Source organism: Agrobacterium sp. SUL3, assembly GCF_001263295.1.
Lineage (GTDB): Bacteria > Pseudomonadota > Alphaproteobacteria > Rhizobiales > Rhizobiaceae > Agrobacterium > Agrobacterium tomkonis.
The window spans coordinates 1-53,822 of the sequence record NZ_KQ414499.1 but is presented as its reverse complement, the minus strand read 5'-3'; the positions used below and the strand labels follow the sequence as shown (position 1 = coordinate 53,822).

General features: G+C 59.5%; 62 protein-coding genes and 1 riboswitch (1 of these 63 running past the window's edge). Of the genes, 41 read left to right on the top strand and 21 right to left on the bottom strand.

Annotation, left to right across the window (positions count from 1 at the left end; genetic code table 11):
• The 20 genes from rpsC to rplQ all read left to right on the top strand — a co-directional run.
• On the top strand, positions 1-72 hold the 3' end of the coding sequence (rpsC, locus tag AKG12_RS04080; protein WP_003516138.1) for a 30S ribosomal protein S3. 660 nt of this gene lie to the left of the window's left edge; 72 of the gene's 732 nt are visible here — the last part of the coding sequence; its start codon lies beyond the left edge, outside the window; its stop codon occupies positions 70-72.
• 38 nt (positions 73-110) lie between these two features.
• Positions 111-524 (top strand): 50S ribosomal protein L16, encoded by a 414-nt coding sequence (rplP, locus tag AKG12_RS04075; RefSeq protein WP_006313973.1) that lies wholly within the window; start codon positions 111-113, stop codon positions 522-524.
• 12 nt (positions 525-536) lie between these two features.
• Complete coding sequence (gene rpmC, locus AKG12_RS04070) at positions 537-737, top strand: 50S ribosomal protein L29 (RefSeq protein WP_003495193.1); 201 nt, start codon at positions 537-539, stop codon at positions 735-737.
• 11 nt (positions 738-748) lie between these two features.
• Positions 749-985: a 30S ribosomal protein S17 gene (gene rpsQ, locus AKG12_RS04065; protein WP_006313974.1), complete on the top strand. Its 237-nt coding sequence runs from the start codon at positions 749-751 to the stop codon at positions 983-985.
• Positions 986-1,219: 234 nt separating this feature from the next.
• Complete coding sequence (gene rplN, locus AKG12_RS04060; RefSeq protein WP_003495199.1) at positions 1,220-1,588, top strand: 50S ribosomal protein L14; 369 nt, start codon at positions 1,220-1,222, stop codon at positions 1,586-1,588.
• Positions 1,589-1,600: 12 nt separating this feature from the next.
• Positions 1,601-1,909, top strand: coding sequence for a 50S ribosomal protein L24 (gene rplX / locus AKG12_RS04055; protein WP_046798168.1), 309 nt, complete (start codon positions 1,601-1,603; stop codon positions 1,907-1,909).
• A complete protein-coding gene (gene rplE / locus AKG12_RS04050) occupies positions 1,902-2,456 on the top strand; it encodes a 50S ribosomal protein L5 (protein WP_052817948.1) in 555 nt (184 codons plus the stop codon). Before rplX ends, rplE begins: the two co-directional genes overlap by 8 nt.
• Positions 2,457-2,489: 33 nt before the next feature.
• Positions 2,490-2,795: a 30S ribosomal protein S14 gene (gene rpsN, locus AKG12_RS04045; RefSeq protein ID WP_003495202.1), complete on the top strand. Its 306-nt coding sequence runs from the start codon at positions 2,490-2,492 to the stop codon at positions 2,793-2,795.
• 12 nt (positions 2,796-2,807) lie between these two features.
• Entirely contained in the window at positions 2,808-3,206 is a 399-nt protein-coding gene (rpsH, locus tag AKG12_RS04040; protein WP_003507786.1) for a 30S ribosomal protein S8, read from the top strand.
• A gap of 42 nt (positions 3,207-3,248) precedes the next feature.
• On the top strand, positions 3,249-3,782 hold the full coding sequence (gene rplF, locus AKG12_RS04035; RefSeq protein WP_006313979.1) for a 50S ribosomal protein L6: 534 nt from the start codon (positions 3,249-3,251) through the stop codon (positions 3,780-3,782).
• 12 nt (positions 3,783-3,794) lie between these two features.
• The gene (gene rplR / locus AKG12_RS04030) at positions 3,795-4,157 is read left to right on the top strand and encodes a 50S ribosomal protein L18 (protein ID WP_046798170.1); all 363 of its coding nucleotides are present in this window, start codon (positions 3,795-3,797) and stop codon (positions 4,155-4,157) included.
• A gap of 119 nt (positions 4,158-4,276) precedes the next feature.
• The gene (rpsE, locus tag AKG12_RS04025) at positions 4,277-4,846 is read left to right on the top strand and encodes a 30S ribosomal protein S5 (protein ID WP_046798171.1); all 570 of its coding nucleotides are present in this window, start codon (positions 4,277-4,279) and stop codon (positions 4,844-4,846) included.
• Positions 4,847-4,857: 11 nt separating this feature from the next.
• A complete protein-coding gene (rpmD, locus tag AKG12_RS04020) occupies positions 4,858-5,064 on the top strand; it encodes a 50S ribosomal protein L30 (RefSeq protein ID WP_003495212.1) in 207 nt (68 codons plus the stop codon).
• Between the two features lie 16 nt (positions 5,065-5,080).
• The gene (gene rplO / locus AKG12_RS04015; protein WP_046798172.1) at positions 5,081-5,560 is read left to right on the top strand and encodes a 50S ribosomal protein L15; all 480 of its coding nucleotides are present in this window, start codon (positions 5,081-5,083) and stop codon (positions 5,558-5,560) included.
• A gap of 334 nt (positions 5,561-5,894) precedes the next feature.
• The gene (gene secY, locus AKG12_RS04010; RefSeq protein WP_046798173.1) at positions 5,895-7,235 is read left to right on the top strand and encodes a preprotein translocase subunit SecY; all 1,341 of its coding nucleotides are present in this window, start codon (positions 5,895-5,897) and stop codon (positions 7,233-7,235) included.
• Positions 7,232-7,822 (top strand): adenylate kinase, encoded by a 591-nt coding sequence (locus tag AKG12_RS04005; RefSeq protein WP_046798174.1) that lies wholly within the window; start codon positions 7,232-7,234, stop codon positions 7,820-7,822. Before secY ends, AKG12_RS04005 begins: the two co-directional genes overlap by 4 nt.
• A 307-nt stretch (positions 7,823-8,129) precedes the next feature.
• The gene (rpsM, locus tag AKG12_RS04000; protein ID WP_003507791.1) at positions 8,130-8,498 is read left to right on the top strand and encodes a 30S ribosomal protein S13; all 369 of its coding nucleotides are present in this window, start codon (positions 8,130-8,132) and stop codon (positions 8,496-8,498) included.
• A 138-nt stretch (positions 8,499-8,636) separates the two neighbouring features.
• Positions 8,637-9,026, top strand: a complete 390-nt coding sequence (gene rpsK / locus AKG12_RS03995) for a 30S ribosomal protein S11 (protein WP_003495225.1) — start codon at positions 8,637-8,639, stop codon at positions 9,024-9,026.
• Between the two features lie 196 nt (positions 9,027-9,222).
• Positions 9,223-10,233: a DNA-directed RNA polymerase subunit alpha gene (locus AKG12_RS03990; RefSeq protein WP_003495228.1), complete on the top strand. Its 1,011-nt coding sequence runs from the start codon at positions 9,223-9,225 to the stop codon at positions 10,231-10,233.
• Positions 10,234-10,352: 119 nt separating this feature from the next.
• Positions 10,353-10,778, top strand: a complete 426-nt coding sequence (gene rplQ, locus AKG12_RS03985; RefSeq protein WP_052817947.1) for a 50S ribosomal protein L17 — start codon at positions 10,353-10,355, stop codon at positions 10,776-10,778.
• A 78-nt stretch (positions 10,779-10,856) separates the two neighbouring features.
• Here the strand turns inward: rplQ and AKG12_RS03980 are convergent, their stop codons facing one another.
• Positions 10,857-11,180 (bottom strand): hypothetical protein, encoded by a 324-nt coding sequence (locus AKG12_RS03980; protein WP_052817946.1) that lies wholly within the window; start codon positions 11,178-11,180, stop codon positions 10,857-10,859.
• Positions 11,181-11,295: 115 nt separating this feature from the next.
• Entirely contained in the window at positions 11,296-12,168 is an 873-nt protein-coding gene (locus AKG12_RS03975; RefSeq protein WP_052817945.1) for a DUF817 domain-containing protein, read from the bottom strand.
• Between the two features lie 55 nt (positions 12,169-12,223).
• On the opposite strand from AKG12_RS03975, the gene AKG12_RS03970 reads away from it, so the two are divergent.
• Positions 12,224-12,652, top strand: coding sequence for a ribosomal maturation YjgA family protein (locus tag AKG12_RS03970; protein ID WP_052817944.1), 429 nt, complete (start codon positions 12,224-12,226; stop codon positions 12,650-12,652).
• Here AKG12_RS03970 and msrQ read toward each other — a convergent pair.
• The gene (gene msrQ, locus AKG12_RS03965) at positions 12,606-13,253 is read right to left on the bottom strand and encodes a protein-methionine-sulfoxide reductase heme-binding subunit MsrQ (protein WP_046798177.1); all 648 of its coding nucleotides are present in this window, start codon (positions 13,251-13,253) and stop codon (positions 12,606-12,608) included. The genes AKG12_RS03970 and msrQ overlap by 47 nt on opposite strands.
• A 2-nt stretch (positions 13,254-13,255) precedes the next feature.
• Entirely contained in the window at positions 13,256-14,197 is a 942-nt protein-coding gene (gene msrP, locus AKG12_RS03960; protein ID WP_052817943.1) for a protein-methionine-sulfoxide reductase catalytic subunit MsrP, read from the bottom strand.
• Positions 14,198-14,509: 312 nt separating this feature from the next.
• Between msrP and ilvD the strand changes: the two genes are divergently transcribed.
• Both ilvD and AKG12_RS03950 read left to right on the top strand, forming a co-directional pair.
• Positions 14,510-16,345 carry a dihydroxy-acid dehydratase gene (gene ilvD, locus AKG12_RS03955; protein WP_052817942.1) on the top strand — a complete coding sequence of 612 codons (1,836 nt, stop codon included), beginning with the start codon at positions 14,510-14,512 and terminating at the stop codon, positions 16,343-16,345.
• Between the two features lie 383 nt (positions 16,346-16,728).
• A complete protein-coding gene (locus AKG12_RS03950) occupies positions 16,729-17,730 on the top strand; it encodes a serine hydrolase domain-containing protein (RefSeq protein WP_052818343.1) in 1,002 nt (333 codons plus the stop codon).
• A gap of 15 nt (positions 17,731-17,745) precedes the next feature.
• Here the strand turns inward: AKG12_RS03950 and AKG12_RS03945 are convergent, their stop codons facing one another.
• A complete protein-coding gene (locus tag AKG12_RS03945; RefSeq protein ID WP_052817941.1) occupies positions 17,746-18,096 on the bottom strand; it encodes a lysozyme inhibitor LprI family protein in 351 nt (116 codons plus the stop codon).
• Between the two features lie 172 nt (positions 18,097-18,268).
• On the opposite strand from AKG12_RS03945, the gene AKG12_RS03940 reads away from it, so the two are divergent.
• Positions 18,269-19,675, top strand: a complete 1,407-nt coding sequence (locus tag AKG12_RS03940) for a DegQ family serine endoprotease (protein WP_052817940.1) — start codon at positions 18,269-18,271, stop codon at positions 19,673-19,675.
• On the top strand, positions 19,672-20,988 hold the full coding sequence (locus tag AKG12_RS03935) for a replication-associated recombination protein A (protein ID WP_052817939.1): 1,317 nt from the start codon (positions 19,672-19,674) through the stop codon (positions 20,986-20,988). The genes AKG12_RS03940 and AKG12_RS03935 overlap by 4 nt, the downstream gene beginning before the upstream one ends.
• Positions 20,989-21,164: 176 nt before the next feature.
• On the opposite strand, the gene AKG12_RS03930 is transcribed toward AKG12_RS03935, so the two are convergent.
• Positions 21,165-21,479, bottom strand: coding sequence for a DUF1883 domain-containing protein (locus tag AKG12_RS03930; RefSeq protein WP_046798183.1), 315 nt, complete (start codon positions 21,477-21,479; stop codon positions 21,165-21,167).
• A gap of 252 nt (positions 21,480-21,731) precedes the next feature.
• Here AKG12_RS03930 and AKG12_RS03925 point away from each other — a divergent pair, with 252 nt between their 5' ends.
• From AKG12_RS03925 to AKG12_RS03905, 6 genes are all read left to right on the top strand, one after another.
• Positions 21,732-23,546 (top strand): methyl-accepting chemotaxis protein, encoded by a 1,815-nt coding sequence (locus AKG12_RS03925; RefSeq protein ID WP_046798184.1) that lies wholly within the window; start codon positions 21,732-21,734, stop codon positions 23,544-23,546.
• Between the two features lie 35 nt (positions 23,547-23,581).
• Entirely contained in the window at positions 23,582-23,905 is a 324-nt protein-coding gene (locus AKG12_RS30655) for a hypothetical protein (RefSeq protein WP_197283299.1), read from the top strand.
• Between the two features lie 44 nt (positions 23,906-23,949).
• Positions 23,950-25,260 (top strand): extensin-like domain-containing protein, encoded by a 1,311-nt coding sequence (locus AKG12_RS30140; RefSeq protein ID WP_052817938.1) that lies wholly within the window; start codon positions 23,950-23,952, stop codon positions 25,258-25,260.
• A gap of 774 nt (positions 25,261-26,034) precedes the next feature.
• The gene (locus AKG12_RS03915) at positions 26,035-26,856 is read left to right on the top strand and encodes a sulfite exporter TauE/SafE family protein (RefSeq protein WP_046798186.1); all 822 of its coding nucleotides are present in this window, start codon (positions 26,035-26,037) and stop codon (positions 26,854-26,856) included.
• A gap of 104 nt (positions 26,857-26,960) precedes the next feature.
• Positions 26,961-27,887 carry an ABC transporter ATP-binding protein gene (locus AKG12_RS03910; protein WP_046798187.1) on the top strand — a complete coding sequence of 309 codons (927 nt, stop codon included), beginning with the start codon at positions 26,961-26,963 and terminating at the stop codon, positions 27,885-27,887.
• On the top strand, positions 27,884-28,645 hold the full coding sequence (locus AKG12_RS03905) for an ABC transporter permease (protein ID WP_046798188.1): 762 nt from the start codon (positions 27,884-27,886) through the stop codon (positions 28,643-28,645). Before AKG12_RS03910 ends, AKG12_RS03905 begins: the two co-directional genes overlap by 4 nt.
• 167 nt (positions 28,646-28,812) lie before the next feature.
• On the opposite strand, the gene AKG12_RS03900 is transcribed toward AKG12_RS03905, so the two are convergent.
• The 5 genes from AKG12_RS03900 to AKG12_RS03880 all read right to left on the bottom strand — a co-directional run bounded on the left by AKG12_RS03900 (position 28,813) and on the right by AKG12_RS03880 (position 33,954).
• The gene (locus AKG12_RS03900; protein ID WP_052817937.1) at positions 28,813-29,598 is read right to left on the bottom strand and encodes an SDR family oxidoreductase; all 786 of its coding nucleotides are present in this window, start codon (positions 29,596-29,598) and stop codon (positions 28,813-28,815) included.
• A 24-nt stretch (positions 29,599-29,622) separates the two neighbouring features.
• Positions 29,623-30,582, bottom strand: a complete 960-nt coding sequence (locus AKG12_RS03895) for a sugar-binding transcriptional regulator (protein ID WP_046798190.1) — start codon at positions 30,580-30,582, stop codon at positions 29,623-29,625.
• Between the two features lie 20 nt (positions 30,583-30,602).
• On the bottom strand, positions 30,603-32,072 hold the full coding sequence (locus AKG12_RS03890; RefSeq protein ID WP_052817936.1) for an FGGY family carbohydrate kinase: 1,470 nt from the start codon (positions 32,070-32,072) through the stop codon (positions 30,603-30,605).
• 116 nt (positions 32,073-32,188) lie between these two features.
• Complete coding sequence (locus AKG12_RS03885; RefSeq protein ID WP_052817935.1) at positions 32,189-33,145, bottom strand: transketolase family protein; 957 nt, start codon at positions 33,143-33,145, stop codon at positions 32,189-32,191.
• Positions 33,145-33,954, bottom strand: a complete 810-nt coding sequence (locus AKG12_RS03880) for a transketolase (protein ID WP_052817934.1) — start codon at positions 33,952-33,954, stop codon at positions 33,145-33,147. Before AKG12_RS03880 ends, AKG12_RS03885 begins: the two co-directional genes overlap by 1 nt.
• A 440-nt stretch (positions 33,955-34,394) precedes the next feature.
• Between AKG12_RS03880 and AKG12_RS03870 the strand changes: the two genes are divergently transcribed.
• The 4 genes from AKG12_RS03870 to AKG12_RS03855 all read left to right on the top strand — a co-directional run bounded on the left by AKG12_RS03870 (position 34,395) and on the right by AKG12_RS03855 (position 38,837).
• Entirely contained in the window at positions 34,395-35,375 is a 981-nt protein-coding gene (locus AKG12_RS03870; RefSeq protein WP_052817933.1) for an ABC transporter permease, read from the top strand.
• Positions 35,376-35,507: 132 nt separating this feature from the next.
• Positions 35,508-36,437: a sugar ABC transporter substrate-binding protein gene (locus AKG12_RS03865; protein WP_003520405.1), complete on the top strand. Its 930-nt coding sequence runs from the start codon at positions 35,508-35,510 to the stop codon at positions 36,435-36,437.
• 118 nt (positions 36,438-36,555) lie between these two features.
• The gene (locus AKG12_RS03860) at positions 36,556-38,034 is read left to right on the top strand and encodes a sugar ABC transporter ATP-binding protein (protein WP_052817932.1); all 1,479 of its coding nucleotides are present in this window, start codon (positions 36,556-36,558) and stop codon (positions 38,032-38,034) included.
• Between the two features lie 14 nt (positions 38,035-38,048).
• Complete coding sequence (locus AKG12_RS03855; RefSeq protein ID WP_052817931.1) at positions 38,049-38,837, top strand: SDR family oxidoreductase; 789 nt, start codon at positions 38,049-38,051, stop codon at positions 38,835-38,837.
• 241 nt (positions 38,838-39,078) lie between these two features.
• Here the strand turns inward: AKG12_RS03855 and ribB are convergent, their stop codons facing one another.
• The 4 genes from ribB to AKG12_RS03835 all read right to left on the bottom strand — a co-directional run bounded on the left by ribB (position 39,079) and on the right by AKG12_RS03835 (position 41,854).
• Entirely contained in the window at positions 39,079-39,720 is a 642-nt protein-coding gene (gene ribB / locus AKG12_RS03850) for a 3,4-dihydroxy-2-butanone-4-phosphate synthase (protein WP_052817930.1), read from the bottom strand.
• 121 nt (positions 39,721-39,841) lie between these two features.
• Positions 39,842-39,992, bottom strand: a riboswitch (FMN riboswitch).
• A 161-nt stretch (positions 39,993-40,153) separates the two neighbouring features.
• A complete protein-coding gene (locus AKG12_RS03845; protein ID WP_046798200.1) occupies positions 40,154-40,861 on the bottom strand; it encodes a TIGR02281 family clan AA aspartic protease in 708 nt (235 codons plus the stop codon).
• The gene (locus tag AKG12_RS03840; RefSeq protein ID WP_046798201.1) at positions 40,858-41,049 is read right to left on the bottom strand and encodes a DUF1289 domain-containing protein; all 192 of its coding nucleotides are present in this window, start codon (positions 41,047-41,049) and stop codon (positions 40,858-40,860) included. The genes AKG12_RS03845 and AKG12_RS03840 overlap by 4 nt, the downstream gene beginning before the upstream one ends.
• Positions 41,050-41,068: 19 nt before the next feature.
• On the bottom strand, positions 41,069-41,854 hold the full coding sequence (locus tag AKG12_RS03835; protein WP_052818342.1) for an adenosylcobinamide-GDP ribazoletransferase: 786 nt from the start codon (positions 41,852-41,854) through the stop codon (positions 41,069-41,071).
• Positions 41,855-42,006: 152 nt separating this feature from the next.
• On the opposite strand from AKG12_RS03835, the gene cobT reads away from it, so the two are divergent.
• Positions 42,007-43,041: a nicotinate-nucleotide--dimethylbenzimidazole phosphoribosyltransferase gene (gene cobT / locus AKG12_RS03830; RefSeq protein WP_052817929.1), complete on the top strand. Its 1,035-nt coding sequence runs from the start codon at positions 42,007-42,009 to the stop codon at positions 43,039-43,041.
• A gap of 8 nt (positions 43,042-43,049) precedes the next feature.
• Positions 43,050-43,454, top strand: a complete 405-nt coding sequence (locus AKG12_RS03825; RefSeq protein WP_052817928.1) for a diacylglycerol kinase — start codon at positions 43,050-43,052, stop codon at positions 43,452-43,454.
• Between the two features lie 18 nt (positions 43,455-43,472).
• On the opposite strand, the gene pdhS2 is transcribed toward AKG12_RS03825, so the two are convergent.
• Positions 43,473-45,008, bottom strand: coding sequence for a two-component system sensor histidine kinase PdhS2 (gene pdhS2, locus AKG12_RS03820; protein WP_046798204.1), 1,536 nt, complete (start codon positions 45,006-45,008; stop codon positions 43,473-43,475).
• A gap of 107 nt (positions 45,009-45,115) precedes the next feature.
• On the opposite strand from pdhS2, the gene AKG12_RS03815 reads away from it, so the two are divergent.
• The 3 genes from AKG12_RS03815 to AKG12_RS03805 all read left to right on the top strand — a co-directional run bounded on the left by AKG12_RS03815 (position 45,116) and on the right by AKG12_RS03805 (position 46,914).
• The gene (locus AKG12_RS03815; RefSeq protein WP_052817927.1) at positions 45,116-45,709 is read left to right on the top strand and encodes a thermonuclease family protein; all 594 of its coding nucleotides are present in this window, start codon (positions 45,116-45,118) and stop codon (positions 45,707-45,709) included.
• Positions 45,702-46,355, top strand: coding sequence for a uracil-DNA glycosylase family protein (locus AKG12_RS03810; protein WP_197283297.1), 654 nt, complete (start codon positions 45,702-45,704; stop codon positions 46,353-46,355). Before AKG12_RS03815 ends, AKG12_RS03810 begins: the two co-directional genes overlap by 8 nt.
• Positions 46,356-46,425: 70 nt before the next feature.
• Positions 46,426-46,914 (top strand): Lrp/AsnC family transcriptional regulator, encoded by a 489-nt coding sequence (locus AKG12_RS03805; protein ID WP_003507846.1) that lies wholly within the window; start codon positions 46,426-46,428, stop codon positions 46,912-46,914.
• 221 nt (positions 46,915-47,135) lie between these two features.
• On the opposite strand, the gene AKG12_RS03800 is transcribed toward AKG12_RS03805, so the two are convergent.
• The 5 genes from AKG12_RS03800 to AKG12_RS03780 form a co-directional block, all read right to left on the bottom strand.
• Entirely contained in the window at positions 47,136-47,960 is an 825-nt protein-coding gene (locus tag AKG12_RS03800; RefSeq protein ID WP_052817926.1) for a class I SAM-dependent methyltransferase, read from the bottom strand.
• Positions 47,961-48,043: 83 nt separating this feature from the next.
• On the bottom strand, positions 48,044-48,310 hold the full coding sequence (locus tag AKG12_RS03795; RefSeq protein ID WP_035224318.1) for an usg protein: 267 nt from the start codon (positions 48,308-48,310) through the stop codon (positions 48,044-48,046).
• A gap of 168 nt (positions 48,311-48,478) precedes the next feature.
• Positions 48,479-49,309, bottom strand: a complete 831-nt coding sequence (locus tag AKG12_RS03790; RefSeq protein ID WP_052817925.1) for an ABC transporter permease — start codon at positions 49,307-49,309, stop codon at positions 48,479-48,481.
• Positions 49,306-50,109, bottom strand: a complete 804-nt coding sequence (locus tag AKG12_RS03785; protein WP_046798208.1) for an ABC transporter permease — start codon at positions 50,107-50,109, stop codon at positions 49,306-49,308. Before AKG12_RS03785 ends, AKG12_RS03790 begins: the two co-directional genes overlap by 4 nt.
• A 112-nt stretch (positions 50,110-50,221) precedes the next feature.
• A complete protein-coding gene (locus AKG12_RS03780; RefSeq protein ID WP_046798209.1) occupies positions 50,222-50,995 on the bottom strand; it encodes an ABC transporter substrate-binding protein in 774 nt (257 codons plus the stop codon).
• Between the two features lie 340 nt (positions 50,996-51,335).
• Between AKG12_RS03780 and AKG12_RS03775 the strand changes: the two genes are divergently transcribed.
• Positions 51,336-53,600: an OmpA family protein gene (locus tag AKG12_RS03775; RefSeq protein WP_052818340.1), complete on the top strand. Its 2,265-nt coding sequence runs from the start codon at positions 51,336-51,338 to the stop codon at positions 53,598-53,600.
• Positions 53,601-53,822: the final 222 nt, after the last annotated feature.

The following is a 53,822-nucleotide window of genomic DNA, read 5'->3' as shown; positions in this document are numbered from 1 at the left end:
GAAGGCGATGCGCAGGGCCCTGCAAGCCGTGAGCGTGGCGATCGTCCCGATCGTCGTCGCGAAAACGCTTGATTGACGCTGGCGAAAGATAAGCTCGGAGAAGTAAGAAAATGTTGCAGCCAAAGCGTACTAAGTACCGTAAGCAGTTCAAGGGACGCATCAAGGGCGTCGCCAAGGGCGGCTTTGACCTGGCATTCGGTGAATTCGGCTTGAAGTCGCAGGAACCGAACCGCGTGAATGCACGCGAGATCGAAGCGGCCCGCCGCGCGATCACGCGTTACATGAAGCGCGCAGGTCGTGTGTGGATCCGCGTATTCCCCGACGTTCCGGTAACGGCTAAGCCGACCGAAGTTCGTATGGGTAAGGGCAAGGGTTCGGTCGAATACTGGGCATGCAAGGTCAAGCCCGGTCGTATGATGTTCGAGATCGACGGTGTTACCGAGGAGATCGCCCGTGAGGCGCTTCGTCTCGGCGCTGCCAAGCTCTCGGTCAAGACGCGCTTCGTACAGCGCATCGCAGAGTAAGGAGCAAGGCACATGAAAGCCGATGAAGTTCGCGGCCTCAGCGCCGACCAGCTCAAGGACAAGCTCGCCGATCTGAAGAAGGAGCAGTTCAACCTGCGCTTCCAGAAGGCGACCGGCCAGCTGGAGAAGTCCTCGCGCATCAACGAAGTCCGCAAGGACATCGCCCGCGTTAAAACCATTGCCCGCCAGAAGGCGGCAGAAGCCAAGGCCTAAGGAAAAATAATATGCCGAAACGCATTCTGCAGGGCGTCGTAGTGTCCGACAAGAACGAGAAGACTGTCGTGGTCCGGGTTGAGCGTCGATTCGCTCACCCGCTCATGCAAAAGACCGTTCGTCGTTCGAAGAAGTACAAGGCGCACGACGAAAACAATCAATACAAGGTCGGCGATGTCGTTTCCATCGAGGAATGCGCACCGATCTCCAAGGACAAGCGCTGGACGGTCGTCGCCGCCCAGGCTTAATTTCATCAGAATCGCGCCAGGCATCTTGTACTTGGCGCGAATTCCTGTATGAAGCAGCGCAAGGACGCTCGTGAATCGAGCGTCTTTTGCTTTGATGCGCACGGAAGGTCCTTCGGGAAACCACCCTGTCACGACATTTCCGCGCAAAAAAAGAGATATTCATAAGCTGGAGCAGGGGGCTTGCTCGGGAGAGTTTGCCCAACCGTTCCGGTAACAACAAGAAGGCGACCTGACATGATTCAGATGCAAACAAACCTCGACGTGGCGGATAATTCCGGCGCACGTCGTGTCATGTGCATCAAGGTGCTGGGCGGCTCGAAGCGCAAATATGCTTCTGTTGGCGACATTATTGTCGTTTCCATCAAGGAAGCTATTCCGCGCGGCCGCGTCAAGAAGGGCGATGTGATGAAGGCGGTTGTCGTGCGCACCGCCAAGGACATCCGTCGCGCTGACGGCAGCGTCATCCGTTTCGATAATAACGCAGCCGTTCTTATCGACAACAAGAAAGAGCCCATCGGCACCCGTATCTTCGGACCGGTTCCGCGCGAACTTCGCGCCAAGAACCATATGAAGATCATCTCGCTGGCTCCGGAAGTACTGTAAGGAGCAATTGCGATGCAGAAAATTCGTAAAGGCGACAAGGTTGTCGTATTGACCGGTAAGGACAAGGGCCGTACCGGCGAAGTAATCCAGGTTTTGCCGAAGGAAGACCGGGCTGTTGTGCGTGGCGTAAACATGGTGAAGCGTCACCAGCGCCAGACCCAGGGCCAGGAAGCCGGCATCATCAACAAGGAAGCATCCTTGCACATCTCCAACATTGCCATCGCCGATAAGGATGGCAAGCCGACCCGCGTTGGCTTTTCTGTTGTAGAAGGCAAGAAGGTCCGCGTGGCCAAGCGTTCGGGAGAAGTGATCGATGGCTGACAAGTACGAGCCGCGTCTCAAGACGGAATACGTGTCGCGCATCCGCGGCGCCATGCAGGAGAAGTTCTCCTACGCCAACGTAATGATGATCCCGAAGCTTGAAAAGATCGTGATCAACATGGGTGTTGGTGAAGCGACTGCCGATTCCAAGAAGCCTACCATTGCTGCCGGTGACCTGGCTGCAATCGCCGGCCAGAAGCCGGTCGTTACCCGCGCTCGTAATTCGATCGCTGGTTTCAAGCTTCGCGAAGGCATGCCTATCGGTGCGAAGGTTACCCTTCGTGGCGCACGCATGTATGAATTCCTTGATCGTCTGATCAACATCGCGCTGCCGCGCGTTCGCGACTTCCGGGGTCTGAACCCCAAGAGCTTTGACGGCCGTGGCAACTTCGCCATGGGCATCAAGGAACACATTGTGTTCCCTGAGATCAACTACGATAAGGTTGATCAGATGTGGGGCATGGACATCATCGTTTGCACGACGGCGACGTCGGACGACGAAGCTCGGGCTCTGCTTACAGAGTTCAACTTCCCGTTCCGTCACTAACCGTAACGACGAGCGTAGAAAAGGAACTCCGATATGGCGAAAACAAGCGCAGTTGAAAAGAACAAGCGCCGCCGCAAGTCGGTCGCCCAGCAGGCCACCAAGCGTGCTGCACTCAAGGCGATCGTAATGAACCAGTCCCTTCCGATCGAAGACCGGTTCAAGGCCACTCTGAAGCTCGCTTCGCTGCCGCGTGACGGCTCGAAGACGCGTATCCGCAACCGCTGCGAAGTAACGGGCCGTCCGCGCGCGTTCTATCGCAAGCTCAAGATGTCGCGTATCGCGCTTCGTGAGCTGGGCAATTCCGGCAAGGTGCCGGGCATTGTCAAGTCGAGCTGGTAAGGAGACGGGCACATGACCATGACTGATCCTTTGGGTGATATGCTCACCCGCATCCGCAATGGTGCCGCTCGCCGCAAGTCTGCGGTCAGCACGCCTGCTTCCAGCCTCCGCGCACGCGTTCTCGACGTGCTGCAGGCTGAAGGCTACATTCGCGGTTATTCCAAGGTCGATTTCGAAAACGGCAAGTCCGAATTCACCATCGAACTGAAGTACTACGAAGGCGCGTCCGTGATCCGTGAGATCGGCCGCGTTTCCAAGCCGGGCCGCCGGGTTTATGTCTCGGTAAAGTCCATTCCGCAGGTCGCGAACGGCCTCGGCATCACCATCCTTTCGACCCCGAAGGGTGTGATGGCCGATCACCAGGCTCGCGAACAGAACGTTGGTGGCGAGGTTCTTTGCTCGGTCTTCTAAGATCGAGCACGGATCTCCATAACGAACAGACAGGATTGAACAATGTCTCGTATCGGTAAAAAGCCCGTTCCGGTTCCCGCAGGTGTGACGGCCAATGTCGACGGCCAGAAGGTCACTGCGAAGGGCCCGAAGGGTGAACTGTTTTTCGTCGCAAACGACGATATTCAGCTGAAACTCGAAGATAACGGCGTTTCCGTAACGCCCGCCAATGGCACCAAGGAAGCTCGTTCGAAGTGGGGCATGTCCCGCACGATGATCGAGAACATCTTCAAGGGTGTTAAGGACGGTTACGAACGCAAGCTCGAAATCAACGGCGTTGGTTATCGTGCCGCCCTGCAGGGCAAGAACCTGCAACTGGCGCTCGGTTTCTCCCACGACGTGGTTTATGAGCCGCCGGTCGGCATCACCATTGCCGTGCCGAAGCCGACGGAAATCATCGTTTCCGGTATCAACAAGCAGCAGGTCGGTCAGGTAGCCGCGGAAATCCGCGAATACCGTGGTCCCGAGCCCTACAAGGGCAAGGGCGTGAAGTACGCTGAAGAGCGTATCGTCCGCAAAGAAGGCAAGAAGAAGTAAGGATCACGCGAAATGGCTAGCAGGAAAGAAGCACTTGCACGTCGCGCGAGCCGTGTGCGCCGCCAGATCAAGGCGGTTGCCAACGGCCGCCCGCGCCTGTCGGTTCATCGCTCGTCGAAGAACATCTACGCCCAGATCATCGATGATGTTGCTGGCAAGACGCTTGCGTCTGCCTCCACGCTCGAAGCTGATCTGCGCGGCTCGCTCAAGACCGGCGCCGACGTTGCTGCGGCATCTGTCGTGGGCAAGCTGGTTGCCGAGCGCGGCGTCAAGGCTGGCGTCAAGGATGTCGTATTCGACCGAGGCGCGTTCATCTATCACGGCCGCGTCAAGGCCCTGGCAGATGCTGCCCGCGAAGGCGGTCTGAACTTCTGATTTTTTTCCGCCCGGACAACGATCCGGGCGGAATTTCACCGGGCCATGCGGATCTCCTCATCGAGGCCGCTGGTCTTTTCGTTTGCCGTTCCACCCGTAAAAGAAAAAGGACAAGGACAATGGCACAGGATAAAAGAGGTTCTCGCGAAGATCGCCAGAACCGCGAAGAGCGCGATAGCGAATTCGTCGACAAGCTGGTCGCGATCAACCGCGTTGCAAAGGTTGTTAAGGGTGGCCGTCGCTTCGGCTTCGCCGCTCTCGTCGTCGTCGGCGACCAGAAGGGCCGCGTCGGCTTCGGCCACGGCAAGGCTCGTGAAGTTCCGGAAGCGATCCGCAAGGCAACTGAAAGCGCAAAGCGCGATCTGATCTTCGTTCCGCTGCGCGATGGTCGCACGCTGCATCACGACGTCAATGGCCGTCATGGCGCCGGCAAGGTTCTGCTGCGTTCGGCCAAGGCCGGTACCGGTATCATCGCCGGTGGTCCGATGCGCGCTGTTTTCGAAACGCTGGGCGTTCATGACGTCGTTGCGAAGTCGACCGGTTCGTCGAACCCATACAACATGGTTCGCGCAACGTTCGACGCTCTGAAGCATCAGGTTCATCCGAAGGACATCGCTGCACAGCGTGGTCTGAAGTTTGCGACCCTTCAGGCTCGCCGCGCCGCGTCCGGCAACGCTTCTGAAGAATAAGGAGCTGGATCATGGCCAAGAAAACTACTGAAGCCAAGAAGACTGTTACGGTCGAACAGATCGGCAGCCCTATTCGCCGCCCGGCAATCCAGCGTCAGACGCTGGTGGGTCTGGGTCTCAACAAGATGCATCGTCAGCGCACCCTGGAAGATACTCCGGCGGTTCGTGGCATGATCCGTGCGGTCCAGCATCTCGTTCGCGTCGTTGACGAGAAGTGAGACGGAGTAACCTATCATGAAACTCAATGAAATCAGAGACAACGAAGGCTCCTCCAAGGATCGTATCCGCGTAGGTCGTGGTATCGGTTCTGGCAAGGGCAAGACCGGTGGTCGCGGTGTGAAGGGTCAGAAGGCTCGTTCGGGCGTCGCCATCAACGGCTTCGAAGGCGGTCAGATGCCTATCTACCGTCGTCTGCCGAAGCGCGGCTTTAACAACATCTTCGGTTCCGAATATGCTGTTGTGTCGCTCGGCCGCATCCAGACCGCCATCGACGCCAAGAAGCTCGACGCTTCCGCAACGATCGATGCTGCTGCTCTCAAGGCAGCCGGCGTTATCCGCCGCGTCAAGGACGGTGTACGCATCCTCGCCGACGGCGAGCTGAAGGCCAAGGTTGCCTTCGAAGTTGCCGGCGCTTCCAAGCCTGCACTCGAAAAGATTGAGAAGGCCGGCGGCTCGATCAAGCTTCTCGTGGTTGCAGCCGAAGCTTCCGAGTAATATATAGACTTCAGGCGCCCGGGGCTTCGTGTTCCGGGCGTCTGCGCTCCCTGGCCAATGTTGCTTTCGATCTAAATCGATTTAGAGATGCATCATGGCAAACTCTTCGCGGTGCAGCTGTTATGCGCGCCGCTTGCGGCATAAAGTGCTGCAGGGAGAGCCTCACAGTTCTTGAACTTCCGTAGGGGAGGGGATAGGACATAAAAAAACAGGGTGAGGCATGATGGCGGCGCAAAGCCGTGTTCGTCCGAAGCCCGGTTTTTGAACCGGTATCTTTTAGACCTTTCCGCATCGGCCGGTTTCGTCGGCTGGCAAGGGTCATTCGGAGAAATTTATGGCTTCCGCAGCGGAACAACTGGCTTCGAACCTGAATTTTTCGACCTTCGCTAAGGCGGAGGATCTGAAAAAGCGTCTCTGGTTTACTCTTGCCGCACTTCTCGTCTACCGTCTTGGCACCCATATTCCGCTTCCGGGCCTGAACCCAGAAGCCTATGCGCAGGCCTTCCAGGGCCAGGCCAACGGCATTCTCGGTCTTTTCAACATGTTTGCGGGTGGTGCTGTCGAGCGTATGGCGATCTTCGCCCTCGGCATCATGCCTTACATCTCCGCTTCGATCATCGTGCAGCTCATGACCTCTGTCGTGCCCTCGCTCGAAGCGTTGAAGAAGGAAGGCGAAGCCGGCCGCAAGATCATCAACCAGTACACCCGCTACGGTACGGTGCTGCTCGGCACGCTGCAGGCCTATGGCATTGCGGTCGGCCTTGAAAGCGGCAACGGCCTCGTGGTCGATCCGGGCTGGTTCTTCCGCGTTTCCACTGTCATCACGCTGCTTGGCGGCACGATGTTCCTGATGTGGCTCGGTGAACAGATCACCTCGCGTGGTATCGGCAACGGTATTTCGCTGATCATCTTTGCAGGCATTGCCGCAGGTCTGCCCAAGGCGCTTGCCGGCACGCTGGAACTCGGCCGCACCGGTGCGCTTTCGACCCCGCTTATCCTTATGGTCGTCCTTGTCGCCATCGGCGTCATCGCGCTTATCGTCTTTGTGGAGCGCGCCCAGCGTCGTCTGCTGATACAATATCCGAAGCGACAGGTTGGCAACCGGATGTTCCAGGGCGATACCTCGCATCTGCCGCTGAAGCTCAATACGGCCGGCGTCATTCCCGCGATCTTCGCATCCTCGCTGCTGCTTCTGCCGGCGACGGCTGCCGGTTTTGCCGGAAACACCAATCTGCCATCCTGGGCGACCGCGATCATCGCGTCGCTGCAGCATGGGCAGCCGTTGTTCATGGCGCTCTACGGCCTGCTAATCGCGTTTTTCGCGTTTTTCTACACGGCTATCGTCTTCAATCCGAAGGACACGGCCGATAACCTCAAGAAGCACGGTGGCTTCATTCCGGGCATTCGTCCGGGTGACCGCACCGCGGAGTACATCGATTACGTCCTGACCCGCATCACGGTGGTCGGCGCGATTTATCTGGTCTTCGTGTGTATCCTTCCTGAGACACTTATCGCACGCACGGGCATTCCATTAGCCCTTGGTGGTACTTCGCTTTTGATCGTTGTCAGTGTAACTCTGGACACGGTTGCGCAAATTCAGGGTCACCTGATCGCGCAGCAATATGAAGGGCTGATCAAGAAGTCGAAGTTGCGTGGAGGAAAGAGGGGACGATGAGACTGATATTTTTGGGTCCGCCGGGTGCGGGCAAGGGAACCCAGGCCAAGCGGCTGACTGACAAGTACGGGATCCCGCAGCTTTCCACCGGTGACATGCTTCGCGCTGCGGTCAGCGCGGGCACCGAAATCGGCAAGCGCGCCAAGGCCGTCATGGACGCCGGCGGGCTGGTGTCCGACGATATCGTCAATCAGATCGTTTCCGAACGCATCGAGGCGCCTGACTGTGCCAAGGGCTTTATTCTCGACGGCTATCCGCGCACCGTTCCGCAGGCCAAGGCGCTTGCCGAGAACATGCGCAAGAAGAATCTTGCCCTAGATGCCGTCATTGAACTGAAGGTGGACGAAGAGGCGTTGATTCGCCGAATCGAAAACCGCGTCGCAGAAACCATCGCCGCCGGCGGTACGGTTCGTTCGGATGACAATCCGGAAGCCTTCCGCAAGCGGCTGACGGAATATCGCGAGAAGACCGCGCCCCTGTCGAATTATTACAGCGAACAGGGTGAGCTTGTGACGCTGGATGGCATGGCGGATGTCGATGCCGTGACCGAGGCTATTGAAAACGTCCTCGAGAAAGCTTCAGTCTGACGGCTGGGGCGGGGTGGCAAAATCTGCTGGCGATTTTCGCCCGATTTGCCGCTCTCATGATTTAGCTCGTCCTTTGGATAGCAAAAGAATCTTGGCGGAGCCGGTTGCTTTTTTGCGCTGATTCCGTTAAACACCGCGCCAACTCGCGACATCCCAAGCGACTGGCGCGGATTTCCCTCAGGGAAGGGAGATCCGGGTTCGGTCGTTTTGACCTGTCACGGACATCAATTTTGAACTGGCGGCCCTGTTGGTCGCTCGACTGGAATCACCACTTGCCGGATGGCAACTGGAACCAAGGAGAAAAGACGTGGCACGTATCGCTGGCGTCAACATCCCGACTGCGAAGCGCGTTGTTATTGCGCTGACCTACATTCACGGGATTGGTCCGAAATTCGCGCAGGAAATCATGGACAAGGTCGGTCTTCCGGCTGACAAGCGCGTTCATCAGCTGACGGATGCTGAAGTTCTTCAGATCCGCGAAGCCATCGACCGCGACTATCAGGTTGAGGGTGATCTTCGTCGCGACACGTCGATGAACATCAAGCGTTTGATGGACCTCGGCTGCTACCGCGGCCTGCGTCACCGTCGTGGCCTTCCGGTCCGCGGTCAGCGCACGCACACCAACGCCCGCACCCGCAAGGGTCCGGCGAAGGCTATCGCTGGTAAGAAGAAGTAATTTTCCGGTTCTCCGGAAAGGGGAGGCTGGTGCAGTCCGCGCCAGCCTTTCTGAGTTTGGCGAAAAGCTCGAATACGGGCTGATTGCCGGTGTAGCCGCTGGTGTTACGGCGGTGAAGAGATCAATGAAAGGTATAACATGGCCAAGGAAGCCGCACGCGTCCGTCGTCGCGAACGCAAAAATATCACGTCGGGCGTTGCGCACGTCAACTCGACCTTCAACAACACGATGATCACCATCACCGACGCACAGGGCAATGCTATTGCCTGGTCGTCCGCTGGTGCCAAGGGCTTCAAGGGTTCGCGCAAGTCGACCCCGTTCGCTGCCCAGATCGCTGCTGAAGATTGCGCGAAGAAGGCTCAGGAACACGGCATGAAGTCGCTTGAAGTTGAAGTTTGCGGTCCGGGTTCCGGTCGTGAATCGGCACTTCGCGCTCTGCAGGCTGCCGGTTTCATGATCACTTCCATTCGCGACGTGACGCCGATCCCGCACAATGGTTGCCGTCCGCGCAAGAAGCGCCGCGTCTGACGCGACCGTGGTTCGGAAATTCCGCCTTGTCCTCAGGTCAGGCGGAATTTTCGTGTATCTGGCGTGTGCGCGTCGATTTCGATCGACGGACTTGCGCTCAAGAACCCACTGATGAACCACTGAATTAGGTTCCTCTCGGTGTTTTCATGCTCGGTCCGTCACGATTGGATGGTGGCGGCGAACGGAAGGTTTAAAGATGATTCAGAAGAACTGGCAGGAACTTATCAAGCCGAACAAGGTCGAGTTCACCTCGTCCAGCCGCACCAAGGCAACACTGGTTGCCGAGCCGCTGGAACGTGGTTTCGGTCTTACCCTCGGCAACGCGCTGCGTCGCGTTCTGTTGTCTTCTCTGCGTGGCGCCGCTGTAACGGCCGTGCAGATCGACGGTGTCCTGCATGAATTCTCCTCCATCCCCGGCGTTCGGGAAGATGTGACGGATATCGTGCTCAACATCAAGGAAATCGCCATCAAGATGGATGGCGACGATTCCAAGCGCATGGTCGTGCGCAAGCAGGGCCCGGGTGCCGTTACCGCTGGTGATATCCAGACGGTTGGCGACATCGAGATCCTGAACCCAGACCACGTGATCTGCACGCTTGATGATGGCGCTGAAATCCGCATGGAATTCACCGTCAACAACGGCAAGGGTTACGTACCGGCTGAGCGCAACCGCGCGGAAGATGCCCCGATCGGCCTCATTCCGGTGGACAGCCTCTATTCTCCGGTCAAGAAAGTGTCCTACAAGGTGGAAAACACCCGTGAAGGCCAGGTTCTCGACTATGACAAGCTGATCATGACGATCGAGACCAACGGTTCGGTTTCCGGCGAAGACGCCGTTGCCTTCGCCGCTCGCATTCTTCAGGACCAGCTGGGCGTCTTCGTCAACTTCGACGAGCCGCAGAAGGAAGCAGAAGAAGAATCGGTTACCGAACTCGCGTTCAACCCGGCGCTTCTCAAGAAGGTCGATGAGCTCGAGCTGTCGGTTCGTTCGGCAAACTGCCTGAAGAACGACAACATCGTTTATATCGGCGACCTGATCCAGAAGACCGAGGCCGAAATGCTTCGCACGCCGAACTTCGGTCGCAAGTCGCTGAACGAAATCAAGGAAGTTCTCGCTTCCATGGGTCTGCACCTCGGCATGGAAGTGCCGGCATGGCCGCCAGAGAACATCGAAGATCTCGCAAAGCGTTACGAAGACCAGTACTAACAATCAAAAAGGCAGACCCTTTAAAGACTGCCTTTCCCCGTCAAACAGCAGATAAGTCATCTGCATGTGCCAGGAAACGGCAGGTCCGCACAGGAAACCTGCACTAAAGGAGAATAGCAATGCGCCACGGAAATTCAGGCCGCAAGCTCAATAGAACCGCCAGCCACCGCAAGGCAATGTTTGCCAACATGGCTGCTTCGCTCATCACCCATGAGCAGATCGTCACCACCCTTCCGAAGGCGAAGGAAATCCGTCCGATCGTCGAGCGTCTCGTGACCCTCGGCAAGCGCGGCGACCTGCACGCTCGTCGTCAGGCGATCTCGCAGATCAAGGAGCAGGACGCCGTTCGCAAGCTGTTCGACGCGATCGCTTCGCGTTACGCAACCCGCAACGGCGGCTACCTGCGTATCATGAAGGCCGGCTACCGCCAGGGCGACAACGCGGCTCTCGCCGTCGTTGAATTCGTCGAGCGCGACGTTGATGCCAAGGGCGCAGCCGACAAGGCTCGCGTTGCTGCAGAAGCTGCTGCTGCCGAAGCAGCATAAGGTTTGACGCCGTTCAGGCGTCGTGAATTAAAGAGCCGGGTGAGAGATCACCCGGCTTTTTGTTTTCCAAAGGAATAGTCATGAGCGACGCAGATAGTAACCGTCAGTGCCGTCGTCACTTTCTATCAACTCGATGGTCCGATTGAGAAGCCATCTAATTCCCTTGCCTCCGGCACCAAATTCAGCATTGGACGTGTTCCAAAGATCTTCAATCAAGCTATCTGAAACGTCAGAGCGCAACAGGGACGCCAAGAAGGTATTTAGTTCATTCCGCTCCTTTTTGGTTAAGTGATACAAACCTAAAAGTAAGACGCCATCCAAGCTTTCGAACATTTCGAAGTCTTGGATCATGTAGCCTGTAAATTTCAGGAAAACGGGCGCGGGTGTAATGCTCTTCTTCATGATGTCGTCTTGCCTCTCTCGCAGAGAAGCTCATCGTTTCTCCGACCATATCGTCGTAGCAAGTGTCTCGATGACATTTATGACAAGAGATTTCCGAACGTCTTTGGCTCCCTCTTCACTCCGGAATGTAAATACGAGCCTTGATGTGTTTGAGGTGTGCGACAATCGTGAAGGTCATGATGACCAGCAGCGACCACGAGCTCCATTTCCCGATATGAACGACGGACCAGGCGCCGAGCTGGTCGGGATATTTCCAGATGCCGAAGAAGGTGGAGATATTTTCCGCCAGCCAGACGAAAAATCCTATGAGGACGAATGAGAGAAGCAATGGCATCTTTCGGTCGCGGTCATAGGGGCGGTAAATCACCGTTGCGCGGGAGTAGAGCCCGACGGCGCAGGCGGCGATGTACCAGCGGTAGTCGCCGATGAAGTGGTGGGTGAAGAAGTTGGCGTAGATGGCGATGCCGATCAGGGTCGCCATCCAGTAGGTGGGATAGTGGCGAATGCGCACATCCAGCAGCCGCCACGCCTGAATGATGTAGCTGCCGACCGCGGCATACATGAAGCCGGAAAACAGCGGTACGCCGAAAACTTTGCTATAGGCGAAATCCGGATAGGACCATGACTGGATGGCGCTCGATGTCTTGAACACCTCCAGTGCGAAGCCGACGATATGGAACAGCAGGATGGCCTTGGCCTCGTCAAGCGTTTCGAGCCTGCTCCAGATCATGAAGAACTGGATGCTGAGTGCAATGATCAGCAGCACGTCATAACGGGGAATGCCGAGCACTCCGCCATGCGGCACCACAAAGATGGAGAGGAAGAACAAGCCGGCGAACATGCAGGCGCGGGCTTCCTTGATGCCGAAATACAGAAACTCGACGATAAAACGCCTGATGCCCTTGAGTTCGCCCCAGGGATAGGTATCGCAGAGCAGATTGTCCAAGACGGAGAGGCGGCTTGCGGCCGGGCTTGTTCCTGTGCTCATTTCCGTCCCCGATCTCAGTTCGTCACCTTTCATACGAAAACCCGAAGGAACCCGTATGGGCCTGCCACACGTATCCCCATCTTATTTCTCCCGCAGCGGGTTTCTGGCGGGGGCGATGACGGTGGTCGTCTGTGGCCTTTGCCTGCGGGCTTTCGGTTACGACGTGGGACTGCCGTTCGTGGCGGTAAAATATGGCGGATCCGTGCTTTGGGGAGCGATGGTCTATCTGCTGCTGGCAGCCTTCTTTCCATCCCGCTGGAATGGCTATGAGGTCCACATCGCCATTCTTGCCGTTGTTCTCGTGGAACTCATCCGACTTGTTCATTTCCCGGCGCTGGATGCGTTTCGTGCGACGACGGCCGGCGCCTTGCTGCTCGGCCGTGTTTTTTCGCTGTGGAATATAGTCTGTTATATCGCTGGAATTGGTGCTGCCGCCATTATGGCCGGACGGGTCTCGCGCGTTTGGCTCTCTTCATCGACATGATCGAGGGCCGCACCAGCCGATAGCCGAGCAGGATCACCATCGTGCTGATATAAAACACCGGTTCCAGCGTGATCGACTTTCGCGCCAGCACAAAATGCAGCACGCCGACGATGAGTACGAGATAAACGAGCTTGTGCAACGTGTTCCAGCGGCTGCCGAGCTTGCGGATCGACCAGCGGTTGGAGGTGAGCGCAAGGGGCAAGAGCATGACAAGCCCGGCCATGCCGAGCATGATATAGGGGCGTTTGAGAATATCTCCGGCGATGGAGCTGACGATCAGGCCGCGATCCAGCACCAGATAGACGGTGAAATGCGCCAGCACGTAATAAAAGGCGATCAAGCCCAGCGCCCGGCGATAGGCGATGAGGTTGATGTTGAAGAGGTCGCGCAGCGGCGTCACCAGCAGGCCAAGGCAGAGAAAGCGCAGCGCCCAGATGCCGAGCAGGTGCTCGAAATCCTTGACCGGATTAAAGCCGAGGCCGCCGGTTGCGGCGAGATAGAAATACCAGAGGCCCGGACAGAGGCCGATCACGTAAAGCGACCAGATGGCCGCCGGCTGGTAACGCTTTGGCAGCGATGGAAGCGGAAGGGCGAAGGCCATGGTCAATAATTCGCTTTCAGGTCCATTCCGGTATAAAGGCTTGCCACCTCGTCATAACCGTTGAACATCAGGGTAGGGCGGTTCTGGGTGCCGAAAAAGCCGCCTTCGCCGATCCGTTGTTCCGTCGCCTGGCTCCATCGTGGGTGGTCAACCTTCGGGTTCACATTGGAATAAAAGCCATATTCGCGGGCATTGGAGTTTTTCCACGTCGTTTCCGGCTGTTTCTCAACGAGCGAAATGCGCACGATGGATTTGATGCCCTTGAAACCGTATTTCCACGGCACGACGAGGCGGATCGGCGCGCCGTTCTGGTTCGGCAGCGTTTCTCCGTAAAGGCCGACAGCGAGAATGGTCAGCGGATGGCGTGCTTCATCGAGGCGAAGCCCCTCGACATAGGGCCAGGAAAGAGGCTGGAACAGACCGCTTTGTCCCGGCATTTCGTCCGGCCGCACCACGGTTTCGAAAGCGACATATTTCGCGCTGCCAAGCGGCTCCACCTTGTCGAGCAGAGCGGCGAGCGGGAAGCCGATCCAAGGAATGACCATCGACCAGCCTTCGACGCAGCGCATGCGATAGGTGCGCTCCTCCAGCGGATGTTTCATCAGCTCTTCAATGCCGAATTCCTGCGGTTTGGAGACGAGGCCGTCTACCTTTACCGTCCAAGGGGTAGGCTTGAACTTGCCGGAATTTTCCTTCGGGTCGGATTTTCCGACGCCGAATTCGTAGAAATTATTGTAGCTGGTGACGGCGTCGAGCGGGGTGAGCTTTTCATCCAGCTTGTAGGCACCGGGTTTTGCGGAAAGAGGTGCGGCGATCGCTTCGCGACCCGTAAGCCCAATTGCCGCAAGTCCAGCCGCCGTGCCGAGAAAGCCGCGTCGGGACAGGTAAATATTCTTCGGCGTGATTTCACTTGCCGAGATGAGGGGCGGGCGATAGGCGGGCATTTCAACCTCCACAAAAGCCGGGTGCATCGGCGATAAATCGATTATGATAGCCAATACGACCACTGCACAGATATGTTTCAGCGCGGTGCGGAAAAACAACGGCCGCACAGTGAAAATCGCGCATTTGTGATGAGCCAGTGCCAGATTGGCGGCTGTAGATGAAGCGTACCGTACCGAACCGTACTGTTTTGCCCGAAGGTGACAGTGACAGGGCTTGCGGTTTGCGCTAGAAAAACCGCAAAATAGGGCAGGGGCCGTTTTGACCGCGCTGCGGAAGACGGCTCTTCTGTCCGAGAGATCGAGGAAAACACCATGCCAGCCTATCGCTCCAGAACGACAACCCACGGCCGCAACATGGCGGGCGCGCGCGGCCTTTGGCGCGCCACCGGCATGAAGGACAGCGATTTCGGCAAGCCGATCATCGCGGTGGTCAACTCTTTCACGCAGTTCGTGCCGGGCCATGTGCATCTGAAAGATCTCGGCCAGCTTGTCGCCCGCGAAATCGAGGCGGCGGGTGGCGTGGCCAAGGAATTCAACACTATCGCGGTGGATGACGGCATCGCCATGGGCCATGACGGCATGCTGTATTCGCTGCCGTCGCGCGAGATCATCGCGGATTCGGTGGAATATATGGTCAATGCCCATTGCGCCGATGCGATGGTGTGCATTTCCAACTGTGACAAGATCACGCCCGGCATGCTGAATGCGGCGATGCGCCTCAACATTCCCGCGGTCTTCGTGTCCGGCGGCCCGATGGAAGCGGGCAAGGTGGTTCTGCATGGCAAGACGGTTGCGCTCGATCTGGTCGACGCTATGGTGGCTGCGGCCGACGACAAGATTTCCGATGAGGACGTCAAGATCATCGAACGTTCCGCCTGCCCGACCTGCGGTTCCTGTTCCGGCATGTTCACCGCCAATTCGATGAACTGTCTGACCGAGGCGCTGGGTCTGTCGCTGCCCGGCAACGGCTCGACGCTTGCCACCCACTCGGATCGCAAGCGTCTGTTCGTCGAGGCTGGTCATCTGATCGTCGATCTGGCCCGCCGTTATTACGAGCAGGACGACGAGACCGTTTTGCCGCGCACAATCGCCAACAAGGCGGCGTTTGAGAACGCCATGTCGCTGGATATCGCCATGGGCGGCTCCACGAACACGGTTCTGCATATTCTGGCTGCCGCGCATGAGGGCGGCGTCGATTTCGGCATGGAGGACATCGACCGTCTTTCCCGCAAGGTTCCCTGCCTTTCCAAGGTTGCGCCTGCCAAGCAGGACGTGCACATGGAAGACGTTCACCGCGCCGGCGGCATCATGCGCATTCTCGGCGAGCTGGAGCGTGGCGGTCTCATCAATCGCGATACCTATACCGTACACGAGGCGACGCTTGGCGATGCCATCGATCGCTGGGATATTACCCGCACCAACAGCGAGACGGTTCGTGAATTCTTCAAGGCGGCCCCCGGCGGCGTGCCGACACAGGTTGCTTTCAGCCAGTCCTCGCGCTGGGACGATCTGGATACCGACAGCGACAACGGCGTCATCCGCTCGGTCGAAAAGCCATTCTCCAAGGATGGTGGTCTCGCCGTGCTTTACGGCAATATCGCGCTTGACGGCTGCATCGTGAAGACGGCGGGTGTTGATGAATCCATCCTGAAATTCAACGGTTCGGCAGTCGTTTACGAAAGCCAGGACGCGGCGGTGAAGGGCATTCTGGGCAATGAGGTCAAGGCGGGCGACGTCGTCGTCATCCGTTACGAAGGGCCGAAGGGCGGACCGGGCATGCAGGAAATGCTTTATCCGACCAGCTACCTGAAATCCAAGGGTCTTGGCAAAGCCTGCGCGCTGATCACCGACGGTCGTTTTTCCGGCGGAACGTCAGGCCTCTCCATCGGCCACGCCTCGCCGGAAGCGGCGCAGGGCGGCGCCATCGGCCTCGTTCGCCAGGGAGACCTGATCGAGATCGATATTCCGAACCGCACCATCAACCTCAAGGTCACGGATGCCGAACTGGCAGCGCGCCGCGCCGAGCAGGAAGAGCTGGGCTGGAAACCGGCGGCAACGCGCAAGCGCAATGTCACGACAGCGTTGAAGGCCTATGCCGCCTTTGCGTCGAGCGCGGACAAGGGCGCGGTTCGGATTTTGCCGGAGTAAGTTGTCGCTGACGGTTGCGAGTTGACGGGGGAAGAGCTTCTCCGTCATCCTCGCCCTTGAGGCGAGGATCTGATCACGTTTCCTCCAGTCGAGACGTCGCAGATGCTCGGGACAAGCCCGAGCATGACGTCGGGTTGTGAGCGAGATTTGAAGCCGCTCTTCCGGGGCGGCTTTTTGCTGCATGTTCCACAAATGCCAAGTCGCGGTTCAGAAACAGATTCAACTGCCTTAGAGGATGATTCCTCAAGCTCGCGCAACATGCTGTTTTGGCGTCATAAACTTGCATGTCCATGATCGCTCGTCAGAATGCGGCACGGTCACATTGGAGTGATGTTCCGCCACCGGGCCTTTTCCAGAACCCCGCGATGCCTAACTTCATCAGCATGAAAAGACGAACCGCACTCGCTCTCATTGCCTCGCTGCCTTTCGCCCCGCGTGCCCGCGCGCAAAGCTCCGGCAATACCGCCCGTTTTGATCCATTGCTGAGGGACGCGGATGCGCTTTCGAGTCTCAAGGCCGTCATCGTCAGTATTGACGGGGCTGAGGTCGCCAGCCGCGCCTATCATGGCGCGAGCCTTAACGGCTCCACCAACATCAAGTCGGCATCGAAATCGGTCATTTCGGCGCTGGTCGGCATGGCGATTGACCGGAAGATACTGTCGGGTGCCGATCAGCCGATTGCGACCATCCTGCGCAGTGAGTTTCCGCAAAACCCCGATCCACGGCTGGAGAGGGTCACCATCGGCAACCTGCTTTCAATGCAATCCGGTCTGGAGCGCATGTCCGGTCCGAATTATGGGCGCTGGGTTGCCAGCCGCAACTGGGTGCGCATGGCGCTGGGGTCCGGTTTTGCCGGAGAACCTGACGGTGGCATGCTTTATTCCACCGGTTCCACACATCTGCTTTCGGCGATATTGACCAAGGCCTCCGGCCGCTCGACGCTCTCTCTGGCGCGGGATTGGTTCCGGCCGCTCAATGGATTTGCCATTGGCGGCTGGGAGCGTGATCCGCAGGGCATCTATCTCGGCGGTAACCAGATGGCGATGACGGCGCGCTCGCTGCTGGCTTTTGGCGAGCTTTACCGACGGGGCGGGGTGACGCCTGATGGTGAGCGGCTGATATCGCAGGGGTGGATCGACCAATCCTGGCAACAGCGCACCACTTCCGTCTTCAATGGCGATGGTTATGGCTATTGCTGGTTCATCAAGGAGATGGCGGGGGAAACGGTCTATTACGCCTGGGGTTATGGCGGGCAGATGCTCTACATCGTTCCCGCCAAGCGCCTGTCCGTGGTCATAACCTCGCGTGAGGATGCGCCTTCGGCCAGAACCGGTTATCGCGATCAGCTGCACGGTCTCGTGGAGAACATTATCCGTGCAGCGTAATTGTCGCTGCATTGCTCAAAGAGGTCTGTTGATGCTCTGGAAAGCGTCGCCGAGCTTCTTCATCCGCTCGTCATAAGCGCCCGTCAGGCAGGCGACATCCGCCGCGCATTCCTGGCGTTTCTTCAGCCATTGGCTCTGCTCGTCGCGCAGCGTGTCGCGGGCGCCCATGGCCATCAGCTGGGTGAGGATGTCGAAGGTGGTGGCCATCTTCACGTCCTGGTCGTTCAGGGCGCGGTTGTCGCAGATCGCCTTTTCATCCGCCGCCAGATCGGTCTTGGTGCAATCGAAGCTGGCTGCCGAAACCGGCGAGCCGAGAGTGGAGGCGCAAAGGAGGAAGCAGGTGAAAAAAGTCTTTTTCAGATGCATGGATCGTTTCTTTCAAGGACAATCGATGCGGATGAAACCAAAAAGGGGCGTCGGTGGTTCCAATTGCCGGAACCGGCCTGCACAGGGAAAAGGCTGGCCATCATCTTGCCGCTCTTTGCTTTACAGGCTTTGGCGTTATAACTCCATCATACTGATGACGATGAGGAATCACATGCGAAGCGTGTTGAAGTATCTGTCCACCGGCTTTCTCGCCGCGCTCATTCTCCTGCCTGCGGGCGCTCAGGCGCAAGACAACAAGACCGTGCCGGCAAGCCACACGGAAATGCAGCTTTCCTTCGCGCCGCTGGTCAAGCGCACCGCGGGTGCTGTGGTGAACGTCTATGCCGAGCGCGTCGTGCAGCGACGTCTGTCGCCTTTTGCCGGCGACCCGTTCTTCGAACAGTTCTTCGGCCAGCAGATGCCGAACCGCACGGAAAAGCAGTCGTCGCTCGGATCGGGCGTGATCGTTACCGCCGGCGGTCTTGTCGTGACCAACAACCACGTCATCGATGGTGCCGACGACATCAAGGTGGCGCTGGCCGATGGACGCGAGTTTTCCTCCAAGGTGCTGATGAAGGACGACCGCATCGATCTTGCCATTCTGCAGATCGATGCCAAGGAGCAGTTTCCGGTGCTGTCGCTCGGCAATTCGGATGCCATCGAGGTCGGTGATCTGGTGCTGGCCATCGGCAACCCCTTCGGTGTGGGTCAGACGGTGACGAGCGGCATCGTTTCGGGTCTGGCGCGCAACCAGGTGACGCAGGGCGATTTCGGCTTCTTCATCCAGACAGATGCTTCCATCAACCCCGGCAATTCCGGCGGTGCGCTGATGAACATGGCCGGTGAGTTGATCGGCATCAACACCGCGATCTTCTCCAAGGGCGGCGGGTCTAACGGCATCGGCTTTGCCATTCCGGCCAACCTCGTCCGCGTATTCGTCGCTGCGGCTGAGCGTGGGGATGCAAACTTTCAGCGCCCCTATATTGGTGCGACTTTCGATCCCGTTACGTCTGATGTCGCGGAGGCGCTCGGCCTGCATCGCGCCCGTGGTGCGCTCGTCGTCAGTGTCGTCAAGGATGGCCCGGCGGAGAAGGCGGGTATCGAGCCGGGACAGGTCGTCACAGCCGTTGATGGTTTCGAGGTCGAGCATCCCGACGCTCTTGGTTATCGCCTGACGACGGCGGGCATCGGCAAATCCGCCGAACTTACCGTGATGGACAAGGGCAAGGAAAAGAAGCTGACCATCGCACTCGACACGGCGCCGGAAACCGCGCCGCCTGATGAGCGCCTGATCGAGGGCCGCAACCCCTTTGCCGGCGCCACCGTCGCCAATCTTTCGCCGAAGCTTGCCGATGAGTTGCGCATGCCTTCGCAGGTGACAGGCGTGGTCATTACCGACGTGAAGCGCGGTTCGCCAGCCTATCGCGTCGGTTTCCAGCCGAAGGACGTCATCCTGTCGCTGAACGGTGCGGATATCGGCTCCACGGCTGCGGTCGAGAAGGCGCTGGATGACAATCCCGGTTTCTGGCGGGTGGAGATCCTGCGCGACGGGCAGCGCATCCGGCAGTTCCTGCGATGAGTGACGACCTCTTCGCCCCGCAAGTGCCTGTCGAGGTCGCCAATCGGCGGCCTCTTGCCGACCGCCTGCGTCCAAAGACGCTGGCCGAGGTGAGCGGGCAGCCGCATCTGACGGGTGAGGAGGGCGTTCTGCGCCGCATGATCGACAGCGGCTCCCTGGGGTCGATGATCTTCTGGGGGCCGCCCGGAACCGGCAAGACCACGGTTGCCCGCCTGCTCTCGGGCGAGGCGGGGCTGGCTTTCGAGCAGATTTCGGCGATCTTTTCCGGTGTCGCTGATCTCAAGAAGGTATTCGAGGCGGCGCGCACCCGCCGCATGAACGGCCGGCAGACGCTGCTGTTCGTTGACGAGATACACCGTTTCAATCGCGCCCAGCAGGATAGCTTTCTGCCGGTCATGGAGGATGGCACCATCATTCTGGTGGGGGCAACCACCGAAAACCCGTCCTTCGAACTCAATGCCGCTCTTTTGTCGCGAGCGCGGGTGCTGACATTTGGTTCGCATGATGAGGATAGTCTCAGTGAACTTCTGAAGCGGGCCGAGGAGGCGGAGAGCAAACCCCTGCCATTGACGGAGGAGGCGCGGGCGAGCCTGATCCGCATGGCGGATGGCGACGGTCGTGCTGTGCTGACGCTTGCCGAAGAGGTCTGGCGGGCGGCGCGCAAGGATGAGACTTTCGATACCGAAGGGCTGACACGCATCGTGCAGCGACGCGCCCCGGTTTACGACAAGAGCCAGGACGGTCACTACAACCTCATTTCGGCGCTGCATAAGTCGGTTCGCGGCTCGGACCCGGATGCGGCGCTTTATTATCTCGCCCGCATGTTCGATGCCGGCGAGGACCCGCTTTATCTCGGGCGCCGGCTGGTGCGCATGGCGGTGGAAGATATCGGCCTTGCCGATCCGCAGGCGCTGGCGGTCTGTAATGCCGCCAAGGATGCCTATGATTATCTCGGTTCACCGGAGGGTGAGCTGGCGCTGGCACAGGCCTGCGTCTATCTCGCCACCGCACCGAAATCCAACGCCGTTTACACCGCCTTCAAATCGGCAATGCGGGCGGCCAAGGAAAACGGCTCGCTGGTGCCGCCGAAACACATTCTCAATGCGCCGACCAAGCTGATGAAGGGCGAGGGTTACGGTGACGGCTACCGTTATGACCATGACGAGCCGGACGCTTTTTCGGGACAGGATTATTTCCCGGAAAAAATGGGTCGCGCGACCTTTTACGATCCGCCCGACAGGGGTTTCGAGCGGGAAATTCGCAAACGTCTCGACTGGTGGGCGAAGCTGCGCCGTGAGCGCGGCGCGCGGTAGGCGGCGTTCTTCACAAACAGAATCATGTGCTTGGCAAAAAGAGTCGTAAATACGCGCTATCTCTTTGTTTATTAGGGAATTTCCGTCAAAATGCGTGGCGCTTTTACGCCCGTAAAATGCGTGAAAATGCTAGAGCGTTTCGCATTTCGGAGAAAAGCGGAAATGCTTTAAAGAAATCAGGACGCTTTGCGCTGCGGTGCGACCTGCGGCTGCGCCGGCAGCATCTTTACCGAGGACTCCGCCAGGCCGCTATGCCCCTCGGCATCGATCACCAGGTGCCAGTGCATCGTTTCCGGAATGGCGATGCGGATCGGTGATTTTTTCGCGACGCCGCCGAGATATTTGAAGTCGAGCAGTTCGGTGAAACGCTGAAAATTCGCGCCTGTCATCAGCCGCACATTGTTGACGGCCGACAGGGATATTTCAATGGTCGTCCCAGCCCGCAATTCCTTCAGGTCGTAGTGCGTAAAGCGGAAATTCGGCCGTGCCATCGCGTGCTTCCCATACCGTATATTTGGCAAAGGAGGATAGGACGCCAGAGTTAACGAGCCCTTTAAAGCCATGGGCACGCTTGTCGAATTTCGGACAGCCATGCCGCTTTTGAGTGGCTGCGGAGAGTATTGGCGGGGTTCGATGAGACGGTCGGGAATAATACTAACGTATAAGATGCGTATTTAATGATAATAAATTTTTCAACTTTAACATCGGCTGATGGGAATGCCATCTTCGGCGTTGGGGGGAATATGAAAAACGTTACGATATCTATGCGTCTTTATGCGCTTGTCGCATTGTTTCTGGCAATATTGACCGCGGCGCTGACATTCAGCCTTTTTGAAACCTTCCACGAGATGGAGCGCGAGCGCAAAGCCGGGCTTGCGGCGATGAACGAAACCGCCGTTGCCATTCTCGAGCAATATTATCGTCTGGAGCAGAGCGGCAGCCTGACACGGGAAGCCGCGCAGCAGCAGGCCAAAACGACAATTGCGGCGATGCGTTATGGCAATGGCAGCGGTTATTTCTGGATCAACGACATGCATCCCAAAATGGTGATGCATCCGATCAAGCCTGAAATGAACGGCACCGATCTTACCGCCAACAAGGATCCGAACGGCAAGGCGCTGTTCGTCGAATTCGTGAACACGGTGAAGGCGGGAGGTCAGGGCTTTGTTGATTATTATTGGCCGAAGCCCGGCGCGCCGGATCCGGTGGAGAAGTTCTCCCATGTCGCCGGTTTCGCGCCCTGGGGATGGATTGTCGGCACTGGTGTTTATGTGGACGATCTTGAGGCGGTGTTCTGGAGCGATGCCTATTTCAACATCGGTCTGTGCGTTCTCTCCGGTCTTCTGGTCATCGGCGTCGCGGCAGCCGTCGTACGCAGCGTGACGCGACCGATCGACCTTATCCGCCAAAGCATGAAGCGGATCGCCGACGGTGACGGCACGGCCGAAATCCAGTTCGCTGACCGCCGCAACGAAATCGGTGCAATTGCGAAGACGCTTTTGGTCTTGCGTGACAGCGTCAATGAGCGCAGCGCCCTGCAGGCCCGGGAGGCTGACCAGCAGCGGGCACTGGAAGAGGCGCGGCGAGGCAATGAGACGGTTCTGCGCTCCGCATCCGAACGTCAGGCCTTTGCCATGAGCCAGCTCGGCAATTCGCTGGAGGCGCTTGCAAATGGCGATCTGACCGTCGAGCTTGCCGATATTGGCGCGGATTACGAAAAACTGCGCATGGATTTCAACCGTGCCGTCAGCGCTTTGCACGGCGCCATTGAAGCCATTGCCAGAACCGGCCATGTCGTCAATGACAGCGCCTCTGACATCAGCGGCGCGACGGGTAATCTTTCGCGCCGGACCGAACAGCAGGCGGCGGCGCTGGAGGAGACGGCAGCGGCTCTTGATGAGATCACCGCCACGGTGCGCACCGCTTCCGAGCGGGCAAATGAGGCGCGGCAGATGGTACAGGACACGAAAACCAGCGCCGGCCGCTCAGGCGAGATCGTTCGCAACGCCGTCGATGCCATGGGCCGTATCGAGGATTCCTCGAAACGCATCGGGCAGATCATCTCGGTCATCGACGAAATCGCCTTCCAGACCAACCTTCTGGCGCTGAATGCCGGGGTTGAGGCCGCACGGGCGGGCGAGGCTGGACGTGGTTTTGCCGTGGTGGCGCAGGAGGTGCGCGAACTTGCGCAACGCTCCGCCAATGCCGCCAAGGAGATCAAGACCCTTATCAACCGTTCGGCGGAAGAGGTCGGCGGCGGTGTCGCGCTCGTGCGTTCCACGGGCGATGCGCTGGAGGAGATCGTGGCGCTGGTCAACCGCGTCGAAGGCCATGTGAATTCCATCGCCACGGCGGCGCGGGAGCAGGCGACCGGCCTGCAGGAGATCAATACCTCCGTCAACCACATGGATCAGATGACGCAGCAGAATGCCGCCATGGTGGAGGAGACGACGGCGGCCAGCCAGACGCTCGCCGAGGAAAGCCAGCAGCTGCGCTCGCTGCTTTCCCGTTTCGAACTTGGACAGGGGGCAGGGCGCGAGGTTTCTCGGGCGGCGTGAGTTGATCCGCTTGGGATTAATTGGAGGGCGCGGCTTTGGCTGCGCCCTTTTTGTTGCGGCTTAATTCTAGATGTCTTTCTGACGTTTTGGCACAGCACTTCGTGCATTCCAGCGGCTACTGTTTCACCAAGTTTTCTCCTCCCGTCATGCCGGCCTTGAGCCGGTATCCAGCCAGCCCAAGTCTTTGGGCTGAAAAGATTCTTCTCGCCGCGCTGACGCGCGTCGGCTGGATTCCGGCTCAAGGCCGGAATGACGGAAGCAATTTGTTTGCGCTGGGTTTTCGAACACCCCAAAACTGGCCGGTTCGTTATTTCCCGCAACCAATAAGGTTTCGTTTACCTCATTTCTTTAAAATTTGACCTGTATTGCCGCGTTTGCGGCCGCTGAAGGTACAGGTTCTCGTATGGCGTATGTTTCCCTTCCGCGTCGTCTTGTGACGTTGCTGATGATTTCCACGGTCATGGTGTCGTGTTCGGCGGAAGGCCTCGTGCCGCCGGCCGAGGTCGATGGCACCACGCGTGTCAGCGCCATAAGGTCGTCGCGGCAGCAGGGTTACAGCGCGCCGCCGGGCGCGGTCTATCAGGCCGAGCGGGCGGGGCAGGCCAACGATTATCCCACGGCCGTGTCGCAGCCGATGCCGGAGCCTTACGCTTCGCAGGATCCCCTTCTGCAATCGCCGCAGGGCGGACAGGGTTATTCCACACTCGATACCCAGCATCAGGCGCGTATGGCCGCGAGCGGTCACAGCGCAACGACGCAGCCCATGCCAACTCAGACGATGCCAACTCAGGCGATGCAAAACCAGGCCATGTCCTCGCAGCCGATGGCTGACAGCCAGATTGCCGAAGGCGAGGGTGGGGTGAACATGGATTCCATGCTGGGCGTGGAACCGGTTCGCGGGCTTGCGGAAGAGCAGGATGCCGATATTGCCGAGGGCGTCTCGCAGCAGCCGGTGGTGGATGGTATCGGCACCGACAATCCGGTGGCCGTCTCTCCTCCTCGCCGGCAGCAGAGCGCCGGTCAATCACGGTTGATACCGCCGCCACCCCTTGGCTCGTCTTCTCGCCGCCAACCGGTGGAGGAGGTTGCCATGTTGATGCCGAACGATCCGATGGCGCGCGGCGGGCAAAGCAACCGGTCGACCATGCCGCCCGGCGTCATGCCTTCCTCCGAGGTTGCCTGTCGCTCCGAGCTGCGTCGTCTCGGCGTCGCTTTCCGCGATGTTGCGCGTATCGCCGACGGTCCGACCTGCGGCATCGATTATCCGATCGAACTCAGCGGACTTGCCAGCGGCGTCGCCATCCGCCCGGCGGTGAAGCTCAATTGCCAGGTCACGCTTGCCTTCGCCAAATGGGTGAAGTTCGAACTCGTGCCATCCTCGCGCTTCCGTTATCTCTCGGGCGTCGGCCGCATCACGCCGATGGGTGGTTACTCCTGCCGCAAGATGAATTCGCGCTCCAGCAACCCGTGGTCGGAACATGCGCGCGGCAACGCCATCGATATCGGTACGATCACGCTCAAGAACGGTAAGGAAATCGACGTCCGCAGCAAGAACTTCTTCGCCTTCCGCGAAAAGGCTCTGCTGAAGGCGGTGAGGTCCGACAGCTGCAAATATTTCTCGACCGTTCTCGGGCCAGGCAGCGATCCCAACCACTGGAACCATTTTCACTTCGATCTGCGCACCCGCAAATCCGGTTACAGGCATTGCGATTAGAGCGGCGAGAGATAAATCGAAATCGGTCCCGCCGCTCCCAGTTCTTGTTTGAGCATCGGATTTTCCGAAAGCCACAATACAGTTTTCGTTTCGATGCTCTAGGTGTGAGTTTTCAGGAGGTTGTCCATTGACAACGGACTGGAGGTGCGTGGGGCTTACCCCCTCTGCCCTGCCGGGCATCTCCCCCTCAAGGGGGGAGATCGGCAAGCGGCGCTACCACCGCTTCATTCGCCGGCGCTGAGATGGGCGAGACCTTGCCGCAGATCGATCTCCCCCCTTGAGGGGGAGATGCCCGGCAGGGCAGAGGGGGGTAAGCCCCACGCATCTTCGACCCCAATGGATACCCCCCTGAAAGCTAACATCCTGGACGCTCGGTAAGACCTGCCTGGTGGTGCGGGACGATATTCGCTGGGCAGATCGGCGTTTGTTGTGACGCCGTGTATTTCCTGTCATTCCCGTCCCCGAAGCCCGAGGATGAGTCGGAATGACGGAGGGAGGGCGTTGGCATCCATCTCCCAACACATACGCTCCTGTCACATGCGCAAAAAAAACCGGCCCGAAGGCCGGTGAAAAAGACTGCCTTATCGGGGGGATATCGGCGTCTTTGCAAGGGCATAAAATGGGAAGCGATCCCATAGAGTGGTCGATCCGGTGCGGATGCGCGGCAAAAGACACCGCGCCGTACTGACCTGCGGCCAACATGGCTTGCCGCGTCTTTCTGATACGCTATGAGGGTCACATGTTTGTGACAACGGCGCCCGGGAGCCTGTTTTGATGCCCCCTGTTTCAGAGATAATGGTGTTTGCCGCCGCACTTGCGGCGGCGGGTGTTGTCGCCGGCCTTCTCGCAGGGCTGTTCGGCATCGGCGGCGGCGCGGTTCTGGTGCCGGTCTTTTACCACGTCTTCGGGCTTCTGGATGTGCCGGAGGCGGTGCGCATGCATCTTTCGCTCGGCACCTCGCTTGCCATCATCGTGCCGACCTCCATCCGCTCGTTTCTGACCCATCGCCAGAAAGGCGCCGTCGATATCGATCTCCTGAAGGGCTGGATCGTCGCCGTGCCGCTTGGCACCATCCTCGCATCCGTCGTGGCCGCCTATGCCTCCAGTGTTGCGCTGCGGCTGATCTTCGCCTTCATCGCGCTGGCGCTCGCCTTCCGGATGGTTTTCAACCGGGCGAGCTGGCAACTCGGCTCCGACCTGCCGAAAAATCCGGGCCGTTTTCTGGTGGGCACCGGTATCGGGCTTTTTTCCGGCCTGATGGGTGTGGGCGGCGGGGTGATGAACAATACCTTCATGACGCTTTACGGGCGATCCATCCATCAGGCGGTTGCCACGTCCTCCGGCGTTGGTGTGCTGATTTCGCTGCCGGGGCTGCTGGGTTACATCTGGGCCGGTTGGGGGGATGCGGGCCTGCCGCCGTTTTCAACCGGCTTCATCAACTGGATCGCCGTGGTGCTCCTGATCCCCATTACTCTCGTGGTTGCGCCCTATGGTGCGCGGCTGGCGCATGCGCTCAGCAAAAAGCAGCTGGAGCGGGCTTTCGGGGTGTTTCTGGTCTTCGTCGCGGCGCAGTTTTTCTACAGCGTTTACGGCTGATTTTCCTCGATTGCCGAACGCAGTGTTCAGGCCTCCGGGCTGGCATTTGCGCGTTTCACGGCCTATATGGCGTGCATCTTACTCGGTTTTTCGAAAGATTCGCGATGAATGCCATTGTTTCGATACGGAATCTGACCAAATCCTACGCAAATGGCTTTCAGGCGCTCAAAGGCGTCAGCCTTGATATCAGAGAGGGAGAAATTCTCGCTCTTTTGGGTCCGAACGGTGCCGGCAAGACGACGTTGATCTCCATCGTTTGTGGTCTCGTCAATCCGGGCGAAGGTTCCGTTTTTGTCGGCGGGCATGATGTGGTGAAGGATTTTCGCCAGACCCGCGCCCTGATCGGCCTCGTGCCGCAGGAGCTGACGACGGATATGTTCGAGACCGTATGGAACACGGTAAGCTTCTCGCGTGGCCTGCACGGGCAAAAGAAGAACCCGCAACTGATCGAAAGCGTTCTGAGGTCCCTGTCCTTGTGGGACAAGAAAGACAACATGCTGCGGGAGCTTTCCGGCGGCATGAAGCGGCGCGTGCTGATCGCCAAGGCGCTTGCACACGAGCCGAAGGTACTGTTCCTCGACGAGCCGACCGCCGGCGTCGACGTGACCCTGCGCCGCGACATGTGGAATGTCGTTTCCGAGCTGCGCACCAAGGGCGTCACCATCATTTTGACCACGCATTACATCGAGGAGGCGGAAGAGATCGCCGACCGTGTTGGCGTCATCAATGGCGGCGAGCTGTTGCTGGTGGAAGAAAAGACGGCGCTGATGAAGAAACTCGGACGCAAGCAGCTTTTCCTTGAACTCGCGCAGCCGGTGGAAACCTTGCCCGACAGTCTCGCGCCCTTCGGCCTGACGCTTTCGGATGATCGTTGTACGCTCACCTATGAAATCGAGGACAACGGCGAGCAGGGCCGCATCGCCGATCTTCTGGGCGCTCTTTCCGCCGCCAACATCCATTTCAAGGATATTTCCACGCGGCAGAGTTCGCTTGAGGATATCTTCGTTTCGCTGGTGGGAGGCCAGAAATGAATTTCGAAGCCATCAAGTCCATCTATCTGTTCGAAATGGCGCGCACGCGGCGCACACTGCTGCAGAGCGTGATTTCGCCGGTCATCTCAACATCGCTTTATTTTATCGTGTTCGGAACTGCGATCGGCTCGCGGATTCAGGAAGTTGGCGGCGTTTCCTATGGCGCTTTCATAACGCCCGGCCTGATCATGCTGACGCTTCTGACCCAGTGCATCAGCAACGGCTCCTTCGGCATCTATTTCCCGAAATTCACCGGCACGGTCTATGAGATATTGTCCGCACCCGTATCGATGACGGAAATTGTCGCCGGTTATGTCGGGGCGGCGGCGACCAAGGGGCTGATGATCGGCACGATTATTCTGATCACGGCCACCTTCTTCGTGGATATCCACATTGCCCATCCGTTCATGATGGTGCTGTTTTTCGTGCTGACGGCTATCAGTTTCAGCCTGTTCGGCTTCATCATCGGCATCTGGGCGACGAATTTCGAGCAGCTGAACCTCATTCCCATGCTGGTGGTGCCGCCTTTGACCTTCCTTGGCGGCAGCTTCTATTCCATCGACATGCTGCCGCCCTTCTGGCAGACGGTCAGCCACTTCAATCCGGTGCTTTATCTCATCAGCGGTTTCCGCTGGAGTTTTTACGAGATCGCCGACGTCAATCCCGTCATCAGCCTTGCGATGATCACGCTGTTTCTGGCGCTGTGCCTCGGTGTTGTCGGCTGGATGTTCAAGACGGGTTACCGGCTGCGCAACTGACGGTACGACCTACCTCCCTCATTCCTGTGCTTGTCACAGGAATCCAGCCGACGCGCGTCTGCGCGACGGGAAGACTCCTTTCAGCCCAAAGACTTGGGCTGGCTGGATCTCTGTGACACGCACAGAGATGAGGGAGATTGGGGCGTGCTGCCCAGTTCCAACAAGCCTCAAGACATGATCAACCCACCATCGACATTGATCGTCTGGCCGGTGATGTATGCCGCATCGTCGGAAGCTAGAAACGCCACCAGTGCGGCCACTTCGGCGGGCGTTCCCGCGCGGCGCATGGGGATGTTGCGCACCCACTCGGCCATCAGTTCGCCGGGCTTGTACTCACCCAGCATCTGGCCCCAGACGCGGTCGTTATAATCCCACATTTCGGTGTGGATGATGCCGGGGCAAATGGCGTTGACGGTGATGCCTTCCGGAGCGAGTTCCTTGGCAAGGCTTTGCGTCAGGCCGATAACGCCGAACTTCGAGGCGGCGTAATGCGGGGTATAGATGAAGCCCTGACGCGCCTGGCCGGAAGCAGTGTTGACGAGGCGGCCTTTGGTGCCGCTGGCGCGGAAGCGGCGGATCGCCTCCTGGCAGCACAGGAACGCGCCCTTGGTGTTGACGTCGAGATTGAAATCCCACTGTTCCTGCGTCAACTCTTCAATCTTTGAAATGGTGATGACGCCGGCATTCTGGATGGAGATGGAAAGCGCGCCGATCGCCTCTTCGGCTGCGCTATAGGCGTCGCGCACCGCTGCCGCATCGCGCACATCGAGGATGATGCCATGGGTAATGGTGCCGGTTTCGTCCGCCAGTTTTCTGGCGGCGTCATGGGTGTCCTTGTCGACAGAGGCGATGGCGACTTTTGCGCCTTCCTCGGCAAAACGGCGAGCTATGCCGTATCCGATGCCCTTGTTGCCTCCGGTCACGAATACGGATTGACCTTCAAAGCGCCTCATGTCTCCTCCTTTATGGGATTTTGGCTATGTTTCTTTGCCGACCAGTCGTTCGGCGGTGAATTTATCGGTGACGAGCACGTCGATCACACCGGTTCTGAGCGCGCCTGCAATTGCCTCGGTCTTTTTCGAGCCGCCGGCGAGCGCAATGACGCGATCGACATTGGAGAGGTTTTCCAGCGGCAGGCCGATGACCCGGTCGTCGAGCGGCGTCTTCACCGGCTTGCCGTCCTTGTCGAAGAAGCGCAGCGAGATGTCGCCCACCGCACCCGCCTGGGCTAGATCGGCCAGTTCCTTGGCGGAAAAGATATTGCCGGAACGGGCAAGTAGCTCCGATGGTTCGACCGCGCCGACGCCGACAATGGCGAGCGTGATGGACCCGAAGAGATCGATGGTTTCGCGCACGAAGGGATCGGCGAGCATCAAGAGTTTGGCTTCCCGCGAGGTGGCGACGCCCGGCACCGGCAGCAGTTTCGGTTCGGCTTCCGTCAGCCGGGCCAGCCGGGTGGTGATCTGGGTCGCATGCGTCTGCACGGAAGGATCGCCCATGCCGCCCAGCGTCTGGACGATATAACGCGCCTTGGCACCTTTAAGCGGATGGATGTTTTCCACCATCTTGAAAATCGTCTGGCTCCAGCTGGAGACGCCGATGATCTCGTTCTGCGACAGCGTCACCTCAAGAAAATGCGCCGCTGCCTCGCCAATGCGGGCCATGATCGCGCCGTCGCGATCCTCGCTGCAATCGACAACGATAGCTTCCGGCAGGTCGAAACGTTCGCGCAGCTGCGCTTCCAGATCGCTATAGGTGCCGGGCGGTGGAATGATGCTGGTGCGGACGATGCCTTCCGCCTCGGCACGCTTCAACATGCGCGAGACGGTTGCCTGCGACAGGTTGAGATGCTGCGCGATTTCCGCCTGACGCTTGTGTTCGCTGAAATACATCTGCGCCACGCGGGAAATCATTCGAAGTTCGTTTAGCCTGCCCATAAGCCCTCCAGGGTGAATTTTTATTCACCATTACCCGAGGTTACAGGCAAGGTCGAGCGGGCAATCGCGTCGCGCCAGATGCCGAGCTGCTGCCGGCTTTCGCTGTTGGCGGGCGCGATGATGTTGCCCTGGCTTGCAAGGGCGGCGATGGCCGCAAGATCGCTCCAGAAACCGAGGGCGAGGCCGGCGAGATAGGCTGCACCCAGCGCGGAAGCTTCCGGCGCGTCGCGTTGGATGACGGGGTGTTCCAACATATCGGCGACGCATTGCATGAGAAAACGGTTCTGGCTCGGCCCACCATCCACGAATAGTCGCCCGAAGCCGGAAGGCGACTGCGCGCGCATGGCGGCAAAGACGTCATGGACCTGAAAGGCGATGGAATCGGTGACGGCGCGGGCCATCTGGGCACGGGTGGTGCTGAAATTTATCTGGGAGAACAAGGCCCGGGCATGCGTATCCCAATAGGGCGCGCCGAGGCCAACGAATGCCGGTACGAAACCCGGACCTTCGGGTTCTGCCGTGGCGGCAAGCTCTACGAGGGCCGCGACATCCGGCAGGCCGAGAATGTCGGTCATCCAGGGCAGGGAGGCTGCCGAAACGAGAATATTGCCTTCAAAGGCGAAGGTCGGTTTGCCGCCGAGCCGCCATGCAACGGTGGTCGTGATGCCGCGTTCGGGCGCGATGAAATGCGGCAGGGTCGTCATGACTGACGAGCCGGTGCCGAACGTCACCTTGCCGTCACCGGGATTGAAGGCGCCATGGCCGAATAGGGCGGCGTGGCTGTCTCCGATGGCGGCAAGAATCGGCGTGCCGTCCTTGATGCCGGGAACGCCTGATGTGACGCCAAAATCGCCGCTGCTGTCGCGCAGGTCCGGCAGAGCGTTGATATCGATGCCGAAGAGATCGCAAAGCTCATCGCTCCAGACCTGCCGGTTGAGATCGAGCACCTGGCTGCGGGCGGCGTTGGAAGCATCGCAGGCATGGACCTTGCCGCCGGTGAAGCAATGGATCAACCAGCTATCGATGGTGCCGAGGCGGAGCCTGCGGCCCTTCGGCGCGCGCTCCAGAAGCCAGCGCATTTTTGCACCCGGAAACATCGGATCGATCGGCAGGCCGGTCAGCGCCATGACGCGCTCGGAATGGCCCTTCTCGATCAGTTCGGCGCAATCCTGCGCCGTTCTTCGGCATTGCCAGCTGAGCACCGGGCCGAGCGGCTCGCCGGTTTCGCCGTCCCAGATGGTCACGGATTCGCGCTGGTTGGAGATGGCGATGGCCGCGACATCAACGTCAGAGGGCGAGGCGGCAAGGCAAGCGGAGATCGCTTCGCGGACCGAGTCCCAGATGCGCTGCGGCTCCTGTTCCACCCAGCCGGGCTGCGGATAGGCGATGCCGACCGGTGATGAGCCGCGCGCCAGCAGCTCTCCGCTTTCCGAGACGAGAATGGCCTTGGAATTGGTGGTGCCCTGATCAATGGACAGAATGGCGCGCATCACGTGAGTCTTTCGTCGGCAGTTTTTCGTTTCGGCCTTGCGGCGATTAAACGACGATATTGCAGAAAGGGTGTCGCCGCGCATCCGAAGACACGCGACGACTCTGGGAGGAGACTTTATTTTCTCTTGATCAGCACTTCGGCCGCATCCGCAATGGCGGCAGGCGCCATGCCGAATTCATCGAGCAGCCATTCGGCCGAACCCGTGTGAGCAAAGACGCCGGGAACGCCGAGGCGTTTCATCGGCACGGGGGCCTGTTCGACCACAACTTCGGCAACGGCAGACCCAAGGCCGCCGAAGATCGAATGTTCCTCTGCCGTCAGGATCGCGCCGGTTTCGGTCGCTGCGGCGACGATGGCCGCCTCATCGATGGGGCGCACGGTCGCCATGTTCAGTACGCGGGCCTTGATGCCGCGGCTTGCCAGAATATCGGCGGCCTTGACGATGCGGTGGGTCAGCGTGCCGTTGGCGATCAGCGTCAGATCGGAACCCTCGCGCAAAAGATTGGCGCGACCGAGTTCGAAGACATGGCCTTCCGGCAGCAGATCCGGCACGCCGACGCGTGACAGGCGCAGGAAGCAGGGGCCGGCATAGTCCGCCGCCCATTTGACAGCGGCGGCTGTTTCGATGCGGTCGCAGGGGGCGATGACCGGCAGGTTCGGCAGAACGCGGGTCCAGGCAAAGTCCTCGATGGAATGATGCGTCGGGCCGAGTTCGCCATAGGCCATGCCGGAGGATATGCCGATCAGCTTCACATTGGCGTTGGAGTAAGCAAGGTCCGCCTTGATCTGCTCCAGCGCGCGGCCGGTGAGGAAGCAGGATGCGCCGCAGACGAAGGGCAGCTGGCCGCCATTGGCGAGACCGGCGCCGACGCCGACCATGTTCTGTTCGGCAATACCGACATTGACGAGGCGCTCGGGGAATTTCGACTTGAAGCCACCGAGCTTCGAGGAGCCGACCGAATCGTTGCAGACGGCGACGACCTTGTCATTGCCGGCGGCCAGCGCCTCCAGCGTTTCGGCGAAGGCGTCGCGGCAGTCATACAGCTTGGCGGCGGTTACGGGCGCGTTCATCACAATGTCTCCGAAAGTTCTTTGACGGCGATTTCATATTGTTCCCTGCTCGGAACCTTATGGTGCCAGTCGACGCGGTCCTGCATGAAGGAAATGCCGTGACCCTTGTTTGTGTGGGCGACGATGCAATGCGGGCGATTGCCGCGATGCTCCAGCGCCGGCACGACTTCCGCCATGGCGTTGCCGTTGATTTCGCTGACTTCCCAGCCGAAAGCCTCGAGCTTCGGGCGAAGCGGCGCGACATCGTTGGTTTCCGAAAGCGCCGCACCCTGCTGGAAGCGGTTGTGGTCGACGATCAGCGTCAGATTGTTGAGGCCGAACTGTGCGGCGGACATGATGGCCTCCCAGTTGGAGCCTTCCTGCATCTCGCCGTCACCGGTCATCACATAGGTGTGGTAGTCCGCGCCGGAAAGCTTGGCCGCCTTCGCCATGCCGACAGCGACGGGCAATCCATGGCCGAGCGGGCCGGTATTTGTTTCGACGCCCGGCACCTTGTTACAGTTCGGGTGGCCGTTGAGGCGCGAATTCGGCTGCAGGAAGGTCGAGATTTCCTCTTCCGGGATGAAGCCGCGCTTGGCGAGCGTCACATAAAGCGCGCAGGCCGTGTGGCCCTTCGAAAGCACGAAACGATCGCGCGCAGGGTTCTTCGGATCATCCGGCCAGATGCGCAATACGCGGAAATAAAGGGCCGTCATGATGTCGATAGCCGACATCTCGCCGCCGACATGGCCCGCACCCGCTTCGAAAACAGCCTGTACGTCGCGAAGGCGAATCTGGCGCGCAATGCGCTCTAGCTCCTGGGACTGCATGGAATCCTCTTCAAAACATGCGTGTGAATATTTATACAGCTATTTATATAATTGCAGAGATGGCGTTTCTGTCAAGCCGGAATTGCGGATTCTCTTGTTTCAATTCGTGCTGGTTATTTCTGCCGCTACATTCGCATTCATGGTGAAGAGCATCTCCACCGCCCTCATTCCTGTGCTTGTCACAGGAATCCAGTCAGCCCAAGTCCTTGGGCTGAAAGGGCTCTTCCCGCCGTGCAGGCGCGCGTCGGCTGGATTCCTGTGACGAGCGCAGGAATGAGGTGGGGAGGCGCAAGTCTCCAGCTCTCCCATCTTGCGCAAGGCCTGCCTCGCCATCCAAGCCTATTGACAAGCTTCTCAGAACTGGCTTATGCATGTTTCACCGATGATGAATAATTATTCTAATCGGTTTAAAAAATGCAAGACAGTCACCGGGAGGAGCCATGTCCGCGATTGAACGCAATGAGGGGGTCAAACACACCAGGAGCCCGCTTGCCTGGCTGAGTGGTGCGACCGGACCTCTTTTGGGCCTGCTGCTGCTCTGCGTGTTTCTGACTTTCGCCAGCGAGAACTTCCTGTCGCTCAGAAACGGTCTGAACATTCTCGACCAGATCACCGTTCTCGGCATCATGGCCGTTGGCATGACCTTCGTGATCCTGCTCGGCGGCATCGATCTGTCTGTTGGTTCGGTTCTGGCGCTGTCGATGATGATCATGGGCTGGACGGCTAATGTCGCGGGAATGCCGATGGGCATGGCCATCGTGCTGGCGCTTGTCGCCTCTGCCGCCTGCGGCCTTGTGGTCGGTATTCTCGTCACCGCTTTCCGGGTGCCTGCCTTTATTGCCACGCTGGCAATGATGTCGGTGGCGCGCGGACTTGCCAATATGATCACCGACGGCCAGCAGATCGTCGGTTTTCCTGACTGGTTCATGATGCTGGCGATTGAGCGCCATTTCGGCGTGCTGACCGCAACCGTGCTTTTGATGCTGGTCGTGGTGCTGATTTCCTGGGCGTTCCTGCGTTTCCGTTCGGAAGGCCGCACCGTTTATGCGGTGGGTGGCAACCCGGAAGTGGCGCGTCTTGCCGGCATCAACGTGCCGTTGGTGACGATCTGCGTTTATGTCGCCTGCGCGGTTCTCGCCGGTCTTGCCGGTATCGTTCTCGCCGCACGTCTCGACTCGGTACAGCCCTCCAGCGGCTTCGGTTACGAGCTGGATACGATTGCGGCCGTCGTCATCGGTGGAACCTCGCTTTCGGGCGGTGCGGGCGGCATTGGCGGAACGCTGATCGGCGTGCTGATCATCGGCGTGCTGCGCAACGGCCTCAACCTGCTCAACGTTTCTCCCTTTCTCCAGCAGGTCATCATCGGTGTCGTCATCGTGCTGGCCGTGGGTGCTGAAACTTTGCGCCGCCGCAGAAGCTGAATTTGCCTGCGGATGGTGCTGAGCCGTCCGCGCAATAAACGACCCTCCCGGCATGGGAGGCGTGAAAAACGGCCGGAGGGGAGGAGGTTCGATCTGCCCAAAGGTCAACAATCAACAAATGGAGGAATAATCATGAAATTTTCACGCATTCTGCTGACATCCGCTGCCCTTCTCGCCCTGTCGCTCGGCCAGGCCAATGCCGCCGAAGTCAAGAAGATCGGCCTTGCCGTCGCCAATCTGCAGGCGAACTTCTTCAACCAGATCAAGCAGGCCGTCGAAGCCGAAGCCAAGACGCGCGGCATTGCCGTCGTCACCGTTGATGCCAAGGGTGACGGCCCGACGCAGGTGAACCAGATTCAGGATCTGCTGACCCAGAATATCGATGCGCTGATCTACATTCCGGCCGGTGCCGCTGCCGCGACCGTTCCGGTGAAGCTTGCGAAAGCCGCCGGCGTTCCGGTCATCAACATCGACCGCAATGCCGATGGCGCGCCGGGCGATACCTTCCTCGCTACCGATTCCGTCGCTTCCGCCAAGTCGGTTTGCGATTACATCATCAAGCAGGCCGGCGGTTCGGGCAAGATGGTCATCATCCATGGCCAGAAGGGCACGACACCGGAAGTGGACCGCACCAAGGGCTGCATGGAATCCGTAAACGCCAATTCCGGCGTGAAGATCGTCGCCGAACAGTGGTCCAACATGTGGAGCCAGGATGAAGGCTTCCAGATCATGCAGAACATGCTGCAGGCCAATCCTGACGTTTCCATCGTCTTTGCGCAGGCCGACGGTCTGGCGCTCGGCGCGGCACAAGCGATCAAGGTTGCCAATCCTTCGCAGAAGATCGTCGTTGGCGGTTTCGATGGCGACACGGCAGCCCTTGAGGCGCTGAAGAACGGCGTCTTCGACGTAACCGCGACACAGCAGACCCAGAAGATGGGCCGCATGGCTGTCGAAATGGCCGTCAAGATCGTCGGCGGCGAGAAGGTTCCGGCCGTGCAGCTCTCCGATGCGACGCTGACGACCAAGGAAAATGTCGAAGGCTTCATCGCCAACCACCCCTGATCCCGTTGCCCCGCGCGTCCAATCTGATGCGCGGGGCATTCATTGGTTTGTCTTTAGGTTATTTCGGACGCAAGGCTTCGGGCATTCCCGCTGCTGACGTGTCCTGGGAGGTCCCGTCATGCGCGAGCCGGTTCTTTCGCTCCGTGGCATCAGCAAACGTTACGGTCCGCTTGAGGTTCTGAAAGCCGTCGATCTCGACGTCTATCCGGGGGAAGTGGTGGCCTTGCTGGGTGAAAACGGTGCGGGCAAATCCACGCTGTCAGGCATCATCGCCGGTTCGCGTGAGCCGTCCGAAGGCAAGATGACATGGCTTGGCCAGCCCTATGCGCCGTCGTCCCCGCGTGAAGCGATCGACAAGGGTGTCGTTCTGATCCATCAGGAGCTGAAGCTTCTGCCGGAACTTTCCATTGCCGAAAATGTCTTCATTGGCCGCTGGCCGATGAAGAATGGCGTTGTCGACCGCGCCGAGATGGTGCGCAGAGCACAGCAGCAGCTGGCGCGCCTCAACCTGCACATTCCCGCGACCCGCAAGGTGGCCGGTCTCTCGACTGCGAACCAGCAGTTGATCGAAATCGCCAAGGCGCTGGCGCTCGACGCCAAGCTCCTGATCCTCGACGAGCCGACGGCGGCACTTGGCGGTGCGGAAACGCAGGCGCTGTTCGAGCAGGTGCGCAAGCTGCGCGCCGAGGGCGTGGGCATCATCTATATTTCCCACCGCATGGAAGAGATCAAACAGATCACCGACCGCATCGTCGTGTTGCGCGACGGCGAACGGGTGCATGAATTTGCCGATAGCGCGACGCCGGTGCGCACCATCGTCGAAAGCATGGTCGGCCGCTCGCTGGAGCGCCTGTTCCCGACGTTGCCGGAACCGCAGGACAAGATGGTGCTGGAGGTCAAGGGGCTGACCGGCGCGGACAATGCTTTCCGCGACATCAGCTTCGGCGTTCGCGCCGGTGAAATCCTAGGCATTGCCGGGCTGATCGGCGCGGGACGCACCGAACTGGTGCGGGCTATTTCCGGTGCCGATCCGACGAGTGCGGGTGAGGTGTTGCTGGATGGCAAGGTGCTGACGCTGAAAAGCCCGGCGGATGCCATCGCCAGGGGCATCGTCATGGTGCCGGAAGACCGCAAATTGCAGGGGCTGGTGGTGGAGCACGAGATCGGTGAAAACCTGATCTATGCCAATCTCGACCGCGTTGGCACCGGCTGGATCACGCCACGCATCAAGCGCGCCTTTACCAGGGAAGCCATCGCCAAATTCGGCGTCAAGGGCCGCAGCGAACAGCCAGCATCGGATCTTTCCGGCGGCAACCAGCAGAAGGTGGTCATTGCCAAATGGCTTGCCCGCAATCCGCGTGTGGTGGTGCTGGACGAGCCGACACGCGGCATCGATGTCGGCGCAAGGGCGGGCATCTACGATATTATCGTCGGTCTGGCGAAAGACGGCGTCGCCGTCATCGTCGTCAGCTCCGATCTGGAAGAGGTGCTGGGCGTTTCGAACCGGATCCTCGTGCTTGCGCAGGGAAAACAGGCCGGCATCCTCAACCGCGACGAAGCAAACGACGTCTCGGTCATGGAACTGGCGACCATCTGAAGAAGGAAATAGCGATGTCCACCATCACCCTCAACGCGCCGAAACTGTTCGATCTTTCCGGCCAGGTGGCGCTTGTCACCGGCGCCGGTTCCGGCATCGGCCAGCGGATCGCCATGGGGCTTGCCCAGTCCGGCGCCGATGTCGCGCTGCTCGACCGCCGCACCGATGACGGTCTGGCGCAGACGGCGGATTTCATCGCCAAGGCCGGGCGGAAGTCGATCCAGATCGCCGCTGATGTGACCAGCAAAGAAGCGCTGATCGATGCGGTTGCCCGCACTGAGGCAGAACTTGGTGCGCTGTCGCTCGCGGTCAATGCCGCCGGCATCGCCAACGCCAATCCGGCCGAGGAGATGGAGGAAAGCCAGTTCCAGACGATGATGGACATCAACCTGAAGGGCGTTTTCCTCTCCTGCCAGGCGGAAGCCAATGCCATGCTGAAGAACGGTCGTGGTTCGATCGTCAATATCGCCTCCATGTCTGGCGTCATCGTCAATCGCGGGCTGATGCAATGCCATTACAACGCTTCGAAGGCCGGCGTCATCCACATGTCGAAATCCATGGCGATGGAATGGGTGGGACGCGGCATCCGCGTCAACACCATCTCGCCGGGTTACACGGCGACGCCAATGAACACGCGGCCGGAAATGGTGCACCAGACCAAGCTCTTCGAAGAGCAGACGCCGATGCAGCGCATGGCCGGCGTCGATGAAATGGTCGGCCCGGCGATCTTCCTGCTGTCTGACGCTGCGAGCTTCGTGACGGGCGTGGACCTGCTGGTGGATGGTGGTTTTTGCTGCTGGTAAGGTTTGGTGCGGAAGTGTTGAGGTTCTTTGTCCAATAGACATAAACGACCGCTTCAATCGGCGGTTCACCACACTCCACGTCATCCTCGGGCTTGACCCGAGGATCCATGGGCGGCTGGGTTGTGGATCCTCGGGTCAAGCCCGAGGATGACGCAGGAGAGAGGTTTTAGCGCCTCAATCAAGAATTTCACGCCCGGCTATTGCCGGGCGTTTTCGTATTCAAAGTACAAGCAAGCGCAGATCAAGCGACCTGCTTCTGCACCACATCCTCGACAACCTCGCCCTTGAGGTAAGCAACGAGGTCCTTGATCGTCACGACGAGCAGGCCGTGGCGTTCGGCGAAGACTTCGAGCTGGGGCAGGCGGGCCATGGTGCCGTCGTCATTGGCGACTTCGCAGATGGTGCCGGAGGGGTATTTGCCGGCAAGGCGGCAGAGGTCCACGGCTGCTTCCGTATGGCCAGTGCGGCCAAGGACGCCTTGCGGATTGGCGCGCAGCGGAAAGATATGGCCGGGACGGGCGAAGTCTTCCGGGCGCGAATCTTCTGAAACCAGCGCACGCACGGTCTTTGCCCGGTCGGCGGCGGAAATGCCTGTCGTGGTGCCGGGAATATAGTCCACCGAGACGGTGAAGGCCGTCTTGAGGGATTCGGTATTGCGCGACACCATCAGCGGAATGTCGAGCGCATCCAGACGTTCGCCCGGCATGGCGACGCACACCAGCCCGCGCGCATGGTTCATCATGAAAGCGATCTGCTGCGGAGTGATGCTATCGGAAGCGGCGATGATATCGCCTTCGTTTTCGCGGTCTTCATCGTCAACCACAATCACCATCTCGCCACGGGAAATGGCTTCGATCGCGTCTTCAATTTTAGCAATGGTCATTCTATTTCAAGCCTTTCAAGGGGTTATGCCGTTTTGCGGCATTTTCGCGCTTCAAGAAGCGCCAAATATCCCTTGGGCGAACAATGCAATGCGAAGCCCACTCACGCGCGGGCGTCCTATGCCTTGTCCTCTTCCATCCGGACTATACCGTCGGCTCCGGCCTCTCACCGGATCTGCTGACCTTCCGGCTTTGGAGACCGGAAGCGCTCGCGGGCTCCGGGAAAAATCCCGATACCGCCGGTGGGGAATTGCACCCCGCCCTGAGAACAGCACCAACATAAATTATCAAATGGGAAGGAATCAAGGGGCAATGCCCTGCGACGACCGGTCGGTGCGAAAAGAACATCCCGATTGGCCCTAAAACGGGGTATTTCCTTTCCGCGGCCGATGACGAAAGCGGAGTGCCGCGGCGGCGCTCACTGATGCCTGGGGTTTATCGATCCCGCAACCGTAACTCGTCCGTCTGCATCTGCAGCGAACCGAGCGTCGACAGGAAGCTCATGCCGAGCAGGCTCTGGCCCAGTTGGCCATCCTGGGCGACGAGGGCGGGGATGTTGCGGCGCACGATCGGGCCGATGCCGATTTCCGACAGGGTGACAGGGGCCGCTGCCGTGCGGCCATTTGCAGTCATGACCGGTACGGTATAGCGCAGGCTGCCCGTGTCGATACCGATTTCGGCGGCGTCGGCATTGGCCAGCACCACGGAGCTTGCGCCGGTATCGACGAGCATGTGGATGGTCTTGCCATCGACGCCGACATTCGCCTCGAAATGGCCGCTCATCGATTTGTGCAGCACGATCTCCTGTTCGCCGCCCGATGTCGTTACCACCACGGCGCGGCCCGGCATCAGGCCGCCCAAAAGGCGATCACCGAAGGATTGCAGGTCGTAGCGATAGAGATAAAGCGAGACGAGGCCGAGGATGATGACGAGCCAGACGGCAAGCTGGCGGATGACGGTGCCGAAGCCGCCCCGCCTTCCGGCGAGGATGCCGACCGACAGGAGGCCGGCAATGGGCACGAGATAGAGAGCCTGTGCGAATTGATCATTATCGATGCCGAGTGTGCGGCCACCATCGTGATTGATGAGAAGCAGGCCGAGGCCCACGGCGAGGAGAAGGAGAACGATGGTCAGCCTGTTCATGCGGTATGCGTCTCCCTGGTGGTCTCGCTCAAATTTTCCAGTCTTTGCGGCAGCGCCTGCATGATCGTTCGACGCTTCTCGTCGCTATAGCCTGCCCAGCCGCCGATTTCATCCAGCGTGCGGCCGCAGCCAATGCAGAGGCTGCTGGTCGCGTTGAGGCGGCAGATGTGGATGCAGGGTGTTTCCATGATGGTCTATATCAGGCCGTTACGCCGCTAGGGCAAGGGCGACGAGAGTAACGATCTCCGTGATCTGCTGGCAGGCGCCGATCGTATCGCCGGTGTGGCCGCCGATCTTCCTGTCGCACAGACGGCCGAACAGCACCGTCGCCAGAATGGCTGCAGCGAGCACAAGTGCAATCGACAGAATGGGCAAAGCGTGCAGCGTGAAGAGAATGAAGACCAGCAGCCCGATCGCTAGCGCAATATTGCGCTCGCTGTCTCCGGGTTGGCCGGCGCCGGCGGCGATGCCGGAGGTTTTGGCGGCGGGCAGGGCCTGGCAGTGCCACACCATCAGGGCGCGGCTCAGGACAAGTGCGGCGATCAGGCCGGCGGCGGCAGTTTTTGCGGGAAGTGTCTCGATCAGCGATGCGAGCGCCGTGGCACGCAGCGCGAAGGACAGTACCATGGCGATGGTGCCATAGCTGCCGATGCGGCTGTCCTTCATGATCTCAAGCGTGCGCGCCTTGTCCTTGCCTGCGCCGAAACCATCGGCCATGTCGGCCAGCCCGTCTTCGTGCAGTGCTCCTGTCAGAAGCGCCGTGAGGGCGATGGCGAGCCAGCCCGTGAGCTGCGGCGAGGCATCGAAGGCGGCGAAAGTCACCACCAGAAAAGCCGCGGGCAGGGCGATCAGCAGGCCAGCGGCGGGAAAGGCGCGGGCGGTGCGGCGCATCGACACGCCATCGGCATTTTCAAAAAACCGCGAAGGAACCGGCAGGCGGCTGAGAAAGGCAACGGAATGCATGACATCTGTTATGAAATCCCGGGCCTTCATGCTCTCTCCGTTGCTGCACTTGCATTTCCGGTTGTTCCGCGGCGCATCCGCGATTATGAGAGGCGCAACAAAGACCGATTTGCCGGAAAACACAAGTTCCGGACGCATGAGCCGATGCGACAGCCAACCCGGCTACGAAAGAGACCGACACCATGAGCATGAGCGGATTGCCCTTCGATGATTTTCGCGCGCTGTTGCGTGAGCTTCCCGGCCCGGATACGCATGCGCTCGTGGCTGCCAAGGAGCGCAATGCGCAGCTGACCAAGCCTGCCGGTTCGCTTGGCCGCCTCGAAGAAATCGCCATGTGGCTGGCTGCATGGTCCGGCCGTTCGCCCGCCGTCACCCGTCCGCTGGTGGCGATTTTCGCCGGCAATCATGGTGTCACCCGCCACGGCGTCACGCCCTATCCGACATCCGTAACCCAGCAGATGGTGGAAAATTTTGCAGCCGGTGGCGCGGCAATCAACCAGATCTGCGTCGCTAATGATCTCGGCCTGAAGATTTTCGATCTGGCGCTTGATTATCCGACCGGCGACATCACCTGCGAGCCGGCCCTTTCGGAGCGCGACTGCGCCGCCACCATGGCCTTCGGCATGGAGGCGATTGCCGGCGGCACCGATCTTCTCTGCGTCGGTGAAATGGGCATCGGCAACACCACGATTGCAGCGGCGATCAATCTGGCGCTCTATGGCGGCACCGCGGAAGAATGGACCGGCCCGGGCACCGGTTCGGAAGGCGAGGTCATGGCCCGCAAGATCGCGGCGGTGAAGGCCGCTGTCGAGTTCCACAAGGACCATCTGTCCGATCCGCTGGAAATCATGCGCCGTCTCGGCGGACGCGAGATTGCGGCAATTGCCGGTGCCATTCTCGCCGCGCGCGTGCAGCGTATTCCCGTGTTGATCGATGGTTATGTGGCAACAGCGGCTGCCGCTCTCCTAAAGGCGGCCAATTCTTCGGCGCTCGATCACTGCCTGATCGGCCATGTCTCGGGTGAGCCCGGCCATCTGGCCGCCGTCGAAAAGCTTGGCAAGACGCCGCTTCTGGCGCTTGGCATGCGGCTGGGCGAAGGCACGGGTGCGGCACTTGCCGCCGGCATCGTCAAGGCTGCCGCCGCCTGCCATTCCGGCATGGCGACTTTCGAAGCGGCGGGTGTGGACACCCGCACCAGCCCCCGTACCGATCATTGAGGTCAAAGATGGACGCGACGCCGCAAAAGAAGCAAGCTGAACCGGCATTCCGGAAGGAAAAGGGCTGGCGGCATCTTTTTGCCGCTGCCCGCTATTCCGTGCAGGGGCTGGGTCGGCTGTGGCAGGAGGCGGCCTTCCGGCATGAGGTTCTGGCCTTCGGCATCGGGCTTGGCCTGCTTCTCATCGTCGGTGCGCCATTTGCGCATCTTCTCGTCTTTACTGTGCTGATGTTGCTGCTGTTTGCGGTCGAGGCGCTCAATACTGCGATCGAGGAACTGGTGGACCGCATCTCGCCGGAAATTTCCTCGGTCGGGCGACATGCCAAGGATCTCGGTTCCTTCGCCGTCTTCTGCCTTTTGATGGCGAACGGATTTTTCGTGCTTTATTCGCTGGTGACGACGTTGTTCTTCTAAGCGGCTGGGAAACCGGGATCAGGCGAAGGACCGTCGGCGCGGCTGGATGGCGTGGGTTTCCTCCACGGCCGGCAGGCTCTGCAGCACGCGTTTTGCCGGCAGGATGGCGATGCCCTCTGTGCCTTCGCGCAGCTTCGATTTCAGGATGAACTGGCCGTCATGTTTGGCAAGAATGGCCTGAACGATGGGCAGGCCAAGCCCGGTTCCCTGTTCGGCGCTCTTGATGGCGATCGATCCCTGACCGAAGGCCGACAGCACCACGGGGATTTCATCTTCGGGAATACCCGGCCCATTGTCCTTGATAGACACATATTGTCCGCCGCCCGCCGTCCAACCGGCCTTCACGAGGATTTCGCCGCCCTGCGGCGTGAATTTCACGGCATTGGAGAGAAGGTTGAGAATAACCTGGCGGATCGATTTTTCATCGGCCCAGACCTGCGGCAGGCTGCTTTCGAACTGCTGCGAAATCCTGATCGTCTTGGCGCGGGCCCGCAGCTGGATCATGCCGATGCAATCCTCGGCTATTTCCAGCATCGAGATGGATTCCTCATTGAGATCATAGCGACCGGCCTCGATGCGCGACAGGTCGAGGATTTCGTTGATGAGATCGAGCAGGTGCTGGCCGGAGCGATGGATATCGCCGGAATATTCCTTGTAGAGCGGGTTGTTGAGCGGGCCGAGCACTTCTGACGCCATGACCTCGGAAAAGCCGAGAATGGCGTTAAGCGGGGTGCGCAGCTCATGCGACATGGAGGCGAGAAAGCGCGATTTGGCCAGATTAGCCTCTTCGGCGCGGCGTCGCGCCTCATCCGAAACCGAGTTGGCGACTTCGAGTTCGGCGATCAGGTCGTCCTTTTCCGTCTGGGAGGAGAGGAGCTTGACGCTGGTCTGGTAGAGCCGGCTGGTGATGCGATGACAGAAGAGGATCGCCATGCCGAACATCAGCGCAAGGCCGACATCGAATGGATCACGCGAGATGGCCGAGGTGACGCACAGCGCCGCCATCACCGGCAGGAAGGTCATGAAGGTCGCCCGCCGCAGCATGAAATTGGCCATGGCGGTCAGCGAAAGCGCGATCAGCAGCGTTGCGCCCTTGAAGAAGAGAACAAGCGTCGGGTCGTTGCGCGCCGGTTCTGCCAGCGCGAACATAGCCCATGCGCAGCCGATGAGGATCTGCATGCCGAGGAACAGGTTTTTCCAGTGCTGGAGATTTTCGGGCGTGATCTCCTGCTTCGCTGCTCTCTTGGCCAGCACCAGAGCCATGGCGTGGAAGCTGAGCGCAATCAGCGACCAGATGATCAGCCCGATGTCGCGGGTGATATAAAGACCGATGACGGAGGCGAGCACGATGAAAAGCGGCATGAACATCGCGCCCTGAAGGGTCTCGGCGATGTGCATGGTCAGCATTTCGCGTTCATAGGCTTCGGTTCCGCCGGCACCCTGCTGCAGGCGTTCACGCGTCGTCTTCACCGTGTCGAAAACCGCCTTGTTGCGGTGTTTTTTCGAGCGGTCGACGATGATCTTGTCGGTGGACGTGCTGACGCTTTTACTCATTGTTACAACGCAGGTGACATGAACCCTTGCAGACTACGTGCAAAATCTTAAGAAGATGCTGCCGTGAAAGGATTTGTTTGCCATTTCTGACAAGGGTTTGTTGTTACATGGGACGAAACGGAGGCAGGCGCAGGGGTTTTTCGGCGTTCCGCGACGGCGGGCTGTTTCTTGCCGCGGTTTTTCTCGGCATCCTCATCGCCGCCAAGCTCGACCAGATCAACAGCGAGACCTATAGCGGCCGTTTCTTCGTGATCGACGGCGATACGCTTTCAAAGGGTGAAGAACGGTTTCGCCTGCTCGGTATCGATGCGCCAGAACTGTCGCAGACATGCCGGCGCGGCGCCGAAACCTGGCCCTGCGGGGAGGAGGCGCGCCGTGTGCTGCAACGGCTGGTCGTGGCGCAGAATTTTTCCTGTTCCGGCAGTTCGAGGGACCGTTACGGGCGGCTGCTCGTTTATTGCGCCGCCGGCGGCAGGGATGTCTCGGCGGAAATGGTATCGGCGGGTTTTGCCGTTGCCTCCGGGTATTTCCAGTTTTCAGGCGAACAGGCGGCGGCGCGTCGGGAAGCGCGAGGCATCTGGGCGGGAGAATTCGAAAAGCCCTCCGAATGGCGGCGTGAGCACCGCGCAGCGGATATCGAGACACCGGCGGCGGGGTTCCTGACCGTCATCCGCCATCTTCTGGGATGGTCGCATGGCTGAGATGGATCAATCCATGCCGAGGTTTGATGATGGGCTGGATGAGTTGCGCGGTGAGATTGGCCGCTGCCGCATCTGTCGTGACGCGCCTGTCAGGGGCATGGCCGATCGCCTGCCGCATGAACCGCGGCCGGTGGTTGTCATGTCGAAGAAGGCCCGTATCCTGATTGCGGGGCAGGCGCCGGGGCTGCGTGTGCATGAGACGGGACTGCCCTTTAACGACGCTTCCGGTGACAGGCTTCGGCAATGGCTGAATGTCGACCGCGAGACCTTTTATGATCCCGACCGATTCACCATCGTGCCCATGGGCTTCTGTTTTCCGGGCTACGATGACAAGGGCAGCGACCTGCCGCCACGGCGTGAATGTGCGCCTGCATGGCGTGAGCGGGTGATGGCGGCGATGCCGCAGGTGGAGCTGATCCTTGCCGTCGGCCAATATGCGCAGGCTTTTCACCTGGGTGAGAGGCGGCGCAAAACCATGACCGAGACCGTCAAGGACTGGCGCGGCTACCTGCATGCCAATTCCGGCCCCGGCACTTTACCTCTGCCGCACCCCAGCTGGCGCAATACCGGCTGGCTGAAAAAGAACCCATGGTTCACGCAAGAGCTGCTTCCGGTTCTGCGGCAACATGTGGAAATGCGACTTTAGTGAAACAATTTTCTGTTTTTCTGCGAAAATTAGTGTATTGAAAGGAAATTAATTCAGGAGGATAGACGCATTGGATCGCCTTGACCGTAAGATTTTGCGCATTCTGCAAGAGGATTCCACGCTGGCCGTCGCTGATCTGGCGAAAAAGGTCGGACTTTCCACGACGCCCTGTTGGCGGCGTATCCAGAAGATGGAGGAGGACGGCGTTATCCGCCGGCGCGTGGCGCTGCTTGATCCGGTCAAGGTCAACACCAAGGTCACGGTTTTCGTCTCCATCCGCACCGCCTCCCATTCCATCGAATGGCTGAAGCGTTTCTCGGAGGTGGTTTCCGAATTTCCGGAGGTCGTCGAATTTTACCGCATGAGCGGCGATGTCGATTATCTCCTGCGCGTCGTTGTGCCTGACATTGCTGCCTATGACGCCTTCTACAAGCGGATGATTGCCAAGATCGAAATTCGCGATGTGTCGTCTGCTTTTGCGATGGAGCAGATCAAATATACGACGGAACTGCCGCTCGATTACATGCTGCTGGATAATCCGAAATCCGGCGAGGAGTGACGCGCCGCTCATCCGGTTTTTGAGCAATGCCCTTTCCGGTTGCCGGGGAGGGCTTTTTTATTTGCCGGTTGTTGCGACGGAAAGTCGAATCTCTTCAACGGTCTGGGTGATCTTGATGAGATATTGATTCAGCAAGGCAGAGTTCATCGCATTGGAGCGAGCGGACGCCACTTGTTTCTTCTCCCCGCCGGGGAGAAGAAATATGCCGAAATGCCGAGTTATCAGCCCTTGAGCTTGGCAATCACCAGATGGCCCGGTGTCGGGTTGCCGTCCTGCATGCGGACGTTGATATCGGTGACTTCGAGGATATCGAAACCGGTTGCCGCCAGTCTTTCACGGACATAGTTTTCCGCATGGGCGAAACGGTGGTGCGGGCCGACCATATAGGGGCGTCCGGCCAAGGTCTCTTCGTCCAGGGTTTCCGAGGAGAAGATCAGCAGGCCGCCGGCATTGAGGTTTTCGGCGGCGCCGAAAAACAGCGGCTCCAGCGCGCCGAGATAGGGCAGAACGTCGGTTGCGGTGATGATATCGAAGGGTTCGTCGTCATTATCCTCAAGGAAATCCTCGGCTTCGGCGACGTAAAGCGTCTCGTAGAGGTCCTTCTCATGGGCGATTTCGACCATGTTTTCGGAAATGTCGATGCCGGTAATGTCATCAGCCATGTCACGCAGCGCTTCGCCGGTGAGGCCGGTGCCGCAGCCGAGATCGAGCAGCCGCTTGAATGGGCCGAGGTTCAGCGTCTGCAGCCGCTGGCGCACCATCATCGGCACGGCGTAGCCAAGCTGTTCGACAAGAATATCCTCGAAGGCCTCGGCGTGCTGATCGAACAGGGTTTCGACGTAGGCGTCGGGCGCTTTCGGCGGCGTTTCGCCCCGGCCCATGGCGGCGATACGCACGGCGGCACCGCCGTGATCTTCCGGGTCGATCGCCAGAACGTCCTGATAGGCTTTTACCGCCGCGTCCACATCGCCGGCTTTTTCAAGCGTCAGTGCGCGGTTATAGGCCTCGGCAAGCGCCTCTTCGTCGATTTTCTGGTTTTTCGTCATCGTGCGGTATCCATAACGTCTTCGGTTGACGTTTGCTGTAAGCCGCAACGGTGGTTGGCGCAACGTTTATGTGGGAACAGTTTTCAGTGGAGGATGAACTCCCCTTTAAGCGCACGCCATTCCTGCGCCGAGATTACCTGCCGGTGCACGTAGCGGACGGAGTGTAACGGTCCGTCGAGCTTTTCCTGCCAGAATTTGAGGAAACCGTGCATTTCGGGGAAATCCGGGGCGAGATCGTAGTCCTGCCAGACATAGGTCTGCAGAACCAGCGGATGGTCCGGCATGCGGTAAAATATCTGGGCGGTGGTGAGGCCGTAGCCTCTCAGCATCATTTCCATGTCCTTGTTCATGACGGCGGTTCCCGTTTCCATGATTGCCGATCACAGCGTTGCCGCTGTATCTGACATGGGAACACGACAGGGTTAATCCAACCTTGCCAAAGCCATAAGTTGTCACAAAATAGTTATATTTTTCAAAATGTTGGCAGCCTCAGTTGACGAGTGCTGCCAAGCTTCGGCCTAACGCTTGAGGTGGCGCGTCAGGCGGGCTTCCAGCCAGGCCCAGACATGTCTCAGCGTCTCGACGATTGTCAGGTAGAAGATCGCCGCCCAAAGATAAGCCTGATAATCGAAGGTGCGGGAAAAGGCGTAGCGGGTCTGTCCCATCAGGTCGAAAACCGTGACGATGGAGACGACTGCCGAGCCTTTAATCATCAGGATGATCTCGTTTCCGTAAGGACGCAGCGCGACGATGAGTGCCTGCGGCAGGATGATCTTGCGGAAGGTGATGAATTTCGAAATGCCGAGCGAGGCGGCGCCCTCATGCTGGCCGAGCGGTACGCTGCGGATTGCGCCGCGCAGGATTTCGGCCTGATAGGCGGCGGTATTGAGGGTCAGCGACAGGAGGCCGCAATACCAGGCTTCCCGGAAGAACCACCACAGCCCGACCGTCTCCAATTGCGGGCGGAAGCTGCCGAGGCCGTAATAGATCAGGAAAAGCTGGGCCAGAAGCGGCGTGCTGCGGAAGACGTAGACATAGGCATAGGCCAGCGCGCCGAGGACGCGGTTTTTCGACATACGCGCAAAGGCGATCGGCACCGAGAGGATTGCGCCGAGAATGATCGAACTGCCGACCAGCGTGATGGTGGTGATGAGGCCGTCAATATAGCGCGGCCCGTAACGTTCGAATTTCGCCCAGTCCCACCCTTCGATCATCGCGAAGATCAAGCCGGCGGCGAGCAGCAGCCAGAGCGTGATGACGGCGATGCCGACGATGCGCGATATGTTGAGCGGCTTGTCGGCTATGGCTGGCGCCGGGCGCGGCGGAATGAGTTCCTGGATATGGCTCATCGGCGTGCCTCCGACTTGCGTGACCAGCGATCGATGAAGCCGATCCCGATGGAGGAGAGAAGTGCGAGAATGAGGTAGAGCAGGCAGGCGATGCCGTAGAAGAAGAATGCTTCCTTGCTGACACGTGCGGCGATGCCGGTCTGACGGATGATATCGGCAAGCCCGATGATCGAGACGTAGGACGTGTCTTTGAGCAGGATGACCCAGAGGTTGGTCATGCCGGGCAGGGCGATCCTGACCAGTTGCGGAATGATGATGAGCACCATGGTGCGGCCGCGTGACAGGCCAAGCGCATGGCCCGCCTCATATTGGCCCCTGGGAATGGCCTTGAAGGCGGAGAGCAGCACTTCGGAGGCATAGGATGAGAACACGACCGATAGCGCGACCATGCCGGCCACGAAGGCGTTGATCTCGACGGGGCCGGTGATGCCGACATAACCCGCTGCTGATTGCAGCAGCATCTGAATGCCGTAATAGACGATGAAGAGCGTCAGCAGTTCCGGCAGGCCACGGAAGATGGTTGTGTAGATGCCGGTCGCCAGCCGCAGCGACTTCTCCTCCGATTGCGCCGCAAGCGCAATGAGGAAGCCGATCAGCAGGCCGACGGGCAACGTCGCAAGCGCCAGCGAGATGGTGACCTTGACGCCGAAGGCGATTTCATCGCCCCAGCCTGCATCACCACACGCAACAAGGGTGCCGTTTCCGAAAAGCGAGAAGAGACCGACCGGACCGCAGAAGGGGTCGAGAAGTGTCGAGACATAGGTCCAGAACGCACCTATGGCGGAAAATGCTCCGCTCATGCCAGTTTTCCCCCGCGGTCTTAAGCCGCCGTGATTGTTATGGTGACGTTTTCAAACAAAAATGGCGGAAGGGCAAGCCTTCCGCCACCAGATTTCAACAGATCGAGCAGGCTTACTCGCCGTAAACGTCGAAATCGAAGTATTTTTTATTGATCTCCTGGTACTTGCCGCTGGCGCGGATACCGGCGATGGCAGCCGTGAATTTATCGGCGAGCGCCGTGTCACCCTTGCGCACCGCAACGCCCGCGCCATTGCCGTTGATCTCGACATCGACCTTGAGCGGCGTCAGGATCTTGCAGCAGGCGCCGGCATCCGTCTTCAGCCATTCCGAAAGCACGACGATATCGTCGATGACGGCGTCGATACGGCCATTGGCGATATCGAGCTTATATTCATCGGCGGTCGGATACATCTTCACGTCGGCATCCGGGAAGTGCTTTTCGGCGTAGTTGGAGTGGGTGGTGGAACCCTGTGCGCCGAGCGACTTGCCCTTCAGGTCGTCGAGGGACTTGATCGGCGAATCCTTCGGCACGGCGATGGCCGGCGGGGTGTTGTAATATTTCTTGGAGAAGTCGACCTTCTCGAGACGCTCGGGCGTGATCGACATGGACGCGATGATGGCGTCGAACTTCTTGGCCTGAAGGGCTGGAATGATGCCGTCCCAGTCATTGGTGACGAAGGTGCACTCAGCCTTCATTTGTTCGCACATCGCCTTGGCGATGTCGATGTCGAAGCCGGTCAGCGTGCCGTCGGCTTCAAGATTGTTGAAGGGCGGATAGGCGCCTTCGGTGCCGATGACGATCTTGTCCTGCGCAAGGGCTGCGCCTGAAAACAGCGAGATGGCGGCAATCGATGCGGCTGCGAGCAGACGGGTGGAAATAGGCATTTCGATCCTCTCTTTTGGTCGTTCATCCGCAGTCTGTTGTTGTTTTCAGTGCGGACGCCATAAGCGCAAGGCGCGACGGAATGTTTTTTGTTTTCCGTGGCCTTCAGCGCCGGGGCAATTATTCATCCGGTTGGTCAAAAAATGCAACTGCAATATTAGTCACCTCGATTGCGCCGCAGAGCTTTCACGAAAACGCCTTGATCTGTTCATTTCCGGTACACAAGGCTTTGTCCATCATGGGAACCGAAGCGTGTGCAAGGCGTTGACCAGCGCCTGCATGCGCAGCCGGTTCAAGATGTCGCGACACAAGCGACCAATAATGGCAGATGAGGAAGCACCGATGCTGAAGAAGAACAGATTGCTGACGGGGGTGGTTTTCCCCCTCATGTCGCTGGCGATTGCGGTGGAGCCCGCTGCTGCCGGTTTTGCCGGAGCCGCGCGGACGCAGACGCAGATGCCCAAGTTGCAGAGCCCGCTTATTCTGGCGCAGGCGCAACCGGAAGGCCAGCTCGCCGAAGAGCAGAACCCGGAAGAGCTTCTGCGCAAACAGCGCCAGCAGGCCGAAGAAGCGCAGCCGCAGGCCGAGCCGCCGAAGCAGGCCCCTGAGCCGAAGCCCGAAGCAGCACCCGCCGAACCGCGCCCCGAGCCGCAACGTGAAGCGCAGCCGGAACCCAAGCCCGAACCCAAGCGTGAAGCACAGCCGGAACCTCAGCGTGAGCCGCAGCAGCGCGAAGCCCGCCCTGAGCCGGCGCCTGCCGAACAGCCGCAGGAACGCCCACGCAAACCGGAGCGGGCACAGGAGCCTCAAGGGGAAGGCGAGCAGCGCCCCGCACGCCAGCGCCCGGAGGCCGCTCCTGAAGCTGCACCTGAGGCAGCGCCTGCCGAACAGCAGCCGAAGGAGCGCCCACGTAAACCTGAGCGCGCGGAACAGCCTGCGGGTGAGGGCGAGCAACGTCCGCGCAAGGAGCGCGCGAAAGAGCCTGCCGCTGAGCAGCCTGCCGCACGTCCTGACAATGCCGAGCAGCCAGCCAAACCGCGTGAGAAAAAGCCGCAGGTAGAAGAAAAGGCTCCGGAACAGAAATCCGAACCGGCCGAAAAGGCTGTTCCGGAGAAAAAACCTGACGCTCCAGAACCTGCCGCGAAGGAAGCGCCTGTTCCGACGGAAGCGCCGACACCTGCACGTCCGCCGGCGCCGGAGGCGCAGCCCAACCCCGCACCCGGCCAGCAGCCTTCCGAAAAACCGGCCGAAGGTCAGGGCAAAACCGAGCCTGCAGCGCCGGTGCCGGGCACCCCGACGCCCCCGCCGCCAAGCGGCGCCACGACCGGACAGGCGCCTGCCGGTGAGCCCGTTCCCAACCAGGTTGCTGTTCCGCAGACGGAAGCACCGCCGATGACGAAGGAAGAATTGGACAAGGCCAAGGCGGTTGCCAAGGACCCGTCCAAGACCGCCGACACCGTCATCCTGCCGGTCGACAAGGGTGCGGCCGTTCTCGACAGCGATAAGGAAGTGGAGCGCTCCGGCAACAATCAGGCCCGAGAGCAACGCCGCCGCGAGCGTGAACAGGCCGGTGAGGTGAAGGTGCCTACCTCGGACGCCGAGGCGCAGCGCGCCGGTGCCGCTGAAGGCAAGACCCCGCCGCCGCCCGTGAAAATGGAGGCGATCACCTCCCAGCAGGGTGAGCGCATCGACCGCCGTCCGCAATATGAGCGGCCGGAAGGCGTGCGCGAGTGGCAGCCACGTGAGGGCCGCCCGCGTGACCGTGATCGCGATGCGCCGATCATCCTGCAATTCGGCGATCGTGTCGTCGTGCGCGGCGATGACAACCAGCGCTTCATCCGTGATGGCGGCGAGCCCTATTACGAGCGTCTGCAGGGCGGTCGTGTCCGCGAAACCGTCGAGCGCCGTGATGGTACGCAGGTGGTGACGATCCGCAATCGTTATGGCGACGTGATCCAGCGCTCGCGCATCGATGATCGCGGCCGGGAATATGTGCTGTTCTATGCGCCCGAGCTGATGGACGATCCAGACCGCGATTATGTCTATCGTGATCCGGGCCTCGACCTGCCGCCGATGCGCCTGCGTATTCCCGTTCGTGACTACATCATCGACACGTCGAGCGATCCGGACCGCGATTATTACCGCTTCCTCGAGCAGCCGCCGGTCGAACCCGTGGAGCGTGTCTATTCGCTGGATGAAGTGCGCTATTCGGCCCGTATCCGCGACAAGGTGCGCCGTATCGACCTCGATACGATTACCTTTGCCACCGGCAGCGCCGACATTCCGATGGCGCAGGCTCGCTCACTGCGCAAGGTGGCCGATGCGATCAACAAGGCGCTGGAAAAGAACCCGGCGGAAACCTTCCTGATCGAAGGCCATACCGATGCCGTCGGCTCCGATGAAAGCAACCTCGTTCTTTCCGACGAGCGCGCCGCTTCCGTTGCCAACGTGCTGACCGATGTCTACGGCATTCCGCCGGAAAACCTCGCGACGCAGGGTTATGGCGAGCGTTACCTGAAGGTCCAGACGCTCGGGCCGGAACAGCAGAACCGCCGCGTCACCATCCGCCGCGTGACGCCGCTGGTGAAGCCGGTCGCCCAGAACTGATCGGGTTCCTGCAGAAAAACGAAGGCCCGGAGAGCGCAAGCTTTCCGGGCCTTTTTTGTTGGTTTCGAGCTTGCTACTTTCGCACCGTCATCCTCGCCCTTGAGGCGAGGATCCATTCCTGTTGTCGCAACGTGGATCCTCGGGACAAGCAACCGTGGAGTTATTGCTGGAAAGCAGGGTCTGATCGAGCGATAGCGTTGAGGATCGTGATGAGTTTTCGCA

Bases quoted from the DNA above. Each gene is read 5' to 3' on its own strand.
- AKG12_RS03905 (WP_046798188.1), top strand. From the start codon at position 27,884: ATGAATTTCGAAGCCATCAAGTCCATCTATCTGTTCGAAATGGCGCGC.
- AKG12_RS03775 (WP_052818340.1), top strand. From the start codon at position 51,336: ATGCTGAAGAAGAACAGATTGCTGACGGGGGTGGTTTTCCCCCTCATG.
- rpmC (WP_003495193.1), top strand. From the start codon at position 537: ATGAAAGCCGATGAAGTTCGCGGCCTCAGCGCCGACCAGCTCAAGGAC.
- AKG12_RS03940 (WP_052817940.1), top strand. From the start codon at position 18,269: ATGCGAAGCGTGTTGAAGTATCTGTCCACCGGCTTTCTCGCCGCGCTC.
- AKG12_RS03870 (WP_052817933.1), top strand. From the start codon at position 34,395: ATGTCCGCGATTGAACGCAATGAGGGGGTCAAACACACCAGGAGCCCG.
- AKG12_RS03825 (WP_052817928.1), top strand. From the start codon at position 43,050: ATGGACGCGACGCCGCAAAAGAAGCAAGCTGAACCGGCATTCCGGAAG.
- rpmD (WP_003495212.1), top strand. From the start codon at position 4,858: ATGGCCAAGAAAACTACTGAAGCCAAGAAGACTGTTACGGTCGAACAG.
- rpsN (WP_003495202.1), top strand. From the start codon at position 2,490: ATGGCGAAAACAAGCGCAGTTGAAAAGAACAAGCGCCGCCGCAAGTCG.
- AKG12_RS03915 (WP_046798186.1), top strand. From the start codon at position 26,035: ATGCCCCCTGTTTCAGAGATAATGGTGTTTGCCGCCGCACTTGCGGCG.
- msrQ (WP_046798177.1), bottom strand. From the start codon at position 13,253: ATGGCCTTCGCCCTTCCGCTTCCATCGCTGCCAAAGCGTTACCAGCCG.
- AKG12_RS03910 (WP_046798187.1), top strand. From the start codon at position 26,961: ATGAATGCCATTGTTTCGATACGGAATCTGACCAAATCCTACGCAAAT.
- AKG12_RS03930 (WP_046798183.1), bottom strand. From the start codon at position 21,479: ATGGCACGGCCGAATTTCCGCTTTACGCACTACGACCTGAAGGAATTG.
- AKG12_RS03945 (WP_052817941.1), bottom strand. From the start codon at position 18,096: ATGCATCTGAAAAAGACTTTTTTCACCTGCTTCCTCCTTTGCGCCTCC.
- pdhS2 (WP_046798204.1), bottom strand. From the start codon at position 45,008: ATGAGTAAAAGCGTCAGCACGTCCACCGACAAGATCATCGTCGACCGC.
- AKG12_RS03840 (WP_046798201.1), bottom strand. From the start codon at position 41,049: ATGGAAACACCCTGCATCCACATCTGCCGCCTCAACGCGACCAGCAGC.
- rplF (WP_006313979.1), top strand. From the start codon at position 3,249: ATGTCTCGTATCGGTAAAAAGCCCGTTCCGGTTCCCGCAGGTGTGACG.
- rplP (WP_006313973.1), top strand. From the start codon at position 111: ATGTTGCAGCCAAAGCGTACTAAGTACCGTAAGCAGTTCAAGGGACGC.
- AKG12_RS03895 (WP_046798190.1), bottom strand. From the start codon at position 30,582: ATGGGCAGGCTAAACGAACTTCGAATGATTTCCCGCGTGGCGCAGATG.
- AKG12_RS03935 (WP_052817939.1), top strand. From the start codon at position 19,672: ATGAGTGACGACCTCTTCGCCCCGCAAGTGCCTGTCGAGGTCGCCAAT.
- rplQ (WP_052817947.1), top strand. From the start codon at position 10,353: ATGCGCCACGGAAATTCAGGCCGCAAGCTCAATAGAACCGCCAGCCAC.
- rplX (WP_046798168.1), top strand. From the start codon at position 1,601: ATGCAGAAAATTCGTAAAGGCGACAAGGTTGTCGTATTGACCGGTAAG.
- ilvD (WP_052817942.1), top strand. From the start codon at position 14,510: ATGCCAGCCTATCGCTCCAGAACGACAACCCACGGCCGCAACATGGCG.
- rpsQ (WP_006313974.1), top strand. From the start codon at position 749: ATGCCGAAACGCATTCTGCAGGGCGTCGTAGTGTCCGACAAGAACGAG.
- AKG12_RS03970 (WP_052817944.1), top strand. From the start codon at position 12,224: ATGGGCCTGCCACACGTATCCCCATCTTATTTCTCCCGCAGCGGGTTT.
- secY (WP_046798173.1), top strand. From the start codon at position 5,895: ATGGCTTCCGCAGCGGAACAACTGGCTTCGAACCTGAATTTTTCGACC.
- msrP (WP_052817943.1), bottom strand. From the start codon at position 14,197: ATGCCCGCCTATCGCCCGCCCCTCATCTCGGCAAGTGAAATCACGCCG.
- AKG12_RS03795 (WP_035224318.1), bottom strand. From the start codon at position 48,310: ATGAACAAGGACATGGAAATGATGCTGAGAGGCTACGGCCTCACCACC.
- AKG12_RS03980 (WP_052817946.1), bottom strand. From the start codon at position 11,180: ATGAAGAAGAGCATTACACCCGCGCCCGTTTTCCTGAAATTTACAGGC.
- AKG12_RS03880 (WP_052817934.1), bottom strand. From the start codon at position 33,954: ATGCAGTCCCAGGAGCTAGAGCGCATTGCGCGCCAGATTCGCCTTCGC.
- rpsH (WP_003507786.1), top strand. From the start codon at position 2,808: ATGACCATGACTGATCCTTTGGGTGATATGCTCACCCGCATCCGCAAT.
- AKG12_RS03780 (WP_046798209.1), bottom strand. From the start codon at position 50,995: ATGCCTATTTCCACCCGTCTGCTCGCAGCCGCATCGATTGCCGCCATC.
- AKG12_RS03990 (WP_003495228.1), top strand. From the start codon at position 9,223: ATGATTCAGAAGAACTGGCAGGAACTTATCAAGCCGAACAAGGTCGAG.
- cobT (WP_052817929.1), top strand. From the start codon at position 42,007: ATGAGCATGAGCGGATTGCCCTTCGATGATTTTCGCGCGCTGTTGCGT.
- AKG12_RS03810 (WP_197283297.1), top strand. From the start codon at position 45,702: ATGGCTGAGATGGATCAATCCATGCCGAGGTTTGATGATGGGCTGGAT.
- AKG12_RS03925 (WP_046798184.1), top strand. From the start codon at position 21,732: ATGAAAAACGTTACGATATCTATGCGTCTTTATGCGCTTGTCGCATTG.
- AKG12_RS03900 (WP_052817937.1), bottom strand. From the start codon at position 29,598: ATGAGGCGCTTTGAAGGTCAATCCGTATTCGTGACCGGAGGCAACAAG.
- rplR (WP_046798170.1), top strand. From the start codon at position 3,795: ATGGCTAGCAGGAAAGAAGCACTTGCACGTCGCGCGAGCCGTGTGCGC.
- AKG12_RS30140 (WP_052817938.1), top strand. From the start codon at position 23,950: ATGGCGTATGTTTCCCTTCCGCGTCGTCTTGTGACGTTGCTGATGATT.
- AKG12_RS03785 (WP_046798208.1), bottom strand. From the start codon at position 50,109: ATGAGCGGAGCATTTTCCGCCATAGGTGCGTTCTGGACCTATGTCTCG.
- rplO (WP_046798172.1), top strand. From the start codon at position 5,081: ATGAAACTCAATGAAATCAGAGACAACGAAGGCTCCTCCAAGGATCGT.
- AKG12_RS03975 (WP_052817945.1), bottom strand. From the start codon at position 12,168: ATGAGCACAGGAACAAGCCCGGCCGCAAGCCGCCTCTCCGTCTTGGAC.
- AKG12_RS03860 (WP_052817932.1), top strand. From the start codon at position 36,556: ATGCGCGAGCCGGTTCTTTCGCTCCGTGGCATCAGCAAACGTTACGGT.
- rpsK (WP_003495225.1), top strand. From the start codon at position 8,637: ATGGCCAAGGAAGCCGCACGCGTCCGTCGTCGCGAACGCAAAAATATC.
- AKG12_RS03815 (WP_052817927.1), top strand. From the start codon at position 45,116: ATGGGACGAAACGGAGGCAGGCGCAGGGGTTTTTCGGCGTTCCGCGAC.
- AKG12_RS03865 (WP_003520405.1), top strand. From the start codon at position 35,508: ATGAAATTTTCACGCATTCTGCTGACATCCGCTGCCCTTCTCGCCCTG.
- AKG12_RS04005 (WP_046798174.1), top strand. From the start codon at position 7,232: ATGAGACTGATATTTTTGGGTCCGCCGGGTGCGGGCAAGGGAACCCAG.
- AKG12_RS03790 (WP_052817925.1), bottom strand. From the start codon at position 49,309: ATGAGCCATATCCAGGAACTCATTCCGCCGCGCCCGGCGCCAGCCATA.
- rplN (WP_003495199.1), top strand. From the start codon at position 1,220: ATGATTCAGATGCAAACAAACCTCGACGTGGCGGATAATTCCGGCGCA.
- rplE (WP_052817948.1), top strand. From the start codon at position 1,902: ATGGCTGACAAGTACGAGCCGCGTCTCAAGACGGAATACGTGTCGCGC.
- AKG12_RS03890 (WP_052817936.1), bottom strand. From the start codon at position 32,072: ATGCGCGCCATTCTGTCCATTGATCAGGGCACCACCAATTCCAAGGCC.
- AKG12_RS03885 (WP_052817935.1), bottom strand. From the start codon at position 33,145: ATGAACGCGCCCGTAACCGCCGCCAAGCTGTATGACTGCCGCGACGCC.
- AKG12_RS03855 (WP_052817931.1), top strand. From the start codon at position 38,049: ATGTCCACCATCACCCTCAACGCGCCGAAACTGTTCGATCTTTCCGGC.
- ribB (WP_052817930.1), bottom strand. From the start codon at position 39,720: ATGACCATTGCTAAAATTGAAGACGCGATCGAAGCCATTTCCCGTGGC.
- AKG12_RS03800 (WP_052817926.1), bottom strand. From the start codon at position 47,960: ATGACGAAAAACCAGAAAATCGACGAAGAGGCGCTTGCCGAGGCCTAT.
- AKG12_RS03845 (WP_046798200.1), bottom strand. From the start codon at position 40,861: ATGAACAGGCTGACCATCGTTCTCCTTCTCCTCGCCGTGGGCCTCGGC.
- AKG12_RS03835 (WP_052818342.1), bottom strand. From the start codon at position 41,854: ATGAAGGCCCGGGATTTCATAACAGATGTCATGCATTCCGTTGCCTTT.
- AKG12_RS03950 (WP_052818343.1), top strand. From the start codon at position 16,729: ATGAAAAGACGAACCGCACTCGCTCTCATTGCCTCGCTGCCTTTCGCC.
- rpsE (WP_046798171.1), top strand. From the start codon at position 4,277: ATGGCACAGGATAAAAGAGGTTCTCGCGAAGATCGCCAGAACCGCGAA.